Source organism: Raoultibacter phocaeensis, from assembly GCF_901411515.1.
GTDB lineage: Bacteria > Actinomycetota > Coriobacteriia > Coriobacteriales > Eggerthellaceae > Raoultibacter > Raoultibacter phocaeensis.
In genome coordinates, this window is sequence record NZ_CABDUX010000002.1 from 1210827 (window position 1) to 1268497 (window position 57671).

The 57671-nt window shown below is 59.3% G+C and carries 49 protein-coding genes, 3 tRNA genes and 1 pseudogene (1 of these 53 only partly in view); 19 read left to right on the top strand and 34 right to left on the bottom strand.

What is annotated here, in order from left to right; translation table 11 throughout:
* From cmk to FJE54_RS13095, 11 genes are all read right to left on the bottom strand, one after another.
* On the bottom strand, nt 1-351 hold the 5' portion of the coding sequence (gene cmk / locus FJE54_RS13045) for a (d)CMP kinase (RefSeq protein ID WP_139653248.1). Its footprint begins 327 nt before the window's first position; the window shows 351 of its 678 coding nt (coding positions 1-351); its start codon is at nt 349-351; the stop codon falls past the left edge of the window.
* Entirely contained in the window at nt 348-1676 is a 1329-nt protein-coding gene (gene aroA, locus FJE54_RS13050) for a 3-phosphoshikimate 1-carboxyvinyltransferase (RefSeq protein WP_139653249.1), read from the bottom strand. Before aroA ends, cmk begins: the two co-directional genes overlap by 4 nt.
* Nucleotides 1666-2814: a prephenate dehydrogenase/arogenate dehydrogenase family protein gene (locus FJE54_RS13055; RefSeq protein WP_139653250.1), complete on the bottom strand. Its 1149-nt coding sequence runs from the start codon at nt 2812-2814 to the stop codon at nt 1666-1668. Before FJE54_RS13055 ends, aroA begins: the two co-directional genes overlap by 11 nt.
* Before the next feature lie 49 nt (nt 2815-2863).
* Nucleotides 2864-3676: a pseudouridine synthase gene (locus FJE54_RS13060; protein ID WP_139653819.1), complete on the bottom strand. Its 813-nt coding sequence runs from the start codon at nt 3674-3676 to the stop codon at nt 2864-2866.
* Between the two features lie 169 nt (nt 3677-3845).
* Nucleotides 3846-4688, bottom strand: coding sequence for an SMC-Scp complex subunit ScpB (scpB, locus tag FJE54_RS13065; RefSeq protein WP_139653251.1), 843 nt, complete (start codon nt 4686-4688; stop codon nt 3846-3848).
* Between the two features lie 2 nt (nt 4689-4690).
* Nucleotides 4691-5482, bottom strand: coding sequence for a segregation and condensation protein A (locus FJE54_RS13070; RefSeq protein WP_139653252.1), 792 nt, complete (start codon nt 5480-5482; stop codon nt 4691-4693).
* Nucleotides 5483-5495: 13 nt separating this feature from the next.
* A complete protein-coding gene (locus FJE54_RS13075; protein WP_139653253.1) occupies nt 5496-6170 on the bottom strand; it encodes a site-2 protease family protein in 675 nt (224 codons plus the stop codon).
* Nucleotides 6171-6739: 569 nt separating this feature from the next.
* Entirely contained in the window at nt 6740-7225 is a 486-nt protein-coding gene (locus tag FJE54_RS13080; protein WP_139653254.1) for a tRNA (cytidine(34)-2'-O)-methyltransferase, read from the bottom strand.
* Entirely contained in the window at nt 7225-9399 is a 2175-nt protein-coding gene (locus FJE54_RS13085) for an ABC-F family ATP-binding cassette domain-containing protein (RefSeq protein ID WP_139653255.1), read from the bottom strand. Before FJE54_RS13085 ends, FJE54_RS13080 begins: the two co-directional genes overlap by 1 nt.
* Before the next feature lie 257 nt (nt 9400-9656).
* Nucleotides 9657-12962 carry an FtsX-like permease family protein gene (locus FJE54_RS13090; protein WP_255467430.1) on the bottom strand — a complete coding sequence of 1102 codons (3306 nt, stop codon included), beginning with the start codon at nt 12960-12962 and terminating at the stop codon, nt 9657-9659.
* 33 nt (nt 12963-12995) lie between these two features.
* On the bottom strand, nt 12996-13697 hold the full coding sequence (locus FJE54_RS13095; RefSeq protein WP_139653257.1) for an ABC transporter ATP-binding protein: 702 nt from the start codon (nt 13695-13697) through the stop codon (nt 12996-12998).
* A gap of 354 nt (nt 13698-14051) precedes the next feature.
* Between FJE54_RS13095 and trpS the strand changes: the two genes are divergently transcribed.
* Together trpS and FJE54_RS13105 are read left to right on the top strand one after the other, a co-directional pair.
* Nucleotides 14052-15098 (top strand): tryptophan--tRNA ligase, encoded by a 1047-nt coding sequence (gene trpS / locus FJE54_RS13100; protein WP_139653820.1) that lies wholly within the window; start codon nt 14052-14054, stop codon nt 15096-15098.
* Between the two features lie 145 nt (nt 15099-15243).
* Nucleotides 15244-15318: transfer RNA gene (locus FJE54_RS13105), tRNA-Asn, on the top strand.
* A gap of 202 nt (nt 15319-15520) precedes the next feature.
* Here the strand turns inward: FJE54_RS13105 and FJE54_RS13110 are convergent.
* The gene (locus FJE54_RS13110) at nt 15521-16072 is read right to left on the bottom strand and encodes a YcxB family protein (protein WP_139653258.1); all 552 of its coding nucleotides are present in this window, start codon (nt 16070-16072) and stop codon (nt 15521-15523) included.
* Between the two features lie 206 nt (nt 16073-16278).
* Between FJE54_RS13110 and FJE54_RS13115 the strand changes: the two genes are divergently transcribed.
* The gene (locus FJE54_RS13115; RefSeq protein WP_139653259.1) at nt 16279-17217 is read left to right on the top strand and encodes a DUF1848 domain-containing protein; all 939 of its coding nucleotides are present in this window, start codon (nt 16279-16281) and stop codon (nt 17215-17217) included.
* A gap of 124 nt (nt 17218-17341) precedes the next feature.
* Here FJE54_RS13115 and FJE54_RS13120 read toward each other — a convergent pair.
* A tRNA-Val gene (locus tag FJE54_RS13120) sits at nt 17342-17416 on the bottom strand.
* A 151-nt stretch (nt 17417-17567) separates the two neighbouring features.
* Here FJE54_RS13120 and FJE54_RS13125 point away from each other — a divergent pair.
* Nucleotides 17568-17642, top strand: a tRNA-Ile gene (locus FJE54_RS13125).
* 79 nt (nt 17643-17721) lie between these two features.
* On the opposite strand, the gene FJE54_RS13130 is transcribed toward FJE54_RS13125, so the two are convergent.
* A complete protein-coding gene (locus tag FJE54_RS13130; RefSeq protein WP_139653260.1) occupies nt 17722-18003 on the bottom strand; it encodes a hypothetical protein in 282 nt (93 codons plus the stop codon).
* A 209-nt stretch (nt 18004-18212) separates the two neighbouring features.
* Between FJE54_RS13130 and FJE54_RS13135 the strand changes: the two genes are divergently transcribed.
* A complete protein-coding gene (locus FJE54_RS13135) occupies nt 18213-18494 on the top strand; it encodes a hypothetical protein (protein ID WP_139653261.1) in 282 nt (93 codons plus the stop codon).
* A gap of 87 nt (nt 18495-18581) precedes the next feature.
* Nucleotides 18582-18746, top strand: coding sequence for a hypothetical protein (locus FJE54_RS16085; protein ID WP_180326736.1), 165 nt, complete (start codon nt 18582-18584; stop codon nt 18744-18746).
* 114 nt (nt 18747-18860) lie between these two features.
* Here FJE54_RS16085 and FJE54_RS13140 read toward each other — a convergent pair whose 3' ends face one another.
* Complete coding sequence (locus FJE54_RS13140) at nt 18861-20021, bottom strand: ABC transporter permease (protein WP_255467432.1); 1161 nt, start codon at nt 20019-20021, stop codon at nt 18861-18863.
* An 11-nt stretch (nt 20022-20032) separates the two neighbouring features.
* The gene (locus FJE54_RS13145; protein WP_139653263.1) at nt 20033-20809 is read right to left on the bottom strand and encodes an ABC transporter ATP-binding protein; all 777 of its coding nucleotides are present in this window, start codon (nt 20807-20809) and stop codon (nt 20033-20035) included.
* Between the two features lie 233 nt (nt 20810-21042).
* Between FJE54_RS13145 and FJE54_RS13150 the strand changes: the two genes are divergently transcribed.
* From FJE54_RS13150 to FJE54_RS13170, 5 genes are all read left to right on the top strand, one after another.
* Nucleotides 21043-21483: a universal stress protein gene (locus tag FJE54_RS13150; RefSeq protein ID WP_180326737.1), complete on the top strand. Its 441-nt coding sequence runs from the start codon at nt 21043-21045 to the stop codon at nt 21481-21483.
* 135 nt (nt 21484-21618) lie between these two features.
* Nucleotides 21619-21951 (top strand): transporter, encoded by a 333-nt coding sequence (locus FJE54_RS13155; protein WP_139653265.1) that lies wholly within the window; start codon nt 21619-21621, stop codon nt 21949-21951.
* 273 nt (nt 21952-22224) lie between these two features.
* A complete protein-coding gene (locus tag FJE54_RS13160; protein ID WP_139653266.1) occupies nt 22225-22434 on the top strand; it encodes a hypothetical protein in 210 nt (69 codons plus the stop codon).
* A complete protein-coding gene (locus FJE54_RS13165; RefSeq protein ID WP_139653267.1) occupies nt 22431-22574 on the top strand; it encodes a zinc ribbon-containing protein in 144 nt (47 codons plus the stop codon). Before FJE54_RS13160 ends, FJE54_RS13165 begins: the two co-directional genes overlap by 4 nt.
* Before the next feature lie 153 nt (nt 22575-22727).
* Nucleotides 22728-23726 carry an FAD:protein FMN transferase gene (locus FJE54_RS13170; RefSeq protein ID WP_139653268.1) on the top strand — a complete coding sequence of 333 codons (999 nt, stop codon included), beginning with the start codon at nt 22728-22730 and terminating at the stop codon, nt 23724-23726.
* A gap of 33 nt (nt 23727-23759) precedes the next feature.
* Here FJE54_RS13170 and FJE54_RS13175 read toward each other — a convergent pair whose 3' ends face one another.
* The gene (locus FJE54_RS13175) at nt 23760-24947 is read right to left on the bottom strand and encodes an MFS transporter (protein ID WP_139653269.1); all 1188 of its coding nucleotides are present in this window, start codon (nt 24945-24947) and stop codon (nt 23760-23762) included.
* 103 nt (nt 24948-25050) lie between these two features.
* On the opposite strand from FJE54_RS13175, the gene FJE54_RS13180 reads away from it, so the two are divergent.
* Nucleotides 25051-26085, top strand: coding sequence for an IS1595 family transposase (locus FJE54_RS13180; protein ID WP_139651443.1), 1035 nt, complete (start codon nt 25051-25053; stop codon nt 26083-26085).
* Between the two features lie 285 nt (nt 26086-26370).
* On the opposite strand, the gene FJE54_RS13185 is transcribed toward FJE54_RS13180, so the two are convergent.
* The 3 genes from FJE54_RS13185 to FJE54_RS13195 form a co-directional block, all read right to left on the bottom strand.
* A complete protein-coding gene (locus FJE54_RS13185; RefSeq protein ID WP_139653270.1) occupies nt 26371-27804 on the bottom strand; it encodes an SLC13 family permease in 1434 nt (477 codons plus the stop codon).
* A gap of 155 nt (nt 27805-27959) precedes the next feature.
* The gene (locus FJE54_RS13190) at nt 27960-28829 is read right to left on the bottom strand and encodes a 4Fe-4S dicluster domain-containing protein (protein WP_255467433.1); all 870 of its coding nucleotides are present in this window, start codon (nt 28827-28829) and stop codon (nt 27960-27962) included.
* The gene (locus FJE54_RS13195; protein ID WP_139653271.1) at nt 28787-31402 is read right to left on the bottom strand and encodes a molybdopterin-dependent oxidoreductase; all 2616 of its coding nucleotides are present in this window, start codon (nt 31400-31402) and stop codon (nt 28787-28789) included. The genes FJE54_RS13190 and FJE54_RS13195 overlap by 43 nt, the downstream gene beginning before the upstream one ends.
* A 138-nt stretch (nt 31403-31540) precedes the next feature.
* Between FJE54_RS13195 and FJE54_RS13200 the strand changes: the two genes are divergently transcribed.
* Nucleotides 31541-33031, top strand: a complete 1491-nt coding sequence (locus FJE54_RS13200; protein WP_180326738.1) for a LuxR C-terminal-related transcriptional regulator — start codon at nt 31541-31543, stop codon at nt 33029-33031.
* Nucleotides 33032-33077: 46 nt separating this feature from the next.
* Here FJE54_RS13200 and FJE54_RS16475 read toward each other — a convergent pair whose 3' ends face one another.
* Nucleotides 33078-33290: a GNAT family N-acetyltransferase gene (locus FJE54_RS16475; RefSeq protein WP_139653273.1), complete on the bottom strand. Its 213-nt coding sequence runs from the start codon at nt 33288-33290 to the stop codon at nt 33078-33080.
* A gap of 840 nt (nt 33291-34130) precedes the next feature.
* Between FJE54_RS16475 and FJE54_RS13210 the strand changes: the two genes are divergently transcribed.
* On the top strand, nt 34131-35246 hold the full coding sequence (locus FJE54_RS13210; RefSeq protein ID WP_180326739.1) for a GGDEF domain-containing protein: 1116 nt from the start codon (nt 34131-34133) through the stop codon (nt 35244-35246).
* A gap of 128 nt (nt 35247-35374) precedes the next feature.
* Here the strand turns inward: FJE54_RS13210 and FJE54_RS13215 are convergent, their stop codons facing one another.
* The 4 genes from FJE54_RS13215 to FJE54_RS13230 all read right to left on the bottom strand — a co-directional run bounded on the left by FJE54_RS13215 (nt 35375) and on the right by FJE54_RS13230 (nt 37782).
* On the bottom strand, nt 35375-35581 hold the full coding sequence (locus tag FJE54_RS13215) for a helix-turn-helix transcriptional regulator (RefSeq protein WP_139653275.1): 207 nt from the start codon (nt 35579-35581) through the stop codon (nt 35375-35377).
* Between the two features lie 7 nt (nt 35582-35588).
* A complete protein-coding gene (locus tag FJE54_RS13220; RefSeq protein ID WP_139653276.1) occupies nt 35589-35954 on the bottom strand; it encodes a DUF3796 domain-containing protein in 366 nt (121 codons plus the stop codon).
* A 171-nt stretch (nt 35955-36125) separates the two neighbouring features.
* Nucleotides 36126-36599, bottom strand: coding sequence for a zinc ribbon domain-containing protein (locus FJE54_RS13225; protein ID WP_139653277.1), 474 nt, complete (start codon nt 36597-36599; stop codon nt 36126-36128).
* A 190-nt stretch (nt 36600-36789) separates the two neighbouring features.
* Nucleotides 36790-37782 carry a TIGR00341 family protein gene (locus FJE54_RS13230; RefSeq protein ID WP_139653278.1) on the bottom strand — a complete coding sequence of 331 codons (993 nt, stop codon included), beginning with the start codon at nt 37780-37782 and terminating at the stop codon, nt 36790-36792.
* 649 nt (nt 37783-38431) lie between these two features.
* On the opposite strand from FJE54_RS13230, the gene FJE54_RS13235 reads away from it, so the two are divergent.
* The 3 genes and pseudogenes from FJE54_RS13235 to FJE54_RS13245 all read left to right on the top strand — a co-directional run bounded on the left by FJE54_RS13235 (nt 38432) and on the right by FJE54_RS13245 (nt 41535).
* Nucleotides 38432-39187 (top strand): nitroreductase family protein, encoded by a 756-nt coding sequence (locus FJE54_RS13235; protein ID WP_139653279.1) that lies wholly within the window; start codon nt 38432-38434, stop codon nt 39185-39187.
* Between the two features lie 360 nt (nt 39188-39547).
* Nucleotides 39548-40561: pseudogene (locus tag FJE54_RS16345) on the top strand (ornithine cyclodeaminase family protein).
* Nucleotides 40562-40572: 11 nt separating this feature from the next.
* Entirely contained in the window at nt 40573-41535 is a 963-nt protein-coding gene (locus FJE54_RS13245; protein ID WP_139653280.1) for a threonine ammonia-lyase, read from the top strand.
* A 126-nt stretch (nt 41536-41661) separates the two neighbouring features.
* Here the strand turns inward: FJE54_RS13245 and FJE54_RS13250 are convergent, their stop codons facing one another.
* The 6 genes from FJE54_RS13250 to FJE54_RS13275 all read right to left on the bottom strand — a co-directional run bounded on the left by FJE54_RS13250 (nt 41662) and on the right by FJE54_RS13275 (nt 50508).
* Complete coding sequence (locus FJE54_RS13250) at nt 41662-42987, bottom strand: coproporphyrinogen III oxidase family protein (protein ID WP_139653281.1); 1326 nt, start codon at nt 42985-42987, stop codon at nt 41662-41664.
* Between the two features lie 313 nt (nt 42988-43300).
* On the bottom strand, nt 43301-44608 hold the full coding sequence (locus FJE54_RS13255) for an MFS transporter (protein ID WP_139653282.1): 1308 nt from the start codon (nt 44606-44608) through the stop codon (nt 43301-43303).
* A 153-nt stretch (nt 44609-44761) separates the two neighbouring features.
* Nucleotides 44762-45097: a 4Fe-4S dicluster domain-containing protein gene (locus tag FJE54_RS13260; RefSeq protein WP_139653283.1), complete on the bottom strand. Its 336-nt coding sequence runs from the start codon at nt 45095-45097 to the stop codon at nt 44762-44764.
* The gene (locus FJE54_RS13265) at nt 45097-47313 is read right to left on the bottom strand and encodes a molybdopterin-containing oxidoreductase family protein (protein ID WP_139653284.1); all 2217 of its coding nucleotides are present in this window, start codon (nt 47311-47313) and stop codon (nt 45097-45099) included. Before FJE54_RS13265 ends, FJE54_RS13260 begins: the two co-directional genes overlap by 1 nt.
* Nucleotides 47314-47417: 104 nt before the next feature.
* Nucleotides 47418-48743 carry an MFS transporter gene (locus FJE54_RS13270; RefSeq protein WP_180326740.1) on the bottom strand — a complete coding sequence of 442 codons (1326 nt, stop codon included), beginning with the start codon at nt 48741-48743 and terminating at the stop codon, nt 47418-47420.
* 298 nt (nt 48744-49041) lie between these two features.
* Nucleotides 49042-50508 carry a response regulator transcription factor gene (locus FJE54_RS13275; protein ID WP_139653286.1) on the bottom strand — a complete coding sequence of 489 codons (1467 nt, stop codon included), beginning with the start codon at nt 50506-50508 and terminating at the stop codon, nt 49042-49044.
* 231 nt (nt 50509-50739) lie between these two features.
* Between FJE54_RS13275 and FJE54_RS13280 the strand changes: the two genes are divergently transcribed.
* Nucleotides 50740-50958, top strand: coding sequence for a helix-turn-helix domain-containing protein (locus FJE54_RS13280; protein WP_255467434.1), 219 nt, complete (start codon nt 50740-50742; stop codon nt 50956-50958).
* 92 nt (nt 50959-51050) lie between these two features.
* Here FJE54_RS13280 and FJE54_RS13285 read toward each other — a convergent pair whose 3' ends face one another.
* From FJE54_RS13285 to FJE54_RS13295, 3 genes are all read right to left on the bottom strand, one after another.
* Nucleotides 51051-51983: a magnesium transporter CorA family protein gene (locus FJE54_RS13285; RefSeq protein WP_139653287.1), complete on the bottom strand. Its 933-nt coding sequence runs from the start codon at nt 51981-51983 to the stop codon at nt 51051-51053.
* Nucleotides 51984-52211: 228 nt separating this feature from the next.
* On the bottom strand, nt 52212-53033 hold the full coding sequence (locus FJE54_RS13290) for a 4Fe-4S dicluster domain-containing protein (protein ID WP_139653288.1): 822 nt from the start codon (nt 53031-53033) through the stop codon (nt 52212-52214).
* A gap of 4 nt (nt 53034-53037) precedes the next feature.
* Entirely contained in the window at nt 53038-55617 is a 2580-nt protein-coding gene (locus FJE54_RS13295) for a molybdopterin-dependent oxidoreductase (RefSeq protein ID WP_139653289.1), read from the bottom strand.
* A 376-nt stretch (nt 55618-55993) separates the two neighbouring features.
* Between FJE54_RS13295 and FJE54_RS13300 the strand changes: the two genes are divergently transcribed.
* A complete protein-coding gene (locus tag FJE54_RS13300; protein WP_139653290.1) occupies nt 55994-57667 on the top strand; it encodes a helix-turn-helix transcriptional regulator in 1674 nt (557 codons plus the stop codon).
* Nucleotides 57668-57671: the final 4 nt, after the last annotated feature.

A 57671-nucleotide genomic window follows, 5' to 3' on the forward strand; every position in this document is an offset into this window, starting at 1 on the left:
GCGCTGCTGCTGGGACACGAGGGCCTCGCGCACCGGAGCGGCCGCCGACACGGGGCTCACCGCCTTGTCTATCTGCGCCGTGCGGATGGCGTCGGTGACTTCGGTGCCGCCGATGAACACGCGCTTCGGGATGGGGTCGCCTTCTACGTGGCCGAACTCGATGTCGCATTCGCGCGCGATGCGGCCGAGCGCCTCCCCGTCGTCGAGCGCCACGCCGTCTGACAGCGCCTGCCAGGCAACGGCCCGATACATCGCGCCGGTATCGAGGCAGGAGAACCCGAGCTTCTTCGCAACGGCTTTCGCCACCGTCGACTTCCCCGCCCCCGACGGGCCGTCTATCGCTATGATCATCGCGTCAACCTTTCAATGTCGTTCAGAAATTCCGGATAGCTGATCTTCACCGAATCGAAGTTCTCCACCTCGATCGGCACCGGGCCGCACAAGCCCACGAGCGCCCACGTCATCGCGAGGCGATGGTCGCACTTCGAATCGAACACGCTTCCCTGCTCGGCGCGCAGGCCGGGCTGGCCTTCGACGAACAGGTCGTTGCCGTCGATCCACGCGTCGACGCCGAGCGTCTCGAGCCCCTCGAGGATGGCCGCCACCCGGTCGGTCTCCTTCACGCGCAGCTCGCTCACGTCGCGAAACACCGTGACGCCGCGCGCATGGGCCGCCACGAGCGCGAGCACCGGCACCTCGTCGACGATGCTCGCGATCTTCTCGGCGGGCACCTCGCAGCCGCGCAGCCCCTCGGTATACGCCGCCTCGATGATGCCGTAGGGCTCCTTGCCCTCCGAGCCGGTATGGCGCACCGCGATGTCGGCTCCCATGCGCTCGAGCGTGCGGGTGAACCCGATGCGGGCCGTGTTGAGGCTCACGTTCTCGATCTGGATGGAGCTGCCGCGCTTCAGAAGCGCCGCGCACACGAGGAACGCCGCCGAAGAGGGATCGCCGGGAACGACGACTTCGGCCGCAGCGGGGATGCTCGGACCGACGACGCTCGCCGTGCGGGCAGCTGCGGTCGTGCGGATGCCGTACTCGGGCAGCATGAGCTCGGTGTGGTTGCGCGATTCGGCGGGCTCGTTGACGGTCGTCGTTCCGTCTGCGTACACGCCCGCGAGCAGGATGGCGGTTTTGAGCTGAGCCGACGCCATCGGCGCATCGTAGGTGATCGCTTTCAGGGATTTCGTACCGCATACCGTGATGGGCAGCGTCTCGCGTCCTTCGGGAGTAAAGCGAACGCCCATCTTCATGAGCGGAGCCGTGATGCGGCGCATGGGTCGGTTTTGGAGCGACTGGTCTCCCGTGACGGTAACGCTCACGGGCCACGGCGCGAGCATACCCATGAGCAGGCGCGCAGTCGTACCCGAGTTGCCGCAGTCGATCGGTTCGGCAGGCTCGGCGGGACCTGACGCCCCCCAGCCGGTGATGCCGCCTGCAAGGCTGCCGTCGGGTTGCTTCTCAAGCGACACCTTCGCACCGAGCGCTTCGGCCGCCGCAATCGACGAGCGCACGTCGGCCGAATCGAGGATGCCCGTTACCTGCGAGGTCCCTTCGGCCATCGCAGAGAGCAGCACGGCGCGGTGCGAGATGCTCTTGTCGCCCGGAACATGGGTCGACCCCTCGATCGGCGCAGTAAGCGGACGGATGACGGTTTTCCCTGATTCAGTCGACATGGGTGTACTCCTTCGGACGAAGCGGGCTGAACGATACCGAAAAACCTGCCTTGATGAGCTGGGCGGACAGCTGTCCGACATCCCCCTCGTCGGTGAGGACGAGGCTCAAAACGGCACTGTCTTCGGTGATATGGTCGATTTCGATGGACTGGATGTTGCACCCCGCCTGGCTCGCGATCGTCGTGGCTTCGGCGACGACGCCTTTGCGATCTTCCATGGGGATGCGCACCTCCAGAAGCTTCTCGGTGCTCGGCACCCAGGCGGCGGGAAGCGCTCTGCGGGCTTCGGCCGCATCGGCAAGAAGCGCACGCATGGTTTCGCGATCCCCCGTTTCGAGCGCGGTCGCGAACTGGCCTAAAATGCCCTGCATCTCGGCGAGGCCTCTGCTCAAAGCGTCGGCGTTGTCGAACACGATGCCGCTCCAGAGCTTCGGTGAACCGGCCGCGATGCGCGTAGAATCCTTGAATCCGCCCGCAGCGAGACGGAACAGCGCCTGCTGATCGTCGGCATGGCGGCTTGCGAGCTCGACAAGCGAGGAAGCAACGATGTGCGGCACATGGCTTACCACCGCAACCGCTTCGTCGTGATCTTCTCGCGGAAGCGAGATGACGCGGGCTCCGAGGCCTGTGATGATCTCATGGAGCAACTGGAAATGCTCCGCCCGGGTGTTCTCGTCGGGACAGAGTATCCAGTGGGCACCTTTGAACAAGTCGGAGCGGGCCCCTTCGATGCCGTTCACCTCGGAACCTGCCATGGGATGGCCCGGAACGAAGTTGTGCGGATGAGGAAGAAGCTCGGCAGCCGCATCGAGAACGTGCGCCTTCGTCGAGGCGGTATCGGTAACGATACCGCGGTAGTCCCAAGCAGCGAGCCTCTCGAAGTACTCGTCGACCGCAGCGAGGGGAGTTGCCACGACCACGATGCCGCATCCGTCTTCCACAAACGCTTCGAACGCAGGATCATCGGGTGCGACCGCTTCGGTGACCCACTCCTTGCCAAGCGCCGCAGCGAGCGTTTCGTGCGAGACGTCCACACCGAGCACTTCGGCATCGGGGCATTGCTCGCGGTAGGCAGCCGCAAACGACGCTCCCACGAGGCCGAGTCCGATCACCGCTATCTTATTTGCGCACACAGACATGCCTGAAATTCCACTCCTTACACAACGGGTTCAGTAAGGTATTCTAGCATCATCGGCGCAAAGCGCTAGAGAGAGCGGCAAGTTCCTCGCCGTCGATTTCGCGCCATGCGCCCGGCTCGAGGGCCCCGAGCGCGATAGGCCCGAAATGGGTGCGATGCAGATGCACGACCGGATGGCCGACGGCTTCCAGCATGCGGCGCACCTGGCGCTTGCGGCCTTCGTGGATGCGGATGCTCACGACCGACCTTCGCGCTGCGCGCAGGTCGAGTTTGCGGGCGTACTCCCGGGACGCGGGAGCACCTTGCCGAGCCGTCTCGGTTAAATCCGCGAACGCCCGCTTCGCCGCTTCGCCCGCAAGCACCTCGACCTTGGCGGGAAGCGTCATGCCGTCATCGAGCTCGATGCCCGCGCGCAGCCGTTCGAGTTCCTTTTCGCTCGGCTTTCCTTCGACAAGGGCTATGTAGCGCTTTTCCACATGCTTCTTGGGGTGGAGCAGGGCATGACCCAGCTCGCCGTCCGTTGAAAAGAGCAGAAGCCCCGTCGTATCGAGGTCGAGCCGCCCGATCGGATAGAGCCCCGGATAGCGGTCGGTGGGCACGAGGCTTGCCACGCAGGGGCGCCCCTGCGGATCCGACATCGTTGTAACTACGCCGGAAGGCTTGTTGAGCGCAAGCGTGACCGGCCTATCCGAGAGCTGAACGACGATTCCATCGACAGCCACCTCGTCGATGCGCGGATCGACCTTGCTTCCAAGCTCGGTTACCGTGATTCCGTTGACCGTGACGCGCCCCGCCGTCATGAGATTTTCCGAACCGCGCCTTGAAGCCGCACCGGCGCGCGCGAGGAACTTCTGCAGGCGCATGGGGACGATGCGCTCGCCCTGCTCGCTGCCGCGTGCGCTTTCCGCATCCACGGATCGCGTGGCGCCGTGGACCCCTTCGGCAGCCAGGGAGCGCCCGTCCGCTTCGGCTGCGGTCTCTGCTGACAGGTTTTCGCCGCGTGCGCTTCCCACGTCCGCGGATCGTCCTTCGTTAGTCTTCTTCGAAGGTAAGCTCATCGAAATCTATCTTTTCCACAAGACCGAATCCCGCAGCCATCGCTTCGGCAAGGAGCGCTTGGCCCTGCGGCGCGTCGCTTTGCCGAACGGATCTTTCGCCGTCTTCGGCGTCCGGCGCGCTCGCCCCCGTTCGAGCGTCCGCATCTCTCGGCGTCGCCGAAACGCCATCGGCCATTTCGTCGATGTCGAACTGGGCCTCGAACTCCTCGTACCCCTCCGCCCCATCGAGCGGAGCATCAGATTTCGTCGCACTCAAGCGCTCGCGGATGAACGCGCGCGTCTCGTCGTCGGGAGCGTATTCGGCAATGTCGGGCAAATCGGCAGTCGAGCGCAGGCCGAACTTCTCAAGGAAAGTACGTGTTGTGGCATAAAGCGTCGGATTGCCGGGAGCATCCTCGGTCCCCGCTTCGCGCACGAGGCCCTTCTCAACGAGCGAGTTGATCGAGCTGTCGGAGTTTACACCGCGCACCGACGCTACCCCGGCGCGGGTGACGGGCTGGCTGTATGCGACGATCGCAAGCGTTTCCATAGCAGCTTGCGAGAGCTTGCGCGTATCCCACGACAACACGTACCGCTCGATGAGTTCGTGGTATACCGGGTGGGTATACAAGCGCCACCCTCCCGCAACCTCGCGCAGCTGGATTCCGCGGTTCTCGTCTTCGAGCTGCGCACGCAGATCGACAAGCGCGCATTCTACCTCGCCCGGCTCGACTTCGAGCATGTCGGCGAGCGTGATCGTGCTCACCGGTTCGTCGGTGACAAAGAGCATCGCCTCGAGCGCGCCCTTGAGCTGGTAATCCTGCAAACCCGAAAACATGTCTAGTCCTCCCCTATCGAGGTGATGGCGTCGTCGCCATCGAAGATGAGCTCGCCCGAACCCTCGATGAAATCGATGTCGATGTCGCCGAACGAAGTCTTCTGCCTGATGGTTACCATGGAACGCTTGTAGAGCTCGAGGACGGCAAGAAACGTCACGACCACGATGGGCACAGGCGTTTTCGCATCGACGAGCTCGGAGAAGCGAAGGTGCTTGCTGTTTTTGATACGCTGATGGATGGCCCGCACGTGCACCTCGACCGGGATCGGCTTCGCGGCGATATGCTCCGATTCGAGCAGGAAGATGTCGCGGCGCGCGTAGGCTGCAGCGCACAGGTACGCGAGCGCATCGAGCGTGACGTGCTCGAGGTAGTCGGGCACGAGCGAAAGGAAGTTCAGGTCGGGCCCGAACGGGCGCGCATGCATACGCCCCTCGGCGACGAACCGCGCATGGAGCCCCGCAGCCGCGTTCTTGAACTTCTTGTACTCGAGCAAGCGGCCCACGAGGATGTCGCGCGCCTCGTTCGGCGCAATCTCTTGGAATTCCTCGACGGTCGCCGACTTTTCCTGGGGAATGAGGCTTGCGGCCTTGATCTCGAGCAGCGTGGAGGCGACGAGCAGAAAATCGCTCGCCACGTCGAGGTCGAGGTTCGTCATACGCGAAACCTCGGCGAGGTACTGATCGGCGATCTCGGTAATGGAGATGGCTCCAATATCGACCTTCTGCCTGCTCACAAGATAGAGCAGTAGATCGAACGGCCCCTCGAAGCTCTCTATGCGAACCTTGTACGACATGGAAACCCCGCTCTCAGATGAGGCCCATGAGCCGCGCCAGATTGTACGCCGTGGCGTTGAGGTACATGCCGATCGGGTTCACTTTCAAGATGTAGGGAACGGCGATGACCACGATCATGAAGATGGGCAAAGCGTACTGCTGGATGCGGTAGTACTTCGGCAGGTATTTCGCGGGCAGGATGAACGCGAAGATAGACGAGCCGTCAAGCGGCGGGATGGGCAGCAGGTTGAAGAACATGAGAAACAGGTTGATGAGCCCGAACAAGGGCAGGTACAGATAGCAAAAGTAGAAGAGGAGCTCGTTTTGGAACGCCGAGGCGGGAACCACGAGTTCGATCACCCAGAGAAGCAGCGCCGCGACGCACGCCATGACGAGATTGGCTGCAGGCCCCGCAAGGCCCACGATAAGATCGCCTTTGCGCGGGTTCTTGAAGTAGCGCGGATTGTATGGCACAGGCTTTGCGTAGCCGAACACCGGCATGTTCATGAGCATGAGCAATGCCGGCATGATGACCGTACCGAACGGATCGACGTGCTTAAGCGGGTTGAGCGAGAGCCTTCCTTGGCTTTTCGCCGTAGGATCGCCGAGCTTGTACGCAGCGAAGCCGTGCGCCACCTCGTGGAACACGATGGCGGGGATGAAGCTTAGGACGCTGCAGATGAGGTATGGGATATCGATTGCATTCATAGTGATAGCCAGTCTACCCTGAGTGCGCCGCGCAGAACACCGTGCCCGCAAAATTTCACAAGTTCCCGTAGCGGCGGCGCGTCCGCGGTATCGGGTGCGGCGCCCAGCGCGTCGTGAGCGATGATCGAAGACACGGCTTTCAAGACGTTCGGAGTTCGAACAGGAATCAGAAGCGATGGCCGGGAGCGCTCGATTGCACGTGGGCGAACGCACTTTGTTCGGGAACTTCTCAATCTTGGCACAGAATCCGAGGTTTGACAATTAAGGAAGAATGTACTTAAATTTTTCCGATAACCAATCTGCATAGTACCTGATCGCAGGTTTCTCTATATATCAGTTCATTAAGTAATTTCTTTGGTATTTGTCAAACCTCGGATTTTGTGCCAGAATCGGAGCCAGCGGGAACACATGACCGCCAACCGACCGTTGCTATCCAACCCTTACCCTACTTGCTGCAAGCGCCCGATTACGCGATTGGCAGTCGAGCCGGGTACTTGCAGTAAGCGTCCGATTGCGCGATTGGAAGTCGAGCCGAGTGCGGATCCGCTGCTCAGCACACGTGCAGGCGCTTATCCCAACCCCCGAAAGCCCCGCTGGCGCAGTACTTCGTACGTGCCGACGGCCACTGCATTCGAGAGGTTCAGGCTGCGCAGACCCTCGCGCATGGGGATGCGCACGCACGCACCCGTGCGGGCTTCGAGAATAGCTTCGTCGATGCCACGGCTTTCGCGTCCGAATACGAGATACGGTTCGGAACCGTACGGCACATCGGTGTACAAACGCTCGGCTTTTCCCGTGAAGAAGTGGAGTTCGCACCCCGTATGCTCCTCGAGAAACGCAGCCGTGCACGAGTGGCGCACGATCTCGACCTCATTCCAGTAATCGAGCCCGGCGCGATCGAGATGTTTGCTCGTCAGGCGAAACCCCATCGGCTTCACCAGGTGGAGCACCGCACCCGTGCAAGCGCAGGTGCGGGCGATGTTACCGGTGTTCTGAGGGATCTCGGGTTCGAAGAGCACGATGTGCAGGCGGCCCAATGCGCGCGCTTCGCCCATCAGGCATCTTCCTGCTGGCGGCGCAGCTCCTCTTCGAGCTCCTCGGTGAGGGTGAACCACTCCTCCTCAGCGGAAGCGAGGCGCTGTTTGAGCTTCGCGTGCTCGGCAATCGCATCGCTCGACGCATCCTCGTTGGTGTAGAACGACGGATCGGCCATGAGCGCCATGAGCTCGTCCATGCGCGCGTTGTCGGCAGCCATCTGGCGATCGAGTTCTTCGATGCGCTTGCGATGGTTCTTGAGCGCGGCGTAGGCGCGATTGCGGGCTTGGGCTTCTTTTCGCTTCTGCTCCTTGGTTTTCGGGGCACTACCGCGTGGGGCGGTAAGCTGCACGTCCTCAACGGGGGCGGCAGCTTCGCCCGAGCGCGCTCGCCTGTTCACTGTAACAACGGTTTCGGTTGGCTTATCCGCATTGCCGCCAAGGGCTGCGGGTTTTTTCAGGGAACCCTTCCCGGTAGCTTTGGCCGCGCCTTTCCCCGTGGACTTGGCACCGTTTTTTCCCGAGGCCGCCTTACCGAGCGTTCGCGAGGCATCCCCCACCATCTCGTCGACGAGCGACCGCTCGGCTGGGGCTTCACCCTCGAGCTTGCCGCTCTTGAACAGATAGTAATCGTAGTCGCCGTCGTAGTTGGTAACGCGGCCGGGCTCCACTTCGATGATGCGGTTCGCCACGCCTCGAATGAGATGCCTGTCGTGTGTGATGAAGAGGATCGTTCCCTCGAACTGCTTCAGAGCCTGCTCGAGGATATCGGCGCTTGCGATGTCGAGGTGGTTCGTCGGCTCGTCGAGGCACAGAAGCGGCGTGGGGGCCACGAGCATCTTCGCAAGCGCGAGCCTGCTCTTCTCGCCACCCGAAAGCACGCTCACGCGCTTTTCCACGGCATCGCCCTCGAACAGAAACGCGCCCAAAAGCGTGCGCACCTGCGAAATGGACCAGCCCGGTGCTACGCGGTCGAGCTCCTCGAACACGGTGTTGCCCGAGTTGAGCTCTTCGAGCTGATGCTGGGCGTAATAGGTTTTCGTAACATGGATGCCGTAATCGATCGACCCCGCATCGGGGGCAAGCGCGCCGGCCACCATCTTGAGCAACGTCGACTTGCCTGCCCCGTTGGGGCCGACGAGCGCCACTTTGTCGCCGCGGTACAGCGTCACGTTGAGATCTTCATATACCACGTGCTCGCCGAAGCGCTTCTGCACGTGCTCGACGCCGACCACCTTATCGCCCGTGCGCGGCGGCTGCTTGAAGTTGAAGCGGACTTTCTTCTTCTCCTCGGGCACCTCGATGCGCTTGATCTTCTCGAGCTTCTTGACGCGGTCCTGCACCTGCTTGGCTTTCGTGGCCTTGTAGCGGAACTTCTCGACGAACGCCTCCATATGGGCGATCTCCTCGGCTTGCTTCTCGGCGGCGGCCTTGAGCCTTTCGATGTGCGCCTCGCGGGCGCGCAGGTACGCCGAGTAGTTGCCCTTGTACAGCGTCACTTCCCCGTTGTCGATTTCAGCGACGCGGTCGACCATGTTGTCCATGAATGCGCGGTCGTGGCTGACCACGACGACGGTGCCCGCGTAACCGCGCAAAAACCCCTCAAGCCATTTGACGCTTTCGAGGTCGAGGTGGTTCGTCGGCTCGTCGAGCAGGAGCACTTCGGGGTTTCTGATGAGCAGCTTCGCGAGTGCGATGCGCATCTGCCAGCCGCCCGAGAACTCGGTCGTCGAACGCTCGAGGTCCTCTTCTTTGAACCCAAGGCCGAACATGACGCTGCGCACGCGCGGTTCGAGCGTGTAGCCGCCGAGCGCCTCGTACATGTCGCGGGCGCGTCCGCAGGCTGCAAGCTCGGACTCGCTCGGATCGTCGCCGAGTGCATGTTCGAGGCGGCGAAGGTGCTGCTCTGCCTGCAGAATCTCAACCTGAGATGAAATGACCTCCTCGAAAATCGGGCGGTCTTCCATTTCGATGGCTTCCTGCTCGAGGTAGCCGACGGCCGCCCCCTTCGCAAAGAGCACGCGCCCCGAATCGGCGTCTTCCTCGCCGGAGATGATGTTCAGAAGCGTCGTCTTGCCCGCGCCGTTCGGACCGACGAGCGCAAGCCGGTCGTGCTCTTCGAGCCGAAACGTCACATCGGAGAACAGCACGCGGCTGCCGAACGCTTTGGAGATATGTTCGAGTTGCATAATCACGAGGGCATATGGTATCGGTTCGCGCAAGGCCGCGCAAGCACAAGGCGGGGCATGCGCGAAATCGCCAGACGAGGGCGACTGGGCGCATCCGAAGCCGGGACGCATCGGCCATGCGACATGCGGTAGGTGGTCGCAGCCAGCCCACCTTCGCGATGCCTGTCGCGTGTTTTGCCAAATCGCCCTAGCCAGCGCATCTTCGCTATGCCAGCCTCGCCGCATGCCGCCGAACCGCCGCCAACCGTATGGCCCGGCTCGTCCTACTCGTTCGACTTGAGGCTCTCCACCATGTCGATCTTTGCGAGCTTGCGCCGCATGGCAAGCGCCACGAGCGCCGCAAACGCCATCGTGAGCAAAAACGCCAGCGCAAAGCTCGCCGCGTGGATCTCGCGCCCGAACATGATCTGGTCGACCTCGGCGGTCACCACCACGAAATTCTCCATGAACACGCCGAACACGAGTCCGACCGCACAGCCGATCACCGTAAGCAGCATGATCTCGCGGAAGATGTACGCATCCACCTCGCGCGGCGTGAACCCGAGCACCTTGAGGGTGGCGATCTCGCGTTTGCGCTCGGTGATGTTGATGTTCGTAAGGTTGTAGAGCACCACGAACGCGAGTGCCGCCGCAGCCACCACGAGCACGACGACGATCGAGTTCACGCTGCCGAGCATCTTCTCGTACGAGTCGATGGTCTCGTCGTTGAAACCGACGGTTTTAACCGACTCGATCGAAAGCAGCTCGTCGCTTAAGGCCGAACGGATCGAGGGATCGGAAGAGGACTTGGCGAATATGGTTGAGAACAGCGGGTCTTCCCCCGAAACGCGCTCGTAGAATTCCGGTGTCATGAACACGTATTGGCTCACGTAGTTTTCCATGATACCCGTGACGGTAACCGCATAGCCCTCGTCGGTGGTGTTGCCGATCGCATCCTGCTCGGCAAGCTCGATCTCGTCACCCACCCCGACGCCGAGCACCGTCGCCAGCTTCTCGCTTATGAAGACCTCGTCTCCGGTAAGGTCGAGCGGCTGTTGGCTCACCCGTTCGCGCATCGTGACGAACGATTGGAACTCGGCGGGGTCTTCGGGCACCACGAGGTGCACGGTTTGGTCTTTCATGCCGGGAGCGCGAGCGGTCATAGCCGAAGTGTCGGCGTACGCGTACGCTTCGACAGCGTTAGCATCGTCTATCGCCGCAAAAAGCGCTGCCGTATCTTCTTCGGTCGGATCGTCAACAAGCCCGATAGTGGTGTTGTACTGGTAAATCTGCCCGAACTGCTTGGCGATGATGTCGTTGATGGCGTCCGAGAGCCCGAGCCCGGTAAGCAACAGCGCCGTGCAGCCGGCGATGCCGATGAGCGTCATGAAGAATCGCTTCTTGTAGCGGAAGATGTTTCTGAATGTAACCTTCCACGAGAACGACGTGCGCCGCCACAAAGGCCCGATGCGCTCGAGCAGAATGCGCTTGCCCGCCTTCGGAGCGCGGGGAAGCATGAGCGTCGCGGGCCGCTCGCGCAAAGTCGATGCGACCGCTGCCGCCGTCGCGACGAGCGTAACCCCGATGCCGAGACCGGCTGAGAGCGCCGCAATGCCGAAATCGATGGGCGTACGCGCTCCTGGAACCTCGTAGATGATGCCGTAAGCGTTCATGATAACGGCGGGAAGCACCTGCGAGAGCACGCCGATGCCGATGAGCGCCCCCGCCCCGCTCGCGATGCCCGCGTATGCAAGGTATTTGAACGAAATGCGGCCCTTGCCGTACCCGAGCGCCTTGAACGTGCCGATGAGCACGCGTTCGTCTTCGACCATGCGCGTCATCGTGGTGAGCGCTACGAGCGCAGCTACAAGGAAGAAGATGAACGGGAATACCTGGGCGATCTGATCGACGCGCTGCGCATCGGACTTAAAGCTTTCCGCCCCGACGTTCTTCGTGCGGTCCATGACGTAGAATTCGGGCGCTTCGATATCGTCGATCTTCGCCTGAGCATCATCGAGCTTCTTCTTTGCATCGGCGAGCTTCTCGTCGGCTTCCGCCTTCTGCCGCTCGTATTCGGAAAGACCGTCCTCGTATTCGGCGAGTCCCTCTTCAAAGGCGCGCTTTCCGTCCTCATAGGTTTGCCGGGCTTGGGTGAGCTGCACTCTGCCCTGCTCAAGCTGAGCCCTGCCGCTTTCTAGTTCTGCAGCGGCGCTGTCAAGCCGGGTCTGGGCATCGGCAAACTGCTGCTGCGCCGATTGTCTCTGTTCTGCGAGCTGAGAGCGCGCTTCTTCAAGCGCGGGAATGCCCTGGCCGAGCGCTGTTTTGATATCGTTGACATTCTTATCGAGCGCCGCCACCTTTGCCGCAAGCTCGGCGTAGTTGGGGTCGCTCTCCTGCATGTTCGCAAGCTGCTGTTGGGCTGCGACAAGCTGGGGCTCGAGCTCGGCGAGTGTCGCCTGCGCAGTGTCGAGCTGGACCTGCTGTTCGTCGATCGTCGCCTGCGCGCGGTCGAACTGCGTCTGGGCGTCACCACGCTGGTTTTCGAGCTCCTGCACCCCAGCGTCGAAGTCCGCTTGCCCAGACGAAATCGTCTGCTCGTTGGCCGCGATCGTCGCCGCTGCCGCATCGAGCTGGGCAGGCGTGGCATCGAGCGTTGCCTTCGCTTCGTCGAGTTCGTGCTTCGCATCGTCGAGCTTCTGCTTCGCTTCCGCAAGCTGGGTATCGGCGTCTGCACGCTCGCGCTCGTACGCTTCCCTGTTCTCATCGAGCTCGTCTTGCGCTTCCTGCTTGACTTCGGCAAGTCTGCGCGCTTCAAGCTCGGGAGCCTTATCCTCGATGCGCGCGAGAACCGACAACACGGTCTCGGCGTACGCATCGCTCGCACCGAGTTCGTCTTCGGCGCCTGAAACGCTCACGTACGCTTCGGTATAGGGAAGGTCGGCGGCGAACGACGAGGCGGAAACGTACAGGTACTGCCCGAGCGCGCCGCTGCCGAGACTCGTCGTGCCGAGGCTACCTGTCGATGTGTAGTAGGACGACCGCACGAACCCGGTGATCGTGAACGTGTTCGAAACGAGCGTATCGGCGAGATCCTGCGAGCCCTCGGTCAGCTCGATCGTATCGCCAAGGGCAAGCGGGGTTGCCATAACGACATCGGCCGACACAACGCACTCGTCAGGCGCGCTCGGCCACGAACCCTCGACGAGCAAGGGGCGGTTCAGGTACTCTGCGTCGTCCGATATGGCATTCACCCCGTCGGAAGTATCGCTTTGTTCCGCCGCTGCCACATCAAGCGAATGGATGCGCATCGTTGTCTGCTCGCCGTTCACGAGCGACATGGCGTCCACCTCATACGCGGGCATCACGGCCCTCACACCCTCTACGGCTCCCAGCGACTCAACGTCGTCGTCGGTAAGACCCATCGTCGAAAGCACGCGAATGTCGTAGAGCGCTGTGCCGTCATAGTACGCATCGGCTGAAAGCTCCATATCGGGCGCTGTCATGCGCAGACCGGCATAGAAACCCGTTCCGAGCGCGACGATCGCCGCAATGGCGAGGAACCGGCCGAGCGAATGCGAAATCGACCGCACGAAATCTTTAGTGAAGGCGCTCCGCATCGGCGCTTACCACTCGATCGTGTCGGCTGAGACGGGATTTTCGTTAATCTCGACCGCAGAAACACGCCCCTCGCGAACATGGACCACGCGATCGGCCAGCGCCGTGAACGCCTGGTTATGGGTGATGAGCACGACCGTACGGCCCATTCGGCTGCTCGTTTCCTGCAAGAGCTTGAGGATTGCCTTGCCCGTCTGGTAGTCGAGCGCACCGGTGGGCTCGTCGCACAGCAAAAGCTTCGGGTTCTTCGCAAGCGCGCGAGCGATGGCCACGCGCTGCTGCTCGCCGCCTGAGAGTTGCGCCGGGAAGTTGTCGAGCCGATGCCCGAGACCCACCCGGCGAAGCACCTCGGCCGGATCGAGGGGATCTTTGCATATCTGCGAGGCGAGCTCGACGTTCTCGAGTGCCGTGAGGTTCTGCACGAGGTTGTAGAACTGGAAGACGAACCCGATGTCGTAGCGGCGATAATAGGTGAGTTCTTTCGCGGTAAACGAACTCACCTCCCGCCCGTCGAGCACGATGGTTCCCGATGTGCTCGAATCCATACCGCCGAGCATGTTCAACAGCGTGGTCTTGCCCGCACCGGAAGGCCCCACCACGACGACGAGCTCGCCTTCTTCGATGTCGAACGTCATGCCGTCTACGGCAGCGACCTCGACTTCGCCCATCCTGTATGTCTTCCGCACATCGCGAAACTCCACGAACGCCATGTTTGACTCCTCAGTCATTTTTTCACCATTATACGCGCTGTACGGACGCAACAAGAAATCGGCACGATCTAGAAATGAATACGCACAGGGCGGGGCCGGTCGATGCGGGGTGCGGGCGCGGGCCTGCACCGAGCTTGCGCGAGCCTGCATGGGGCAGCATAGAATAGGTACTCTATGACTGGTCGGTTCTGCCACCTTGGGTTTGCGGGCGAAGCACGCTTCACCTCTCGTGCGGCCCGGAAATCGACCGTCGTAGACGCGATCCTCGGCACAAACGTCTTCGAGCCTCGCGCGAAAAACGCTATACTGGTCGAATCGCAAACGCACACCCGCACGACCATGAAAGAGAAGGCTATGAGCATCGACAGCTACGAGACCAGCCGCAAGCGCTCCGACGAGATCCGCGCCGATCTGTCCGAGCATCCCGAAAAGTACACCATGCTGACAGGCGACCGCCCGACGGGAAGGCTTCATCTCGGCCATTATTTCGGTACGATCCGCGAGCGCGTCCGGCTGCAGGACCTCGGCGTCACCACGCGCATCATCATCGCCGACTACCAAGTGATCACCGACCGCGACACGACCGAGAACGTCGCCGACAACGTGCGCAACATGGTGATCGACTACCTCGCCTGCGGCATCGATCCGGAAAAGACCATCATCTTCACCCATTCCGCCGTACCGGCCTTAAACCAGCTCATGCTCCCCTTCCTCTCGCTCGTCACCGAATCCGAACTCATGCGCAACCCCACGGTGAAGGCGGAGATGGAGGCTTCGGGTCATGTGCTCTCGGGACTTCTGCTCACCTACCCCGTGCATCAGGCTTGCGACATCCTGTTCTGCAAAGGCAACATCGTGCCGGTCGGCAAAGACCAGCTGCCCCACATCGAACAGACCCGCCTGATCGCGCGCCGCTTCAACGAGCGCTACGGACACGTGTTCCCCGAGCCCGACGGCCTCCTGAACGATGCGCCCGCGATTCCCGGCCTCGACGGCCGCAAGATGTCGAAGAGCTACGGCAACGCCATTGCGCTTTCCGCAACAGCCGAGGAAACGGCGAAGCTCATCAAGAAATCCCAGACCGATTCCGAGCGCTTCATCACGTTCGACCCCGAAGGACGCCCCGGCGTCTCGGCTCTCATAACCACGGCAGCGCTCTGCACGGGCCGCACCGAGCAGGATATAGCGGCCGAGATCGGCGACGGCGGCTCGGGCGCACTCAAAAAGTACGTCACCGAAAGCGTGAACGGCTACCTCGAGCCTATCCGTGCCAAGCGTCAGGAGCTTGCGCAGGATATGGCCTACATCGAAGATGTGCTGCACGACGGCAACCGCCGCGCGAACGAAATCGCCGACGCTACGCTTGACGAGGTACGCGAAACCATGGGCATGGTGTACTGATCCCGCAAGCGGGGGCCAATCTTCGCGCGGTTTCCCGAAACAGGTTTGCTGAGCCCGTGAAGTGCGCTTACAAGTTGAAAAATAAGTATTGCCAAACATCGGCGTTACGGTATAATTTCCACTTGCGCATGAAGCGCTTGCTCATTCCTCGGTAGCTCAACGGCAGAGCATCCGGCTGTTAACCGGAGGGTTGTAGGTTCGAATCCTACCCGGGGAGCCATAAAACTCCGACCCGCGGATCCCGCGGGTTTTTTGTTGCCCCGGCAGCCCAAGGCAGAGCAAAAGCTGTTAACCGGGGGCTGCAGGTTCGCATCCTACCCGGAAGCCATAAAACTCCGACCCGCGGATCCCGCGGGTTTTTTGTTGCCCGGCAGCCCAAGGCGGAGCAAAAGCTGTTAACCGGGGGCTGTAGGTTCGAATCTTTAGGTGCGGCAATCCGTATCGGCGCTCCGCCCGCGGTCAGCGAGCCGCTCAATCATGGCAAGTTCTTCGGGAGAGAACGCCTCCTTCTTCACAAGCAGGCTCCCCTTCTTCTTACAGGTAACCACGAGCAGATGGGCGGTCTGAGACACCTTATCGATTTCACATGAACGCATGACGATGCATTCGTTTTCGTCGCCTTCGCTGCGTGCCTCAATTCTGTCGTCGTACACCGCAACGTCGTGTGTCACGGAAGCTCTGCGCGCCTTGCCGAACCGACGCGCTTCGCGGCAGAAGGCCGCATACCCTAAAAATGCGGGAACCGCAAAGCGCACGGCAATGAGAACGGCGACGATAACCGCCACGGCAACCATGATGCCATGGTTCGCGATGTGGAAGAACACGTCGAACGCAAGGAGCACCGAGCACATGAATGCAAGCAGCAGAGAAACCGAGAGCGCGACCGAATTGAGCGCCTTGAGATAGGTGCCGTCCAGCCACTCGCGGTAATCGGCAGCATTGAGCGTTACCCTGTTGCGCGCAACCGCATCCACCGTCGCACCGCCCTCCTTTTTCGTATGTCCAGGCCGACCGTTCATAGTCTCGAATCAAAGTATCGCCCTCGTATGGAAAGACGATGGGCGTTCGCGGTCATTCATCGTTTTGTTAGAGAAGCGTCGTGCAACCGCCAAGTACTTCAGGTTTTAATACGAACATATGTATGCTATACTGCTCTTCGGCGATTTCGATAGGATATTCCATGATTGTAAGCGCATCTCGGCGAACAGACATACCCCGGTTTTACCTCGATTGGCTCGTCAACCGCCTCAAGGCAGGATACGCGCTCGTGCGCAATCCCATGAACCGCACAAGCGTCTCCCGCGTGCCGCTCGACAAAGAAACCGTCGAGTGCATTGCGTTTTGGACCAAGAACCCCAAGCCGATGCTGTCTCGCCTGAACGATTTGGAGCCGTATCCGTTTTACGTGCAGTTCACGCTCAATGCATACGGTCCCGACGTCGAGTCGGCTTTGCCGCCGAAAGCCGAACTCGTACGCACGTTCCAGGAGCTTTCGCGGGCGATAGGAGCGCATCGCACGGTGTGGCGCTACAGCCCGATTCTTTTGAGCGACACCTATACCGTCTCGCATCACCTGCACTACTTCGAAGTGTTCGCGAAACGGCTTGAAGGTTTCACGACACAATGCCGCATAAGCTTTCTCGATCTGTATCCCAAAATCGAATGCAGCATGCAGGCGAAAGGCATGCGATGCGTACCGGAAGGAGAACAAGCCGTTTTAGCGAAATCGCTCTGCGCCATCGGGGCGGCTCATGGCATCGAAGTAGGAGGTTGCGGCTCGATGGACCTCGCCCGAGCGGGAATGGCGAGCAGGGGGTGCATCGACGAGGGGTTCGTCGAGCGGGCGATCGGAAGCGAAGTGGTGCGGTCGAAGGCCGTGCGCGGGCGCAACGGATGTTATTGCATGCCAAGCGTCGATATCGGGGCATACGACACCTGCGCGAACGGGTGCGTCTACTGCTATGCGAACGGGGGAGGCGCATCGAATGCGCCGAGAAGTCTCGACCGATATGATCCCGAATCCGAAATGCTCTGCGATGCGCTCGGAGAAAGCGACACCGTAACCGACCGCAAGGCCCGAAAACTCGTCGTAGCGCAGATGAAGCTCGAATTGCCGTAAGGTAATCCGAAGGAGATCAGCTCGGTCGTGCGATAGGCGCACGATAGTCACATTGCGAAAAATGCGGAGCGCAGAAAAAAGGAAACAGGCCAGACGGCTTTCACCATCTGACCTGCAAATTTCATGGTGGTCGCTACAGGATTTGAACCTGTGACCCCCGCCGTGTGAAGGCGATGCTCTCCCGCTGAGCCAAGCGACCGTATGCACTTTCGAAGCAAATGCTTTCAACGTGCTCGAAGTATTTTAGCGGTCATGCCGCTTGAGCGCAAGGGATAATCTGAGATTCGGGGCTTACGGTACGGGCCTACTTGCGCTAGAATACTTACTCGCGCCAAGAAGCGTTAGACCAAGGGCCTATAGCTCAACGGTGGAGCAGAGGACTCATAATCCTTTGGTTGCAGGTTCGAATCCTGCTGGGCCCACCACAGATATCGTACAGGCCGTCGGATGCGATCATCCGACGGCCTTTTTATCGTCACATACAGAGAACTGTGGCCCGAACCTTCAAATAAGCGTTCTGCACCTCCTGCCTCGCGCATCTTCAAGCACTCGCTCTGTCTCGTCGCACAGCGACGCCGATTCCGCGTGCACGTACTTCGCCGCCAGCAGCAACACGCCGAGCATGCCCTCGATGTACGCATCCGGATCGCTCAGGCCCGAGCCGACCGCCATATGGGCGCATTCGATCGCCTGCACCAAATCCCCCGAAGAACTTGCCACCTCGCCGAGCCCATCGACCACCTCCATGGGCATAGCCACCGCATACTCCGCCGCACGCATTTCCATACCGCACCATCCTTCCGAAGCCTCTGGCTTCAATCGCCGGCGGGCATCCCCCTTTTCAGGGGCTGCGTGGACACCCTTCCTACCTCCTATCGCTGAAACATATAGTATACGAGAACATTTGTTCGCTCAATATATAGTGGGTTTTTTCATGATATGTACACAATATATACTAGGCTTTGTGGTATGATGGTCTGACTAGGAGGTATGCCATGAAAGCACAGGACGCAGTACGCCACGCCATCTCGGTTTCAGGAAAAAGCCAATCGGGCGTGAGCAAGAGCATCGGTAAAACACGCAACTACGTAAACGCGCTTGTCAGCCAAGCCGACAACACGGGAGGCACCCTCGGGTGCGACACCGTCGCAGGCATAGCCAGCGCATGCGATTACGCGCTCGTTCTTTTGCCCAAGGAAGCCATTCCGGAGGGCTCCCTCGTCATCGACCCGCCCGACAAGAACAGGCGCGCTCCGTCATCCGACACCAACTCGTAAGCGATCCGTAGCCGCGGCTCATCTTATACAGACGCCTTTCATCGTAGAGTATTCCCCGACACGAAAGCTCAACGAATGGAGGTTCACATGTCTGATGTAACGAACGAAATCAAAGACAAGGCGCATGACGCGAAAAACGCCATCAAGGATGCCGCACACGATGCGAAAAACGCCGCTAAGGACGCTGCGCACGATGCACGCAATTCCACCCAGGATGCTGCAAGCGACGCGAACCGGAATATGAGCGAATAACCGTTTATCCGCTTCCTTCACACGAAAACGGCGCCGATCGAAAGACCGGCGCCGTTTTTTCGCACTTCGTACACGTTTGCATAGCAACAACGCAGCGCATACGCCGAAGTACACTTACCGCGCGAACATCAACCGCTCGCTCTTGAACATCTTCTGAAGCACAAACACGCCTATACCCGTGTACACAAGGTTGCTCACCACGCACGCGACCACGGCAGCAGGTTGGAAATCGAACGTGAATATGCCGATCATGCACTGCACGCTGTTATACAGCGGGATGAAATAGTAGCCGAGCTCCGGCTTCGCCCCATCTCCGAACATGCCCATCAAGCCGATGACCATGACGACGATCATGAGCGGCGTCAGATACAGCTGCGCCTCCTTCGTCGTTTTCGCGATGGCGGACACCACGGTGATCAGCATGACGACGAGCAGCGTCGTCGAGAAGATTACGAGTGCCAGCAACAGATACTCGGGAGGGCCGTACACGTTGATGTCGAGCTCGCCTTGCACGAGGTTCGGAAGGCTCGCGAAGATGCCGATTGCGCTCGACGCCGCAATCGCAAGCCCGATCAGCGAGAGCGCAAGTATCTTGCCGAGCGCGATGTCGCTGCGTTTGATGGGCGTTGCGAGCATGGTCGCCATCGTCCCGCGCTCCTTCTCCCCCGCGACCGATTCGGAAGCAACCGACATGCAGCCGCTGAACAGCAGGATGAGCAGAAGCATCGGCACGATCGATACGATGAATGTCGAAGCGAGGTCTTTGTCCTCGGCCACATCGTAGACGGCATCGCCCGCATTTACATCGAAGCGGTTCGACAACGACGATTCGTACGTATCGAGCAGCGAAACAAACGTCGCAAAAGCCCTGCTCGACGATGTGTCGGCTGAATTGTAGTAAATCTCTACCTGCGGAGCCTGCGAACCCGACGCCGTATCGAAGGTCGCCACGTCCTCATCGAATCCCGCAGGAAATACGGCGAAGGCCTTCACGTCCGTGGTGTCGATCTGCTCCCTCATAGCGGAGGGATCCGGCAGACTCGGAATCGACTCGATTTCCATGCCCGACGAAGAGGTCATCTGCTCGATGCTTGCCGGCGCATCGACGACCGCGATCTTCAGAGGCTCGTTTTCATCGCCGGTGAACATGCTCGACATCGCGCTGCCCATGATGGACCACATGCCGAAAATCAGAAGACCCGGCAGCACGATGGCAACGAGCGCCGAAGCCTTGTTGCTGAAGAACCGCGCAAGCTCTTTTTTCGCAATAGTCAAAACACTGCTTTTCATGAGGCCTCACCCACCGTCATGCGATACATATCGAAAAACGCATCTTCAAGCGTAGCGCCCCCGGTCAGCTCTTCGAGGGTTCCGTTTGCCACCATGCGCCCGGCGATGATGACGCCTGCACGGTCGCATACCTTCTCGACGAGGCTGAAGATGTGCGTGGAAAGCAGAATCGTCTTTCCCTCGCGCTTAAGCTCGAGGAGAAAATCGGTGACGGTCTTGGCAGTCAGGACGTCAAGCCCGTTCGTGGGCTCGTCGAAGATGATGACGCTCGGATCGTGAGCCACCGATACGGCGAGCGAAACTTTCTGCTTCATGCCGGTCGAGAGGTCTGCAACCTTCGTACCCGCAAAAGATTCAATGCCGAATCGGGAAAACAGGCTCTGCTTGCGCGCATCGCGAAGCGCGGGATCGACGTGATGCAGTTCGGAAAAGAAGTCAAACAGGTAGTCGGGAGAGAACACTTCCTCAAGCTTTAGTTCGCTCGTAAGAAAGCCGATGGTATTGCGCACACCCATCGGATCCGACACGATGCTCGCGCCGTTGATCCACGCATCGCCCTCGTCGGGCTTGATGAGAGCCGCGAGCATGCGCAGCGTCGTGGTCTTGCCTGCGCCGTTCGGGCCGAGCAGTCCGTAAATCTCACCTTGGGATACGTCGAACGAAAGGTTGTCGACGGCTGTTTTCTCCTGGACGTCCGTCCGCTCGAGTTTGCGCTGTTTGGCCGAAAGCGGATACGTCTTCCGCAGGCCTAGCGCACGAATTGCTGGTTCCATGTGCCTCGTTTCAATCGGTCTGACAGATTCGGGCTCGACGAGCCGCATGCATTAGTATACCGATTTTCTTGCGCCGCCCGAACTCAACCTTGTAATAACTTCGACTATCAAAGGAAAAAGTCTCGCACACAGGCCAAAAGAGCGCGCGAGAACCGTAACCGTCCTGACACGCGGGCTTGATGTTCGCATCGTATACTCTTTGGCAAGGTCCCTAGATGAAAGGTCGTGATCGTATGTCCTATCAGAAGGTTCTCGTTGCCTACGACGGATCCGAGCACGGAAAGCGCGCGCTCGAAGCGGCACTCGAGCTCGTCGACCACGATATGGCGAGCAGACTCGTCGTGCTGCACGTGGTCGCCACGCACCGCGGCGTCGAGCCCATGCTCGAGGCGGGTGGCCTGCTCGCGAGCAGCGACACCGAAGCGTTCGAAGATAACGACGCACAGAAAATCGAACGCGAAATCAGCGAGCTGGTACGGGGTCGGGAAGACATCGTCGAGGTCATGATGCGTGTGGGAACCCCCAAAATAGAGATCGTCCATGTGGCTGACGTGCATGATTGCAGCCTCATCGTCATGGGTTCGCGCGGACTCGGCGCCGTGCGCAGCATGCTCGGCAGCGTGAGCACCGGAGTTCTCGCCGAATCCGAAATCCCCGTTCTTGTCATGCGCTGATAACGCAGGATCAGCCCACCGACATATCCGCGTCGCACAGGACGGGCTTAACGCCCGTCCTTTTTCTGCATCCCGCTTCCAAACGCCTTGTTCCCTGTTATCCTGTTCTCACGTGCTTGAATGCGAAAGGCGTCCATGAATATCGTTTACAACATCTGCATCGCCCTGTCCGTCGGACTCATGATCGGCTTTTCGGGCGGTATCGTGAAAATCTCCCGGCGGCCTGCCTATACCGAGAAGCAGATAGAGAAAACCGCGCGTATCCAGAAAAAAGCGTCGAACGCCGCCAAATACCTCACGTTCTTCATGCTCGCCCTCGGCCTTGTGTGGTGCGTCTACTACCTCGTGCTCGGCGCGGTGGACCCCGCCCAGGTCGAGTACGCAACCGGCATGTCGCAGCTCATCGTATCGGTTCTCACCATCATCTCGATCAGCTTCGCCTTCTTCGAGTTCCTCCGAAAAAAATAGCACGCGATCGCAGACAGCTTTCCGCTCATACGCGAGCTCGCAGACGGCTTTCTGCTGACATGCAAGCAGCACTGACGCAAACGGTCCGCTCATACGCGAGCTGTACCGGCATCTACAGATCCGAGCCGCATGGCATTGCTGTTTCCGACCGCCACGTACTGAACCCGTTGCGCGCTGCACAGTTCACCTAACCGTATCGCCCCCGTTTCCTTCCCGAAAACGAATTCGGGCTCAGAGCTGGTATGATCTGATTCGAAAACGAGGTGATGCGGTATGAAGGATTTCAACGAGTTCTTGCGAATCCTCGCAAGCGACGAAAGCAAGGCAGAAGTCGAGGACATCATACTCGACAACGCAATCGAAGAGCAGCGCGAAGGAAACGACATACACACGTACCTTTACACCGTCATCGACGCGGTGACGGATTACAAACTGCGCAAGTACCACGAATGGGCTTTTCAGGGCCGAACGGAGGAAGCATGACGTACAGCACCGGCGATAAACCCGGCAAGGGCACGTACCGTTGCGCCAAATGCGGCTTTCTCGTCCATCTGTACCACGATGATGAGGCCCTGCCAGCCTGCCCCGCCTGCATGCACACCGAATTCACCAAGGTCGACTGACCTTTACCCAACCGACTCCGCCGCGACCCCATCCCCCACCCACCGCCGCGGCACTTCTAGCTAGGGCGCTTCTTCCCCCAGAAGCGCCCTCATTTTTTGCCTTGATGCATCCTCGCTCCGGCTCGGTGCACGCCGTGGTATGATCGACCCATCATGCAACAGCAGCTTTCAGACATACCGCTCAAAGATTCGATATCGGTGACGGGGCCCGATGCCAAGGGCGCGTGGTCCTTGAGCTTCTTCGCGTTCAATACCGAAATCCTCGTGCAGACATACCCAGGCACCCTGTCCGAAACCACCGTGCATGCCGGATTCGAGAAAGCAGTCGAGCGGTGCCGCACGTTCGAGCGTCTGCTTTCGCGCCATCTCGCGCACAGCGACATCGCGCATATCAATGCCTCTGCAGGTGAAACGGTGCGCATCGCCCCCGAAACGTACGAGGTGCTCAAGACGAGCCTCGCCTACTGCGAAGCAAGCGGCGGCGTGTTCGACATCACCATGGGAGCGGTGTGCAAACTCTGGGATTTCGCGAACGGGGTGGTTCCCGCCCCCGACGAGCTTGCCCGAGCGCTTGCTCATGTGGATTGGCGCGCACTATCGCTTGGCGAAGACCGCGAAGGCTTCTGGGCTCGCCTATCCGATAGCCAAGCGTCGCTCGATGTCGGCGGGACGGCCAAGGGGTTCATCGCCGACGATCTCCACCGCCTGCTTGCCGAAGAAGGATTCTCGAATGCCATCGTCAACCTCGGCGGCAACGTCGTGACGTTCGGCACGAAGCCTGCAGGCAGCCCGTGGACTATCGGCATCCGCAATCCTGCTGAGCCGTCTTCGCTCATCGGAGCGGTGCCGATCGGTTCAGGCTCGGTCGTCACAAGCGGCCTGTACGAGCGGTGCTTCACGAAGGACGGCGTACGCTACCACCACATTCTCGACCCGAAATCGGGCATGCCCGTAAAAACCGACATCGCAGGCGCATCCATCGTCTCCGAACGCTCGGTCGACGGAGACGGCTACTCGACAACCGTGTTCGCCCTGGGCTCCAAGCGGGCGCTCGCGTTTGTCGAGGAGCTTCCGGGCATCGAAGCGCTGCTCGTGCTCGATGACGGCACCATCCTCCAGTCGAGCGGACTTGAGGGGTTCATGCGCCTGTAAGCCCGCCTCAGCGCAAGGGCACGTGTGCCTGCGCTAAAGATTATCGTGTCCGCCAGCTCGTGCATCAGTCTTGACGAATGCAAGCAGCGCAGCACCGATGAAGCCGAGTACCATAACGGTCAACCCCATGGCAAGCCAACCGGCCGAAAGCACGAGCGGCATGAGCGCCGTACCGAGGAACTGACCGAGGCTTTGCACCAAAATGAGCAGACCCATAGCCACCGGCATCACGGCTTCGTTGCCGACCGCGCGCGGGTACAGGGTCAGAAACATCGTTGGCGCCCCAAGACCTACCAGACCCATGACAACCGCCGCGATCCACATGATAGGCCCTGTGGTAGTAAGAAGCGCGCAAGCGCACGGCCCCATCGCAAGCATGGCGACAACGGAAAGCAATCGCACCTTGCCCGTTTTGTCGGCAAGCATGCCGAACGCCGGCGAGCTCACGATGGCGATAAGCATGGGCAGCGTACTTGCGAACCCAGCCTGGCTAGCATCCATTCCCTGACTTTGGAGAAATGTCGGCGAGAATGACAGCATGGAGAGAAGCACCATGTTGAACATGAGGAAACTCCCAAGCACGAGCAACACATTCGGCTTGGCAAGAATGCGATAGTCGGGCTTGTCTGTGGAGCCTTTCAGCGAGCTCGCCTGGGCAACCGCTTCGAAAAACGTGCCCGTCGTCGGCCTGACCAAGAAAAACAGTGCGAGTCCCGCAGCAACGGCAACGCCCGCCATGAAAAACCACACGCCTCGAAAGCCGAGCGTCTCGAAAAGAGCGGGAGTAACCACGCCTCCGAAGAACGATCCGAGCGAGAACCACAACGCCCAGACACCCATCGCGAACCCTATCTTATCGGGCGCGATATAGCGTTGGATGGCAAGCGGAGCAGCTACCCCGCAGAACACGAGCGCAACGCCTTCGATGGCCCGAGAGACGATGAGCATGCTGCCGCTGGTTGCGAAAGCACCGACCACAGTGCCGACAGCGATAACGGCCACGGCGGCGAGCATCATGTTCTTCGGACCGAATCTCCGCGCAAGAGCACCGGTAGGAAGCGCTAGAAAGATGCCTGCAAAGGTGAAGATGGACATAAGCCACGACGCCGACCCCACATCCATCGAAAACTCATCCATGATCGCCGGCATGATGGACGGAACTTTGAACTGGCCCAGAGCAATCGCTATACCCACCAGCACGATCACAATGGCAACAAGCACATGGTTTTGGCTGTGTTAGACCACTGTTGACAAGAACACTTGTACCAAAAAGGCTCTCCAACTATACTGAAAGTTATCAGACGACCAGTAAGGAGAAGAGCCTATGCTTGAGATTCTACACCAACTTTTGCCCCAGCTAACCCGCGCTGAGAAAATCGAGATGCTCGCCCACCTAAAAGAAGCCATTGCCGAAGAGCTGATCGTTAGCTCTGAAGGCAACGGACCTTCCGTTTGTCCGCACTGCGGCTGTGCGCGCTTCACCAAGAAGGGCCATGGCCGCTCAAGAGAACAACGATGGCTTTGCGGCGGCTGTGCGCGGACCTTTTCCGGTGCGACCAAAGGACTGCTGGCAAACTCGAAGCTCAGCGGAGGGGCGTGGATGAGCTTTGCCGCATGCATGGTGGATGCATTGAGTCTTCGGGAGTCTGCCAAGCGTTGCAATACCTGCCTTTCCACCGCCTGGTTCATGCGCCACCGCCTTTGTGAGGTGATGGCGAAAAGACTCATGCCTTTTCGTGTCGGGAAAGGGTCAACCTGCCAGATCGATGAAACCATAGTCAATGAGAATCTCTCGGGGAACTGGACCAGATCAGGGTCTGTTTCGCTACCGAGAAAACCCCATAAGCGGGGGAACGCCATACATGTTTCGGGGTCGTCCAGGGAAAGGATCAGCATCTTAACCGGCATCAGTGACCGGGGAGACTGCTTCTGCGAGGTGTGCTGTCGGGGCAAATCGAGCATCGAAGATATCGAGGCGCTCCTAAAGGGCAAGGTCGAAAAAGGGGCCATCGTATCAAGTGACTGGGATGCAGCTTACCCCAAAGCCTTGGCATCGATCGGTGCGGGGCATAGGCGTTATTGCACATCATCGGGTAAGGGGTATAAGATCAACATGGTCAATGCTCTCCATTCACGCTTGAGGGATTTCCTATTCCCGTTCAAAGGTGTTTCCACAAGGCGCCTTAAACATTACCTTGACTGGTTTTGCTACGTTGAGCAATTCAGGAAAAGCGATGCTGACCGTCGTGAGGTGCTGTACTCAAATGCCATAAGCGGAACATACGAGACGACCAGAAGGAACTATCCTTCAACTCCGTTTCCCTTCGGAGAGTACTGGAATATGTCAACAGTGGTCTAACACAGCCATGGTTTTGGTACGGTTTCCGGTCGTCGTTCACAACGGCCTCCTCGTCTTTTCGTCCTGACGGATCTTATCCCGAGCGCAGCGATCGCGACCAAGCCGCCAAGGCAATGGTCGCGATCGCCGAGTTGGAAAACGGCAAAGCGTCCGAGCGGCACCATCCGTTTCCGACTTCCCGATTGATCGGGACGCGCAGCATAGCGCTGCGGTGCAGTGGCCCGAAAAGCGCATGCGGGCCACTGCTTACGCGCATAGGGCGTGAACCCGCATGCGGTACTGTCCTTACAATCCGAGAACCCCCGCGATGAACGGAACCCAGAGCACCATGCACACGCAGAAGATGACTGCAGGGATAACGCCTGCCTTGAACATATCGCCGAAGGTGTAGTACCCCTCGCCATACGTGACAATGAGCGTGGGGTTGACCGGAAGCAAGAAGTTGCCGGCTACGATGAAGGCAAGCAGCATGGTCGGGATGGCGGGAGACACGCCGAGTCCGACGCAGATGCCGATGAGGATCGGGAGGAACAGGCTGATGATGGCAGCACCAACCGGCGCGATCGTGTGGAGCAGGTAGACGAACACGACGGTGACGAGCAAGAACAGCGTGAAGTCAAGCGAAGTCACGCCGCTGTTCATGAACACGTTCGTGATGAACTGATCGGCACCGGTCGACGAGAAGATACCGCCGATGGAGAGCACCGAGCCGACCATAAGGATGATGCTCCACGGAACCTGAGCCGAGAACTCTTCCCACGTGAGCAGGTTGATGCCCGGAATGAACATGATGCCGAGGCCGATGATGGCGACCGTGGTCACGTTGAGGATCGGAATCCAGCTGCCGAGGATCCACAGGATGGGAAGCGCGAGGATCATGATGAGCGCGCGGATTTCGAACGAACTGGGCTTACCCGCATCGGCTGCAGCTTGACGCAGCGTATCGAACGCGCTCTTGTCGATCGGCTCAGGCTTGAGGATCTTCACGATCGAGAACCAGCATAGCGGAATGCAGACGATAGCGATCGGAAGGCCGACGATGATCCAGTTCAAGAAGCTGATGGTCTGCCCGGTGAGCTCCTGCATGAGACCCATGGCCACCACGTTGAACGAACTACCGGCAGGCGTGACGACACCGCCGATGACCGCACCGATCGGGATGGCGATCATCATGCACTTGCCGAGGTTCGACTTACCCGGCTGAGCGTTAGCCGCCCGCAGGACAACGTAGGAGATGCCCATGAACAGGACTGCTGCCGGAACGTCGGACATGATGGTCGAAACGAGCGCAGTACCGATCATGAACGCCAAGATGAGCTTCTCCGAGCTCTCGCCGGTAAACTTGAATATCTTGTTCACCAAACGAACGCCCCACTCGGTCTTCAACAGCAAGGCCGGGAGCGAAAAGATCGCGATAACGTAGAACACGACCGATGCGCTGAATCCCCCGAACGCAGTCTTATAGGTGGCCGCCCCGATCACGACCGCAACCACGAGCGCGAGGATGCCCGTGATACCGACAGGAAACGTCCCGCATACCCACAACGACACGGCGAACAGAAGCGTCGCGATGGCCATGATGCCCTCGCGGGAGAGCTCAGGCGTCGCCGGTACGAACATCGCCACAACGAGAACGAGCACTGCAAGCACGATGCCGATGCCGCGTTTGTTTAAAAACCCCTCTTTACTAAAAAACTTGGTTACCATTTCTTGTGCCATTTCACTTCCTCCTCAGAAAGCTCTTGTCGGCATATTTCCCCTGCAGGCATCCGGCACCTGGCTCGGGCAGGCACCGGACGCCGTTGCATTTTCCATCAGGGGCGAATCGGAGCAAACCGCAGAAAGACCGCGGCGCCCGCGAATTCGCCCGAGCATCACCCGATCTGGTTCGCGAACAGCTCGACGGGCCCGACGTTCACGTCCCTTTCGGTCGCGTCGGCCTCGACGGCGCGGGTGAGGTAGCCGTCGGCCTCGACGTACACGCGGTAGGGCTCGGCGGCCACCTGGTCGAACCAGAAGTCGCCGAACTCGTCGGTCTCGAGGGAGGCGACGCTGCCGCTCGAGAGGCCCTCGAGCGTGCCCCTCGCGCCGGAGACGACCTCGTCGGCCTCGAGGTCCACGGCGATCCCCGCCACGAAGCGCCTGGGCTTGTTGAGGTAGTAGACGCGGGGTCCGTCGGATGCGCGGCCGGGGTCGATGCACTCGGCGGCCGCGATCTCGGCGGCGAAGTCCCCCTCGTCGCCGAAGCGGATCGCGCCGTGGGGGCAGACGTCCACGCAGTGCGGCAGCTCGCCCGCGTCCACGAGGTGCGCGCACCCCGTGCACTTCTGCGGCAGGCCGAGCTCCTCGTTGTAGAAGATCGCCCCGTAGGGGCAGGCCTCCACGAGCTCGCGCATGCCCTTCGCCTTCCCGGGGTCCACGATCACGAGGCCGTCTTCCCGGCGGTACACCGCTTCGGGCGCCGCCTCCATGCAGGGCGCGCTCGCGCAGTGGTTGCACATGCGCAGGGTGTAGGACACCTTGACCTTCGGCACGCTGCCGCGCACCTCCTCGTCGATGCGGCACCAGAAATGGCCGGTGTCGGGCTGGGGCGCGGCGTACGGCGCCCAGTCGTTGTCGACGTGCTCGTCCTTGCAGGCGATCTGGCAGTTGCGGCAGCCGTTGCACTTCGCGTGGTCGTATACGAATACCTTGCCCATGATTACGCTCCTTCCACGATGCGCGACGTTGCGACAAGCCCGCAATCGGGATCGTAATCCCGCCCGAAGGCTTCGGGGTACTGCTCGGCCAGCTGAAACACGTCAACTTTCTCGACATTGACGAGGAATCCGCTCGTCACCTCTCCGAACGCATGCTCCGAAGTGGTCGCATACGGTGCGATGAGGTTGTTCGCTCCCCCACGATCAAGGCCGCCGCGGCCGAGCACGGCCGAATCAACGCGCGATCCATGATCTTGGTACACGACGCTCGGCATAATGCGCTCGGTCACGCGCACGCCGCCGAGAACCGCGCCGCGCTCGTTGTACAGCTTCACGATGTCGCCCGATTCGAGACCGAGCAGGCCCGCATCAATCGGATTCACCCATACCGGTTCGTACTTGTAGCCGTCGGGTCCGGTTACCTTCACGTACTCTTCCATCTCTCGGAACCAGGTGACGTCGTCGAGGTTTGCGTGTACGCGCCACCGCGGGTGGTTCGACACGAGCAGGAACGGATACTCGCGTCCGCGCTCCAGGTACTGGCGCTCCTGATGGCCCGCACCCTCGTCGATCCAATGCGGAACCGGGCCGCGTTCCTTGTCGTCGGGGAACATGCTCGCGAGCGTGGTCGAGTAGTACTCGAGCTTGCCCGATGGCGTCTGCAGCGGATGACCCTCGGGATCGTTGTAGAACTCGCTTAAACCTGCGGGCATGTCCTCCCAGTCCTCGATGGTCGGGAACGGATAGTACTGCTTCTCTTTGAACTCCTCGAACGTCATCTTTTTGGCCGCACCGGTGTTCTCGAAGCCCGCCTGAATGTACTCTTCGCAGGTCTTGCCGCCCATGTAGCGGTCGTAGAGGTTCTCGTAGATGCCGCCGAACTTCTCAAGCGCCTTCGCCACTTCGCCGACGGCCTCCATATCGGACTTGGATTCGAGACGCGGTTTGATGGCCTGGCGCTCGAAGTACACGAGGTTCCACTGGCCGTTGTCGGAGTCGGTGCCGATATCCTCGGTTTCGAACTTCGTGTTCGTAGGCAGGATGATATCGGCGAAATTGCAATCGTTCTCCATCCACGGATGCTGGATGATGATGAATTCGATCGACTCGTGGCGCAGCGCTTCCTGCATCTCGTTGCCGCCGTTCCAGCACGTCTCCCAACACGGAGTATCCGACCAGATCATATGCAGGCGCTCGTTTCCTTCGAGCGGGAAGGTGAAGGGCCCGGTGAACTGGTCCTCGCGTGGGAAACCCGCTCCAATGTGCCCGTACCACGAAACCGGAGGATTCATGATGGCCTCGGGGATCATGGTTTTGGGGATGAAGCTCTCGGGAAAGCTGCGGTACCAGCCGCGGTACGCGGGGCTGCAATCGGGAATTTCAGTCGAGGGCGGCAGCGGCGTGACCGACTGCATGCCGTAGAGCGTCCACTCGATGAACTTGAACTGGTTCGCACCCGGCTTGCCGACACCCTGCATGCCTAAAAGCGCCACTTCGAGGCGTGCGGGCTCGTGGGCGTAGCACGACCTGATGAACGAACCGCCGTTGCAATGCGCGATCGACACGGCGTGCTTGGCCCAGTAGCGGGCGAACGCCTTGATCGTATACGACGGGATGCCGCAGATCTTCTCGGCCCACTTCGGGGTCTTCGGCACGCCGTCTTCGCCGCCGAGCACGTAGTAGCGGAAGTGGTCGAAGCCGATTGCATGCGTATCGAGGTACTCTTTGTCGTACGTTTCTTCGGTGATCCACGTGTAGGCGATGGCCAGCTGGAAGGCCGCATCGGTGTTGGGCTTTACGGGTATCCATTTATCGGCGTGCACGGCGTTGGTGTAGTTCACGTCGGGCGAGATGTGGATCTGCTTGATACCGAGGTCGGTGAACCAGAAGCACAGACGGCTCGCAAGGTAGCCTCCCCATCCGAGCGGCGTCGTTTCCACATCGCAACCCCAGAACAGCACCGCATCGCCGTTTTCCGCGATATCCTTGATCACGTTGTTCAGCAGCGATTGCTGGCCGAGCGGGTCCATGCCCCAGATGTGCTTGGCCCCCCAGTACCAGCCCTCCCAGCTGTCGGGCTGGCGCGTTTGCAGCGTATAGGATCCGATGAGGTCGAACATCCTGCTCTGGCAGCCGTGCGGCGCGTGAACAAACTTCGTCTCGCCGTGGCCGTCGAGTTCGCAGAGGATCGATGCGGGCCCGTACTCGTCATGGATTCGCTTGATCTCCTCGGCCGTGATGGCCGCCGCTTCGTCCCACGAGATGCGCACATAGCCGCTCGTGCCGCGGTTTTGCGGGTTGCGCTCGCCATGCGGATCCCAATCGACGCGCTTCAGCGGATAGGGGATGCGGTTCTTGGAGTACACGCGCTTCTTATAGCACAAAGACAACGGCGAAATAAGCGTTTTGAATCCCGGCTCGAAGGTCTTACCGCGCGCTTCAAGTTTCCATGCGTTGAGATCTTCGGGGGTGTAATGTTCATCGAAGCGCAGCGGTCTGATGCGGAGAATCTTGTCGTTCTCCTCGTCGATGTCGACCGAACAGGCGTTGGTTCCGATGCCGAAGCTGTTGAAGCCGAGCCCTTTCACGATAGGAGTGCCTTTAGCGTTTACTGCCATATCTCCTCACTTTCCCTTGCTGCCTCCTTGGACGAAATCGTAAATCTTTCTAGCAATAAGCGTTGTCGGGTGGTAATGTTGAAAAGAGGTTTTGATGGGAAAAGCTTGTCGTACCAAAAGGTTGAAAGTGAGTTCTACATGCAAGAAACGCCTGTTCAGCAAGGATCAGTCTCGCAAACGACCGCGCCTGATCTTTTGAACACCTATCTCATTGCTGGATTAGGGTTCGGCTGTTTCATCGGATGGGATCTCATCGGCGCGTTCAGTCCGGCAACGGCGCTGCTCGCCTACACCGATATCCCCGACGCCTTCGTTCTCCGGCTTGTGAGCCTGGGGGCACTTGTGCTCACGTACCTCATCTGCAAGCTCAACGCCGATTGGTTTTTCGACCATCGCGTGAAGGCAGCAGTGATAAGCACGGTGCTTTCGCTTGCCGTCGTCGTCAACGCCGCATGCGGCCAGTATCTGGCGATCCCCGCGCCTCTTTCGGTCATCGCATGGGTGCTGTTCGGCATCGGAAGCGGCGTGCTCGACCTCATCTGGTGCACCTACTTAAGCCTCATTCCCACCCGCCGCACCCTCTCGGCTATCGCGGGGGGAGCTTGCCTTGGAACGATTCTCTTCGTCATCGCGGCATCGTCCTCCCCCGCGTCGATCAGTTTGACCGCGATCACGCTCATACCGCTAGCTTCGCTTGCGCTGCTCGTCTTCTTGTTCAGAGGACTACCCGAATCAAACATTCTACCCGTCAAGGATTACCGTCGCGCACCTGCCCTCAGCCCTGCAGCCTCCATCTCGGTCGGTGCGCACGGCATCATCTTCGGCTTCATCACGGCATCCATGTTCTTCATAAGCCCGACCGCGGCCATCGCCGTCGGCGGAAGCGGTATCGTCGGAAGTCTCGCCGCGCTGTGCTTCGCACGCTACGAGCCGAAGATCGACCTCGACAACAGCTTTATCCAGCGCGTTTCGCTGCCGATCATCGTGGTGGGCCTGCTGCTCTTGCCGTTGCTCGATACGGCGGGGCAGGTGTTCTGCGGGTGCCTCGTCAACATCGCGCTCGCGTTCAGCTCGCTTCTGATACGCGGCAATTCCTGCATCGAAAACGCCGAGTTCCAGCTTCACCCGGTCGATCGCTACGCGCAGAGGCAGATACCGCGCTGGCTTGGGTTTTTCGTGGGAACGCTCACGGCGTTCGTGCTTGGAACGGCGATTCCCGAACACGACGTGCTGTTCAACTTCGTCATCGTCGGGGTGGCGGGAATCGTGGTTGCCGCTTTCTCGGTGTACAACGGCAACGATGGCAGGAACAAGGAATTCCTCAACGGGCTTCTAACCGATCAAAGCTCGCCCGCCGAATCGGAATCGCTTGCAAAACTTCCCTCCCACTTCTATCAGCGCTGCGACGATGTAATCGAGCACTACGACCTATCGCCGCGTGAGGGCGAGATATTCTACCTGCTTGCGAAGGGCCGCAACGCGAAGCACATTCAGGAAAAACTCTGCATCAGCTCGTCGACGGTCAAGACCCACATCTACCGCATCTACCAGAAGATGGGCATCAACTCCCAGCAGCTATTGATCGACGCGGTGGATAACGGAGTACGCGAAGAGAAAACCGAGCAGTAGGAGCCGCATAAGCGAATGTCGCCGATGATCAATGGGCGGGACTCTATCAGTCAATTCGTTTTGCGAAGCAGATGATGCGGTTCGCCTCGGCAAATCCGCAGGCCAAATGAAAGGCGAGGCTCTCTTCGTTGTCAAGTTCGCAATCGCTGCCGAACTCCGTGCATCCCCTTGCGCGGGCCCACGCTTCACCTGCCGCGAGCAACGCTCGCGCATAGCCGCGCGCTCTGCCCGGATCCGGCCTCGCGTACCTTTGCCGCATGCGCTCTCAGCGTTTTACCATCCATGACGCAGCATCCCTTCGCGTTCGACCTTGATCTACGTTCAGAATACCCCCTTCCGTGCAAAACGGCCACTGTATGACGCGACTCGCACATCGAAACGGCACCCTTTTCGGGACGCGGGAAGCGGGGCCCGCCCTACAGCGCGGTCGTCGGAAAAGCATCGGGTAAGGGGGCGCCGCGAGGATCGCGGGTCGGACGGGAGACAGCCGCCGGGAAGCGCGGCTTTCGCCTGCGCACTCGGGGTCGCATCGACGGGTGGGCGCGAGGGGCGTGGGTATGCGCCGACGGCGGTTCTGCGGCGGAAAGCCGCTCAAAAGCCCAAAAACCGCCGCCGTGAAGCGTTCGGCGGGCTTCAAGGCACCAACGGGACGCGCAAGCGAGAGGCTGTCGCATGCGTCAGGGAATCGACAAGCCGGTGAGCAGGGGCTATCGTTTCCAAGGAATATGCTTGTATCGGTAATGCGTTACGAAGTCCTTCACGGCGGTGCTTATTGGGCTTCGGGGGCTCCACCGCCATGGGGGCCCACCCTCTGCGAGGGATTCCGCCGCTTTTAAGCCAATGTTGACGCGATCTCGCAGAGCGCCCGGCGGGATCGGTCGTATTCTCTAACGGCGGAAAGCATCCCAATGCCAGACAGCGCATTCTGCGGCATCTTTTCAAAACAGGGATTCGCCGACGGAAAGACCTTTCCTCGAGTACCGTTCGACCGGTTGTTTGAAACCGTATCTGAAGCCCACGGGATGATCGTCTGTTCTTATGGGGCGGCAGCGGATATACTGCAAGTAAGATGATCATGTATGCGTATGGGGGATCGCGAATGAATAATCTGGTCACGCGCTTCACGCATTCTCTGAAACTCCGCCAAGCGTATTTCAGCGAGCAAGGTGACGAGATCGCCGTGCGCAATCTCGAATTCGTGCGGCTGGGAAGCTTTGTGTGTGGAACTCTGTTTATCCTGTACTACGCGCTTACCGCTCTTCTCTTCCCCGATTTCACCATATCCCCCCTCTACGGGCTCATCATCCTCCCCCTCGCCGCCTTCGCTCTCTATGCGCATACCACACTCAAGTCTGGCCGGGTCAGCGCTCGAAAGGCGACAGCCGCTACCATACTGTTCTACCTTACGGCAATGGCGTACCTCATGATCCTGAGCGTGTTTCCCCATCCCGACATTCCTTCGGTGTACTTTTCGCTTTTCCTCGTGCTCGCGCCGATTGCGTTTCTGCTCCCAGCATACATGCACCTCGCCATCATCGGCATAAGCGTCGGAGCTTTCTGGATGCTCGTCGTGGCGTTCAAAGCTCCCGAGGTCTGGTATCACGAGGTCTTCACAGCAGCTACGGCGGTTGTGTTCGCGATCATCGCCCTTTTTTTCATGTCGCAATTCAGGCTCCAAACCGACAGCCTCAAAATGAAGTACTACCAGATGAGCAGGTTTGACGCACTGACCGAAGCGATGAACAAAGCCGCAGGCCTTGCGGCGGCGCAAACCTACATCGACCAGAAGAACAACCTCGAGCGCTTCGCCGTCTTCTTTATCGACATCGACGGGTTCAAAAGCATCAACGACACGTATGGCCATATGGTTGGCGACAGAATTCTCCAATCGGTCGGCAAAGCGCTCACGGAAACTTGCCGGAAAAACGACATCGTGTGCCGCTTCGGGGGCGATGAGTTCTTGATCGTGTTGAAGGACATCGAGAACGTCGGCGAAGCAACGGCAAAGGCACGCGCCATCAATGCAGCTGTGCGCACGATCGACGTACCAAACGCGCCGGAGCTTACATGCAGCATCGGCATCAAATTCTGCACGCAGAACTGCACGAACATCGAAGATGCCATCGCCGATGCCGACGCGGCCCTGTACCGTGCAAAGCACCAGGGAAGAAACCAATATTTCGTGTACGGAAACCCCGCTGCCGCGAGCGTTTAAAAGCAATCGCGCCGCTTGCAAAGCAGGAAACTGCCGCACATATGCCGCGACGAGCGAAAAGCCCAAGCAGAACCGTACATCGCTCAAGAACGACCCACAGTGCCAAACATACCCTGTCGAATGGCTCCTTACGGTTCGGGAAATTCGAATAGAGCCTCGATGGGCGCATGCACGGTTCGCGAGATGTCGACGGCGAGTTTGAGCGAAGGGTTGTAGCGGCACGCTTCGAGCCGATTGATGGTTTCGCGCCTCACCCCCACCCGCGCGGCCAGTTCATCTTGAGAAAGTCCGGCTAACTGCCGATATTTCTTGAGGTTGCATGCGAACTCGCCCATGGCAGCCCTACGCTCGCTCGTAGCGATAGAACAAGATAGCGTAGGTAAAAATCGACGCGTTCCACCCGACCACGGCTTCCAATATGACCACTTCGCGGGAAGCGCCGCCCGCCGCCGCAGAAAACCCTATGATGAAGATGGCACTGGCTGCAACGAAGAACGCATAGCGTGCCGCAGCATACGAATTCCTGAACCAGCGCTCGTCGGGAAGCTCGCGGTTGATGTTGCCGAGAAGAAACGAGGAGAAGAACGCGAAATTCGCAAAGTAGAAAAGATGAGCCGGATCCCCCGATTCGAAGTACCGAAAGCCCAGCAACCCGAGCAGTCCGAGAAGTCCTGCAAGGTTGTAGTACTTCTTGTTTTTGAATTCCATCGCCTCGCCGCTTTCATGTGACAAATATATCATGTGATACATATATCACATTGCATAAACGACAGCAAGCCCCATCCACGTCAACCTCGGATTCTCATAACATGCGCAAACCCGTCCCTCGTTTCAAGCGCCTCAGCGGCCCCGTTCTTTCCCTGTTCGCAAAGCCGAAGTTCATCGAGCAGGCTGGCGCCACCTCTTCAAAGTAGCCAGATGGGCCTTGAGTATGGTCCGCGCATCCTCTTCTGAGAAATCCGTTCCCATTTCTTGATTGTACTCCGCAAGGTGCTTCATGTTCGATTCGACCATTTCTTCGAGCGTGCGCTCCGTCGAGAACGCGCCATCGTGGTAGCAGTAGACGCAGTACTCGGTGCTGATACCCTCGTCTGCTTCCGTCCCGAAATCCTCGAAGGTCTTCAGCGTCATTCCGCAGCTTTGGCACTCGGGTGATTCGCCGTGGCCCAAAAGCTCATTGATCGAAACGCCGAACTGTTCGGACATGAGCTTCAGGGTGTCGACGTTCGGGGTGGTCTCCCCCGTTTCCCAGCGCGAGACCGCCTGGCGGGTGACGAACAGCTTTGCAGCCATCTCGTCTTGCGTAAGTCCGTTTTGCTTGCGTACCGCAGCAAGCGCTTCTTTGGTTTCCATGGCAAACACCTTCTCTCGTTTCGTTTCGCGGCAAGGAGCGTTTCACCACTATAGCAAACGGAATCGCCGCCCGATAGCAACCCGCTGTTGCTGAGCGGCCGCACCGCAAAGGCGACCCATCCGCCTACGCCTTGCGCCGCTGTACTCACGGCACCCGGCATCCGCATCCGCCCCGCAGTGCAGCGACGATCTATTCAGAATGGTACTCTTCCATCACGATCACGCTCACTTCAAGCGAGCCCGCACCCTGCTTGTCGACCTGCGCCGCTAGCGCGTCTGCCGAGGGCCGCATGCCCGAGCCCGCAATCTCGACCGTAAGCACATCGTCATCGATATCGATGCCGCGAAGCCGATAATCGGAATCTTCGAGCCACGCCCGAACGGCCGCCTTCGCCTCCCGCTCCTCCGATGCGCTCTGCACGAGCTGGTTGCTCGTCGCAAGCAGCGGCACGGCGAGCAGAAGCGTGCCGAGGATCGCAGTCGTATACCAGAGCTTGCGAACGCGCGCACCCGTTTCGCTTGAGCGCCGCTTGCCGAAGCCCATGGCGAAAAACGCGAGGTTTCCCGAAAGCTGAATCGCGAAGAAATTAACGATGAAGAGCAGCAACGCTCCAGCTGCAGCCCCCATGTAGCCTTCGTACAGCGCAGCGCCCACCACACACAACGGTGGTACGATCGACACCGCTATGGCCACGCCCGGAATCGCATCGGCTATATCGTCGCGGGCGACGGCCATGGCTCCCACAAAGCCCGACGCAATAGCAACAACCAAATCGACAGCGCGAGGCGAGGTACGCGACGTCACTTCCGCGTTCGAGGTAATCTGCACGCCGGCGGGAACGAGCGCCGTCACGAGAAAAGCCACCCCCACCACCACAGCAGCGCCCGCAAAAGCGATCAGCAGTGTTTTGAGCGCCTTTTTCGGCTTGCCCTCCGTTATGGCGAGCGAGGTTCCGATCATGGGCGACATGAGCGGGGCAATGAGCATGGCGCCGATCACGATCGCCGTCGATTCGGCCGCAATCCCCCCGGTCGCGATGATGGCCGACAAAACGATGCAGAGGAAAAACGACGAGTACTGCTTCAACGGCTCGTCGATTACGATAAACGTGCTCCGTTCCGTTTGAAGGATGCTCTCCTCGCTAATATGCCCGCCTTTGAGAACCCGCGCTATTCTGCCCATCGTTTTTCCTTCTCACCTTTCGCCGAATGCATGCTCGGGCGTCGATGTTGTCTGAGCCTATGCAAATCAAGCCGCCGCCTGCAATTGTATCTTTGCAGATGAGGCTCTTAAGGATACGTAACCGAACGGGAGGTATTTCGTGTACATCTCGCCCGCCGGGTGCCACGCGAGGGCCATTTGCTTGCCTACTATTCTGAGTTCCCGTCTCCTGTCATCCATCATGTGCCGCCTAGGCGCTCCCCGGACTTCGACTCTTTTACTACCTGCACTTTTTGCTCAAAGACGGTTTAAATCAGTACAAAATGACGGTTACGAACGATCTTTTATAGGGATAATAGAGTACGTCTATGGCATCGAACTGGTATTCTCTATTTCTTCCCTATATAGTGCGAGCTTGTAAAGCGGTGTAAACCGTTCGCAAACGTCATTTCGTGCTAAAACTACGCCGTCTGCCGCAAATAGTCATGATCTCGCGATATCCGCACCTCATCAAAAGGCTCGTTTTCGGCAGAAGCCCCTGCGCAACAACGGACTCGACAGCTGCGATGTCGCGCAACCCCCCTCGCAAAGTTACAGCTCCGTGACATGAGGAGCCGATTGGGACCAGGCGCACGCAGCCGCCATCTCGCCTGCTGTACAATGGCCTCGCATGCGAGAGCGCATCGCACTTCCGAACATCGTCATGGAGGACGCCATGGATCTGTACCCATCGATCGCCCAACGCAAGTCCTGCCGTAAATACGACATGAGGCCCCTCGATACCGAGGTGCTCGATGAGATCGCCCGAGCGATCGACGGATTCGAACCGCTGTATCCCGATGTCGCGCTCACGTGGCGCTTCACCAAGAAGGTAAAGGGGCGCTTTCACGTCGACGCACCGCACTATCTGATCGCAAGCGGAACCGGTGCACCCGGAGAAATGGAAGCTGCCGGCTTTCTGTTCGAGCAGCTCGCCCTTTGGTTCGACGCCATGGATATCGGTTGTGTATGGCTCGGCTCTTCGAAGGATACCGAAACAACCGACACGAAACAGGATATCATCGTACTCGCCTTCGGCAACGTCGAGGGATCAGCGCACCGCACGCTCGACCAGTTCAAACGCGTACCGATAGGCGATATCACGAATGCGCCCGACGATACGTGCATCCAAGCCGTCCATCTGGCGCCTTCGGGCATGAACACGCAGCCGTGGTACCTCGAAAAGCACGGCGATAAGGTGTTCGTATACGAAAAGAAGCTGAAGCCGCCTCTGTCGCTTGCCTACAAGCTTTCCGATATCGACATGGGAATCGGGCTGTGCCACTACGCCATAGCGTGCAAGGAGGCAGGCAAAAACTTCAGCTTCACCCGCGATACGAGCCTTCCAAACAAGCAAGGCTACCTGCCGTTCGGGATTATCGAATAAAGTACGGGCAGAGGCACCTGCGCAGGCGGCAGCCGATGCGTTGCGACAGACAAAGGGATCACAGGTGCACGCAAGCGTGCTCGGCGGTACGTTGCGGGCAACGGCGAAAGAAGGTCCGCTGGAGGTTCGCTGAAATCGGCAGACGCATCTGCCCGCCTCGTGCGGTTCCTCATATCGGTTGACAACCCCGCGCCCCCTTGCTACGATGCTACGAAACTTCATACCATGCTTGCTCTTTCCCCCGGGTTAGAGCGTACAAGGGCATCGAATCGTATTCCGCTAGGGGCTATCCGTCAGGATGGTAGGAATAGGATCCGATGCCCTTTTTCAATGGTATGACCGCAACGAAAGGAGCTCAGCATGACAACCATACGGGTCTTGAGCGCGAAAGACGTAGCGCAGGCAATCACGATGGACCGCGTGATCGAAGCCGTCGAATCGGTGTATGCGGCAAAAAGCGTTGGGCAAACCGAGGTGTGGCCCACCGTGTTCAACGTGTTCGAGGAAGGTAAGGCCGACCTGGACATCAAATCGGGCCATCTGAAAGACCGCGGCCTGTACGGCCACAAAACGGTTTCGTGGTTCGCAAACAACGAAGACAAGGGACTTCCAGCCTTGTTCGGTCTGATCGCCGTGTACGACGATCAGACCGGAAAGCCGCTGGGCGTCGTAGACGGCACCTACATCACGGGGATCAGAACCGGTGCCGCAGGCGCCCTTGGAGCGAAGCATCTTGCCCGCACAGATTCGAAATGCCTGCTCATCATCGGAGCAGGGAACCAGGCGGTGTTTCAAGCGGCAGCAACGCTCACGCTCATGCCCGCGCTCGAATGCGTGCGCATATACGACCGGGACGCCGCAAAAGAGCATGCATTCGTCGAAGACATCGTAGCTCGACTCGCTGATTAGTTCGCCGTCGACGCAGCCGGGGTGCACTTCGAAGCCGTTGAGGATCTCGAAGCGGCCGTTCGTGCAAGCGACATCATAATCACGGTAACGTCCGCCCGCGAGCCCATCGTCAAACGCGCGTGGGTGCAGCCGGGCACACACTTTTCGTGCATCGGAGCCGACATGGAAGGCAAGCAGGAAATAGAGTCGACCATCATGAAAGATGCGCTCGTGTTCGCCGATGACCTCGCGCACTGCAAAGAGGTCGGCGAGATGGAGCTGCCCCTCAAGCAGGGCATCATAAGCGAAGAAGACATCGATGGCGAGTTGGGCGACCTCATCACGGGTACGACAGTCGGAAGAACGAGCGACGATCAGATAACCGTGTTCGATGCAACCGGCATGGCGCTGCTCGACATTGCCACGGCCCACATGGCCCTCGAACTCGCAAAAGCACGCGGGCTCGGTACCGAAGCGCAGCTGTAAAGGAGATCATCATGAGTTTTCAGTATCAAGATGTCGAACAGGCCTACAAGCGGATTGAGGAGTACGTGCGCAAAACGCCGCTCGAGGAATCGTTCTACCTCGGAGGCAAAGGGCGCTCCTACTTTTTCAAACTCGAATCGTTCCAGCGCGCGAAAAGCTTCAAGATCCGCGGGGCGCTCAGCAAGATGACGACGCTTTCCGACGAGGAACGCGCACGGGGCGTAGCCACCGTCTCATCGGGCAACCACGGCAGCTCGGTCAGCTATGCGGCATCGCTGCTCGACATCGAGAACGCCAAGATCATCGTGCCGAAACCGACGCCGAAAAGCAAGATCGACAAGATCGAGTACTTCGGCGGCGAGGCGCTTCTCATGGGCGGCGATTACGACGAAGCGCACGCGCTCGGCATGGCCTATATCGAAGAGCACGGACTCACCTACATCGACGCGTACGACACCGATCCTCTGGTCTACGCCGGCCAGGGCACGATCGGCATCGAGATCCTTGTGCAGAATCCCGACATCGACACCATCATTGTGCCCATAGGGGGCGGCGGCCTCATCACGGGCATCGCCGTCGCGGCAAAAGCGCTCAAACCGTCTATCCGCATCGTCGGCGTGCAGACCGAGGCCTGTCCTGCCCTCATCGATTCGTACCGCGACGGCGTGCTCTACGCCGAGTACCCGGGGAAGCCGTCCCTCTGCGACGCGCTCGTAGGCGGTGCAGGTCGCCTGAGCTACGAGATGGCGAAGGATTACGTCGACGAGTTTCTCACGGTATCCGAGGAAACGGTTGCCAAGGCGGTCAGCTTCATGGCGAAAGACGAGAAATATATCGCCGAGGCCGGCAGCTGCACGACGGTGGCAGCCGTGATGGACCATGCCGACGCGATCGGCGGCACGAATATCGCGCTCGTGATTTCGGGCGCGAACATCGACGGCAAGCTTTTGACCGAGCTGCTCGATCGATACTAGCGAACCCGTATCGAGCGGCGAGGCTCGCAGCCATCGCGACCTGCCGCTCGATACGTCACAGCCTTTATGCAAGCATACGGCAAGTTGCTTCGGTTAGCCAAATGATAGCCGAAGCAACCTGTTGCTCTACGCTGGGCACCCGTCGCCGAACAGCAGCTCCCGCTCGGTTCCCGAAAGCGCGTCGCGTGCCTGATCGCGCAGGTTGTTCATGCCGCTGAGGAACTGGCGGTACATCACGAGCGTGAGGTAGCGCCCGATCGGCGTCAGCGTGAGCTCCTCGGCGTTGTCGGTTTCAAACGCTTTGTTCATGCGCATGAAAGCCATCTCCAAAGGAAGGCCCGCTTCGACACTCACGCCGAAATCCTCCTTAAACTCCCGCTTGTCCAGCCGCAGACTGTACAGCCTGAGCAGAAAACGGTAGCGCATAAGATCCTTCTTGCTCATATGCGACTTGCCCATAAGCGACATGCGGCCGTTTCTTATCGCCTCGTTGTATTCGCTGATGCTGAACGTGTTAACGTAGAGATCCCCGTTCAAATGGGTAATGGCCCCGCTTCCGATGGCCGGGTACTCCTCGTAGGATATCGCGTACTCGTCGACCATGAGCGCATGGTCTTCCTCCCCGTTTTCACCGAGACGGTTGAACGTCCACAGCGTCGTGCGCTCGAACAGCGGGTTGTCGCCGCCCGCAAGCACGCCGTCGAGTATCTGGTAGAAACGGTGCTCCCGATCGTAGTCCATAGCACCGAGCGTGTCGACCATCTTGCGCGTCGTGGCGGACGACACGTACAAAGGCGAGAACGTCACCTGCCGGCACCCGCTCTGCACGATCTTTTCAAGATCGGCGATCAGAATCTCCTCGGTCTGCGAGGGAAAATTGAAGATCATATCCACGTTCAGGGAATCGAAGTAGGGCTTCGCCTCGTCGATGCGCTCGAGTATCTCTTCCCCGCTGCCGTATTTCTTGTAGCGGTCCATCTGCTTGAGCAGATCGTTGTCGAAGCTCTGAACGCCCACCGAAAGGCGCTGCACGCGGCCCTTGAGCTTTTCTAGGTAAGGGTGGGCAAGATGGTTGGGATTGGTTTCGGAGGAAACCTCTTTGATGCTGAAATTGTCGCGCGCCAAATCGATGGTCTCGCACAGCTCGTCGATCATGATGGTGGGCGTGCCGCCTCCGATGTAGATGCTCTCGAAGTCGTAACCCAGATCTTTGAGCATGAGCATCTCTTTGCGCATGCTCGCGAAATACGGCGCGGCAACCTCTTTGCGGTACGGATAGCGGTTGAAGCTGCAGTACGGGCACAGAACCTGGCAGAACGGCACGTGCATGTACAGCATGTACTTCTGTCCCGGCTTCGGAAGCGGCATCATCGCCTCATCGGTCGGCGCAAGCGCCAACTGTCGTTTCGTCATAGTTTTGACAATACCCGTAAGGATACGTTCGGATAGCATGGTATCTCCTTGGATCTAAAAAGCAAACGATCCCATAGTAAGGCTTTTCGGTGCTCTGCGCGGCTCCTTTTTACCTATTTGCTAGGAAAAGACGATAGAGACGACATATCGAGCGCATTCGAAAAGCCCGCAAGCGCTCCCTTTTCGCCATTACGCCATGATCGGGCTTTTAAGAACAAAGGAATGCAGTCTGTCTAAGATCAAGAGAAAGGCTTGGAGCATCCGCACGGGAGCACTCCAAGCCATAATCGATACCCCTAGCAAATACCCGCTTATCCCTCAGCGAATAACCAGCTCGAGGCTATCTGCGTTCTTACTCTGCCTCACTTTTAGCGGCAAGTTCTTTGGCTGCTTCTTCTTCCATAATCGTGAGCTGCTTGTTCTTCTTGGCGAACAGCATGCACGTTGCAGAGGCAACCACGAATATCGCAGCGATGATGAATGCGCCGTTCCATCCGAGAGCACTCCCCGAAATGGCCGCCACCAAGGGAACGCCGATGGCATCGAAGATGGGTTTACCGAGAAATACTAGGCCGTAGATCTGAGCGAAGTTCTTCGGCCCTAGATACATCGTGGTCGCAGAAGAGAAGCAAACGGCAGAAGAGCTCAAAGCCGCACCAAAGAAAAATCCGGCAACGAATAACACGACGAGATTGGTGCCCCACAGCATAATCACGATAAGGGCGATAGCAGCAAGATAATTGATGATGGAGTACGCCCAGCGCGGGCCCACTTTGTCCACGATAAGACCTGCGGCAATTTTTCCGCAGCAGCCGGCAAACGCAAGGAACGTCATAAACATACCTGCTGTGCCAAGATCGACGCCGTTGCCGACGAGAAACGTCGGGAAGTTCTGCAACGGGCCCTGCTCGCCTATACCGATGAGGGCGAACGACAGCGCAATCAACCAGAACGTCGCGGTTTTCAAAGCCGACTTGCGGTCGAGCCCCACGAGCTTGGCAGCCCCTGCCCGGACCGCTTCCTGAGCGGCTTCCGCCTCGGTCACCCCGTCAGGAAGAAGTCCGATGTCCTGTGGCCTCCATCTCAGAATGAACGCAGAGACGAACAGTACGATAAATGCGATTACGCCGAGCGTGATCGCAGCCTGCTGCCAATCGCCGCCCGCTGTCGCAGAAGAGATGATGCTCGTGGTGATATAGGAACCGGGCAACGTGGCGCACCAGGTGATGCCGATAGCGATGCCGCGGCGTTTGACGAACCAGTTCGACGGAATTCCGGAAAGAATGATCATGCCGCCAAGTGCGCTACCAAGGCCCATGACTACATAGGCTGCGTACACCATCCACAGTTCGTTCATGAACCCGAGAATGAAAAAACCGCCCGAAAAAAGAAAAGCCGACAGAATCAAGGCGCCGCGAACCTTTATCTTCTCAACGATATCACCCACGACCAAGCTGAAAAAGCCAACGACGAGAGCGAAGATGGAGAATCCGAGCGCCACCTGCGTCGGATCGGCACCGAGCATCTCGGTCATGGGCACTTTGAACATACTGAAAGAATAGAGCCCGAAGCCTTGGGTGACAACGCCCACGATAAAGGCGATGAGAACCATGAACCACCCTTTTGCGAAAAACGGACTGCTTTTCTTTACCTCATCCATGCTAAACCTCCTTGCTAGCTCATATGCAGGTTTCGCCGAAATAAAACCTGATGTTTTGATGGCGGCGAGACCGGCATCCCTTAAGGCAGGTCACCTGCCCAAGCGGGTGCCGCCCGCCGTCGACGGCGACGGACGGCACCCCACGTTATATGGTTACGCCGTGAAGATGGAGCAGTGGCGTCCTTCGGCTTCCTTTACCATGTCGGCGAGGGACCCGATCTTAAGCGCACGCGTCGGACAACCGCTCACGCACAGGGGGTTCGAATTGACCTCGTAGCACGCAGCACATTTGTCGAGAACCGGTGCCACGAGATGGTACTGGCGCAGCACTCCTTCGACGAGGAACGGCTCGCGCCGCTCGCAGCGCATCCAATCCTCATCGTAGGGATAGCGATGGGTCTCGCGACATGCCGCCTCGCAGCTGAAGCAGCCGTTGCAGTCGTCCAGATCAAGCAGAAGCGCAATACCTTTTCCATCGACTCTGCTCATTACAGATCACCCCTTCCAGCTTCGATCTTGCACAGTGATGAGCGCATGGCCGTAGCACCGTAGCCGGGCTCTGCAGGTGTAGAGGGCACGAGAATGTTGCCGTTGCACTTATCCCACCCGTATCCGGGCAATCCCAGTTCGGGGCATTCGTCGCGCCAGCCAGGGCGCGGAACCGCCACGACCCCCTTCTTGATCTCGCGCGTTACCGTGGCCTTCGAGATAATGTGGCCGCGCGGCGAGGTGATGGTGATCCATTCGCCGTTCGTGATGCCGTATTTCCGGGCATCGTCGGGATGCACGAGGGCGAACGGGTCGGGATAGAGCTTGCGTTGAGCCGGAATGTTCGTCCACGCGGAGTGGAAGAACGAGTAGACGCGATGCCCGGTGACGGCGATCAGCGGATACTCTTCGGCAAGCTCAGGTTGGGAGATGGGGCTTTCCATCGGCTCAACGTAGTCGGGCAGCGGATCGTAACCGAAGTCGGCCAGAGCCTGGCACCAGAATTCGATGCGCCCCGTAGGCGTTGCGAAGCCCGGTTGTCCGTCGGGCCGCATGATGCCCTTCTCGTACTTCTTCTCGATGTAATCGCCCTTTTCGCCTCCGGGCTCGGTGGAACGCCAGTCTTTTGACTGGAATTCCTCCCAGGTTAGATCGAGATCGTAGAATTCCTTCAACCGCCAAAGCACCATTTCCTTGGTGTTGTTCCAGGGCCAATGCTCCGGATCGATGCGCTTGCCCCAATGCAAGAAGAACTCCCAATCGTCCCAGCATTCGCCCGGAGCCTCGACGGCCTGGTCGAACGTGAGCAGCAGGTTGCCATCGATTTCCTCGTCGTATGAGCACCGCTCGGCCCAGTCAGCCGAAGGCAGCAGCAAGTCGGCGAGCTTCGCCGTCGGCGACATGTAGAAATCCTTGACTGCTACGAAATCGAGATTCGGGGATGTCATGGCCTTGTACGTAAGATTGGTGTTCTCGTAGCAGAGAAGCGGATCGTTCGCGATGGCGATGAACGCCTTCACAGGACGGGGCTCGCCGGTGATCATCGCTTCGAACACCGCATGCGGGTCGTTCGAGCGGCCGAACGACTTGTAGAGAGGATGCTCTTCGCCGCCGAACGTGAACAGCTCGGGACGGCCCGGATCCTTCGTTCCGTCCCACAATGTGATCTTGTCGTCGAGCATGACGGAGAACGAAAGGCTCACCGGGGTGCCGCCCACGACGTCAATATGACCGAGCAGCCCGTGCAGGCACGCGAGAGCGCGTCCGTTCTGGATGGCGTTTGTGTGCATGCATCCCGGTCCGAGGCCTATGTTCATGGCAACCGGTCCGCACGTACCCATGATGCGCGCGGCTGCACGGATCTCTTCGGGAGTGATCCAGCAGACTTCGGCCGCGCGCTCGGGAGTCCAATCCTTCACGCGCTCGGCGAGCTCGTCGAAGCCGTACGTCCATTTTTCCACGAAATCCGCGTCGTACCACTCGTTCTCGATGACTTCGTGGATAAGGGCGAGCGCGAGCGCCGCATCGGTGCCGGGGCGCGGCTGGATGGCGACGTCGGCATGCTTCGACATGTCTTGGAAGCGGGAATCAATCACGACGAGCTTCGTTTTGCCGGCGCGCTGGTTCGCATAAACCTCTTTGGCCCAGGTCGTCTGCATGGCGGGGTTCTCTCCCCACGCGACCACGCAGCCAGCATGGCGCGAGTCGCCCTTCGCGGAACTGAAGATGCCGAGCGTAAACGCATTCGGAAGTATATGGGGCATGAGGCACACGTGCGTGGGTACGAGGCTCCAGCCTTCGAGCCCGAGCGACGAGTTCAGGCGACAGTGCCAATGGTTCGCGACGCGACCTGTTCCCTGACCGGTAATGATGGCTTCGGGGCCGTACTGCTCTTTGATGCGCAGGCACTCGGCCGCAATGATGTCGAGCGCCTCGTCCCACGTAATGCGCTCGAACTCGCTCTTGCCGCGGTTTTCGGGATTTCGCTCGCCGTCGGGATCCCAGTCTACGCGCTTCATGGGATAGAGCAAACGCCCGTCGAGGTTGTTGTGAATCTCGCGCTCCGACATTCCCGAGCCGCAGATGACGCCATGCGATTTTACGTTGTCGGGATTGCCTTCGATCTTGACGATCTGATTGTTCGCATCCGAGTAGACGATGACGCCGCAGCGCGCATGGCACGTCGTGCATTGCGTTCTGGTCTTTTTAAATGCCATTTCTTCTCCTTCTCCGTTACTGGTCTTCGCGGTTTCATTCGAACTCTGCTTGTGCCGCCTCACCTCTTTTCGAACGCATCGGCTCTGTCTTTCCTTCGAGTCATCTATTCAGCTTTTTTGGGAAAGCGCACCAGAAGAGCGCACACCACGCCGATCACGCAGCACACGCCGATTCCGATGTAGGCGGGGTTGTAGCTGCCCGCAGAGCTGAACACGGCACCGGAAATGACGGGAATCATGCCGGCGATGATGCTGAAGATGGGAAGTGCAACACCGATGATCTTCGAGAAGTTCCCATTGCCGAAAAAGTTCGCAAAGCAGGTGGGACCGCATACGAGATTGATACCCCAACCAGCACCGATGCAGATGAAGTACACGAACATGAGCACGCTGTCGTTCGCGCTGCTGAAGCTTGCTATGAACATTGCGGCGGCCATGGCGATGCCGCCGAACGCAAGCACGCGCACCGGTTCGATTCGGTCGATAAGGGGCGCGATCAGAAAACGGACGATCAATGCGACGATACCCTGGATGGACAAGCCGAGCGCAACGATGCCAGGGTCGAAGCCCATGCCCGAGAAGTGCAGCACGCCTGCAGATACGTTTATGTTAAAGCCGAAGTACAAGGGAAGAGCGGCGCAAACGAAGAGCCAGAACGCGGGGGTTTTCAAAGCTTGCGCGAGCGTCTTGCTCTCTTTCGTTTTATACACCTTCGACGAATCGACTTTGTTCTCAACGGCTTCTTCCGTCCCCCCATCGACGAAACCATCGGGAACAAGACCTTTGTCTTCGGGTTTGTTGCGAATAAACAGCACCACGATCACAAGACCGACAACCGCCGCCGCGGCTACCGCGTAAAAAGCAGATCTCCACGAACCAGTCGACTGAATGATGGCGTTGATTGCGGGCGGCACGAGAAACGCCACCGCACCCATTACCGCCATCATGATAGCCATGGCCATGCCGCGCTTCCTAACAAACCACATACTGATGGTGGTTTGGCACGGCACCTGAGAACCCATAGCGCTGCTAAAGCTCAGCCACACGCCGAAGATGAGGAAATAGGCGATCGTACTCGACCCGCCGAACTGAGCGAAAACGATGCTGCCGATAATAATCAGGATAGCCGACAGGATCATCGTCAGGCGAGCGCCCTTCTTCGATACCAAGTTGCCGATGATCGGCGCGAGCAGTCCCTGGAACAAGATGAATACGGTAAAGCCGAGGCCCACAAGCGTGCGATCCATCATGATATCGGGCTGCGTGACCATGACGGGTATCGCAATCTGACCGGCATTAAGAGATACCGACCCTAAGAGCAGGTACACCAATCCGCAAGCCGCTGTGATCACCCAGCCGTAGAAAAATCCCCCTTTCCCCTTCTTCGGCGCAGACGGAGCGGTGCCCGACTTTGCATCTTGCTCATCCATAGCTTCCTCCTTTTTCTGTCGTTCGGAACAAGACATGCGGCTTCGTGCATGGCAGTACTCTAGAAAGCCTCAGGACTGTGCGAGGCATATGATTTCGGCTTTCGGGCATTGCGCATCGCATGGAGCCATAGCCCGAAGATACGTGTTTTGGTGAGAATTGCATCGGCTCGACGCTGCGAAACAGCCTGAAAGCGCCTCATGCAAGCTGCATGAAATATTTATCCGATCAGGCGATACCGTGCATGAGCAGATGATGAGGAGTCGTGAGTGCAAGCCCCTCTTCGCTCATTGAGATGAACTAGAACGTCGCGATTTTTTCGGCCTCGACCATGTCGATCAGAGCCTGATGCGAGCCGACTCCGAGCTTCTTGTATATGTTGTAAACATGCGTTCTCGCCGTCGAGTTGCTGATAACGAGCTTTTCTTCGATTCGCTCCACATTGCGGCCTTTCGCCAACAAAAGGAACACTTCGGCTTCTCGGGGAGACAATCCATAATCCAGAATGACTCTCTTGCATGCACGGATGAAACGGCCGTCGTGATCCGAGGATATATCTCTTTCATCGGGATCGACTTCACCGAACCCGCCGTTCAAAACCTCGGCCTTCCTGCTTTCCTCAGAATTTAGCAGCACAAAGGAGAGCAGCAGCAGAAATGACAGTCCGATAAGAATGAAGTGAGTATGCTGTTCTGTGGACTCATTTCGCATGAAAATGTACCAACCGACAACCGTACCGACAAGCAGCCCGATCCAGTTGGGAATACTCGCCTTCGAGTACCTCCGAATGGAATGGATCCTGAATTCCTGATTAAGCTCGCTTCGCTCGCACCAAGCAAGAACCATGGCAAACGCATTGAACGCCACGGTCAAACCTGCGCACACGATCAGCGCCGCCTCGTTGCAGTAGGGAATGAGAAAGAGGATAGCGACAATGAAAGGCAGCGACATCTGCTGGACCTGTTGGCTCTTCAGTACCCTATTGAGCGACCAGTGCTTCGCCATGATAGATAAAGCCGCGCCGATAACCCCGCATGCCCCCACGATAAGGGCAGGCCCCAAACCCAGCGAAACCGTCACGATCAAAATGATGCCGTACGCCGCACTATGGCATGCAAGCCAAAACGCCTTCTTGCTCGTTTCCCGAAAAACGCTCTCGTCCTCTTCGCGAAGGTAGTTTCCCCAATCGACGTTCTTCATAAGCAACCGGCAAATGGCCACCTCTGCGGCGATGATGATCGACATTCCCATCAAACCGAGCTGCGGAGGCTGGACGGCGCACGAGAAAACGTACAGCAGAACGCTGAAGAACGCGCTCGTCGCAACCGTAAGGATGTTCTGCCTCATGGAGTTATGGCTCAATATAAGACACCAGAGCAGGCCAGAAGCGGCAAAGCTTATGCCGAGCAGAGCCCACGTAAGTACGGCGGCAAGACCCAACGTAACCCCGAAGCACAACGCAGCCGCCTCGGCGAGGAAGGGGACGACGCCTATGGCTACCGCCGGCATAAGGACGGCGGAGTAATGCAAGACAAGCCAATCCGCCTGCGTATACCCGAGCACGTATACGCCCAACATTGCCAAAATGGCAACTATGCGCAGAACCACCGCATACGATTCGCCATACCCGGACGCGAGCGGCAGCGCGATGCTCAATCCGCAGTAGGTCTGGACCGCTAAAAAGCATCCGAATCCGATAGCTGCCAGAATCAAGCGGCCATCAGGAATAGCCTTGCCATCGTAGACGGACTCACTATCGTTTGACACGCCCGACGCCGATCCATCGCGCCTCAGCCCATTCGCCTTCGATCCGCTGATAGCCGTCGCCCCCCATCGACCTCAATAGCCGAATCGCCCCCGATGGTCTCAAGGCACTGGCAAAGCAACTCTGGATGCCTGCGCAGGTAAAAGCATCGGATCTCTTCCAGCTTCGCTTCTAGCTATATGGTCTTATATTTAATACCACCACGACCATGATACTACATACTCTAATTTGTTATGGACATGAATGAGCGCAAAGCAAAATTAGGCCAGGCAATTCGCACCGAGCGCCGAGAGCAGGACATTTCGTTGCGCCGTTTTGCCCTTATGGTAGGGTTCAGCCATTCCTATTTGGTTGACGTCGAAAACGGTCGACGAAACATCGGCATCGAGAACCTCTGCAAGATAGCCGACGGGCTCGGTGTCGAGGTGAGCGATTTGACTAAAGGATTGTAGGCCACAGCTAAAAAACTACAAGCCAATCTCAAGCTTGTTTAGCGCGCTGCTTTCTAATCAGGATGTCGGTAACCTGCCCGTCTGCAAGCACCTCAGAACCAGCGAAGCTTCTTCAGCAAGAACAAAAGCGTCAACGCAAAGAGCATCGTGCAGCCCGCTACGACGGCGAAACCCCACGGATAGTCCGCAAGGGGTATGCCTAAGAGGTTCATGCCGAAGAAGCCCGCCACTGCCGTGGGGACGCACAGCACGAGCGTCACCGTAGCCACCACCTGCATCGTGCGGTTCAGATCGTGTTCCATGAGCAGGCTGAAATGATCGATTGTGGAATCGAGTATCTCGGAGTGTATCCGCGTTGTCTCAAGCGCCTGGCGGTTCTCTATCAGCACATCGTCGAAACGGTCGCGGTCCTCTTTGGTGGGAAAGGGTGAACGGCGCAGGTACTTCTCGAAAATGGCATCGTTGGTGATAAGCGAGGTTTTGAAGTACACGAGCGAGGAATCCAGCACGTAGAGATCCTCAAGCGCTTTGCGCGAAGGGCGCTTCGTGGTAGACATGAGCTCGGCGCGCCGTCGGTTGATGAGGCGAAGCGCCATGAAGTACGCCGAAGACGAGGCCGTAAGGATATCGGCCGCAAAGGCATGCACGTTCTCGGTCGGCGAGAGTTCCTTGGATGCTTTGAGCTGGTCGATGAGCGGGATCTTGTACACCGAGCACACGGTAACCACGTTATGCGGCGTTTCGAACAGCGCGATTGGGATGGTCTTGTAGCTGCGCTCGTTGGAAGAGCGATCGCGCACAGGCGTATCCGAGATGAACAGGGTGTAGCCGTGGTCGTCCTCGATGCGCGACACCTCGTCGAGGTCCAGTGCGGCACATACATCTTCCTCCTCGAAACCGAACGTGCTGCAAAGATGAGAAAGCTCATCGGGTGTCGGTTCGAATACGGCTATCCAGCAGCCGGGTTCTTCCTCGTTGATTTTTTTGAGCGCATGATGCTCATCGGTGCGGAAGTACTCGATCATACGCCTGCACCTCGCAGCGGACAGACGGATACAACAACGGTTGCCACGAAACGAACTCCTTTGCACAAGACGACCCGACGACGTCGCGCAGCCGGACTTTTGCCGTGCGAAGCGACCAAGCGCCTCGCGAAATCCGATTATAGTCTATTCTTGCGTTTCGCAGATCGAGGCAAAGACGGAACGGGGCGAAGCGCTGTGCCTCGCCCCGTCTTTGCTGCCGAGGATCCTCTATGCGCGGTACAAAGCGATCGTCCCGACGTTCAGATCCTTCTCGACCGTCGAGATGAAATCGGAAACGGTGCGGGGCATATACCCTTCCGCTTCGACCGTGATGCTGTAGTCGGCCGGCTCGATCTGGCGGAACCAGAAATCCCCGAAGTCGTCGGATTCGGTTTCCCTCGTCTGTCCCGTGGCGCTATCGGTGAGGATGACCTTGGCGCCGATGATGACTTCCTCCTCCTCAAGATCGGCGATTTCCCCGCCGATGAAGCGCTTGGGAAGATTCAGGTAGTACACGCCGGGGCCCGTACCGAATTCGGGATGGAGCTTCTCCGCGGCGTCGAGCTCGCCGGCGAAGTCCTCGATATCGCCGAACCGCAGCGCATCGTGAGCGCACGCCTCGACGCAGCGCGGCACCGTCCAGCCGTCGTCGAGCAAGTGGGCGCAGCCCGTGCATTTCTGCGGAATGTCGAGCTCCTCGTTCCAGAACACCTTGTGATACGGGCACGCTTCCGCGATGGCCTTCTGGCCCTTCGCCTTCACCGGGTCGATGACGACCAGTCCGTCGTCGCGGCGGTACACGGCGCCGTCCTTCGCCGCAGCCATGCACGGGGCGTTTTCGCAATGCTGGCACATGATCGGCGTGTAGGCGACGGTGACCTTCGGAACCTGGCCGCGCTCCTTCTCCTCGACGTTGAGCCATTGCTGGCCCACATCGGGCTGCGGAGCGGCATAGGGCATCCAATCGTTGTCGCAATGCTCGTCTTTGCACACAAGCTGGCAGCTGCGGCAGCCGACGCACTTGGCTACATCTATGACAAAGGTCTTCATGGGGCTACCTTCCTTCCTCGATGATGCAGGATTCGGCCACGTGACCCGTGTCCTTGTCGTAGAACTTCGCAAACTCGACCGGATACTGCTTGGCAAGCTCGAACACGTCGACTTTCGCGATGTTGATCAGGAAGCTGTTCGTAACCTCGCCGGGGCAGTTCTTCGACGTGGTGTTGGACGGGCAGATGAGGTTGTTCGCGCCGCCGCGGTCGAACTCGCCGATGACGATGCTGTCGACGCGCGCGCCGTGGTCCTGGTACAGCGCGCCCGGGATCACGCGCTCGCTCAGGCGCACGCCGCCCAAAACGGCACCGCGCTCGTTGAATATCTTGCAGATGTCGCCGTCGTGCAGGTTCAAGCGGCCGGCATCCAGGGGGTTGACCCAGATGGGTTCGTACATATAGCCGTCGGGGCCTTTGACCTTGCAGGTCTCGAACTCGCGCATCCAGGTGTTGTCGTCGTTGTTCGCATGCACGCGCCAACGGGGGTGGTTCGTGATGAGCAAAAACGGATACTCTTTTGCGCGGGGATGCAGCAGGCTCTCGGTATGGGATTCCCCGTACGGCACGAAGTGCGGAACGGGGGGACGCTCGACGTCGTCGGGATAATGCTCGGCGAGCGCGGTGGAGTAGAACTCGACCTTGCCGGTCGGTGTGGACAGCGGCTCGCTATCGGGATCCTCATACCACGGACGCATGTGCAGGCGGTCGTTTTCCCAGTTCTCGGCGGTGGGAACGACGAAATAGCCCTTCTCCATCCACTCTTCGTAGGTGAGGTACTTCTCGCATCCGGAGTTCTCGAAGCCCTTCTTGATGAGCTCTTCCTCGGTGCCCTCGGCGTACTGCTCGTACAGACCGAGCTTCTTGGCCACCTCGCCCACGGCCTCCCAGTCGGAAAGGGACTCGCCGACATGGGGGACGGCCTGCTCTTCATGGAGGATCATGTTGTATTGACCGGAGAACAGGTCGGCGGAGATGTCGTTGACCTCAAGCTTCGTGGTGGTGGGAAGAATGATGTCCGCGAACAGGGCGTCGTTCTCGAGCCACGGGTGCTGGGCGACGATGAACTGCAGGTTCGGATGGCGCAGGGCGCGCTGCATCTCGTTGCCGCCGTTCCAGCAGGTCTGCCAGCAGGGGCTGTCGGTCCAAATCATATGGATCTCGCCGGCTCCGGGCTGCGGGAAGTCCCATTCGATGAACTGGTCCTGAGCGGGCATGCCCGCGATGACGTGACCGCCCGACCAATGGACCGGCGGGTTCATGATGGCCTGGGGGATGAGCGTCTTCGGGATGAAGTTCACCGGCTCGGTGAGCATGGCCCAGCCGTGGTACACGGAGTTCATGTCGGGCTGGAGCTCGCAGCGCGGGAAGGGGTAGATGTCATCGATTCCGAACAGGCCGACGTCCATGAAGTTGATCTGCCCGGCACCGGGCTTGCCGAGCTGCTGCATGGTGAGCAGGCAGACTTCCAACCGGGCGGGCTCGCTCGAATACGCGGCGCGGATGAGGCCGCCGCCCGCGCAGTGGCCGATCGACACGGCGTGCTTCGCCCAGTAGCGGGCAAGCGCCTTGATCTGGCGGGCCGAGACGCCAGTGATGGGGGCAGCCCATGCCGGAGTCTTCGCAACGCCGTCCTCCCCGCCCAGAATGTAGCGCTCGAACCAGTCGAAGCCGACGGAGTGCGATTCGACCCACGCGCGGTCGTAGAGGCCCTCCTTCATCCACACGTACGCGATGGCGCACTGCAGCGCGGCGTCGGTGTTGGGAAGCACGGGAATCCACTTGTCGGCGTGGGCTGCAGCGGCGTAGTTCAGGTCGGGAGTGATGAATATCTGCTTGATGCCGGCCTCGGTGAAGAAGCTTTCGACGCGGCCGGGCATCATGCCGCCCCATCCCCACGGCGTGGTTTCGGGATCGCCCGACCACATGATCACGCAGTCGCCGTTCTCGGCGATATCCTTGAAGAGGTTCTCGGTATGGGCCTGCTTGCCGACGGGGTCCATGCCCCAGATGTGCTTGGCTCCCCAAGTCCAACCTTCCCACGAATCGGGCTGGCGGGCTTGCAGGGTGTAGCCGCCTAAAAGATCGAGGAGCTTGCCCGGGCAGCCGTGCGCAGCGTGGATGATCTTCGATTCGCCGTGGCCGTCGATCTGGGCCAGCACGGCGAAGGGACCGTATTCGCCGTAGATGCGCTTCAACTCCGAGGCGATGATGTCGGTAGCCTCGTCCCAGCTGATGCGCACGTACTTGGCTTCGCCGCGGGTTTCGGGATGGCGCTCGCCGTTCGGATCCCAATCGACGCGCTTGAGCGGATAGGGCACGCGGTTCTTCGAGTAGACGCGCTTCTTGTACGCGTACTGCAAGGGGGTGGGAAGCGTACGGGTCTTCGGCTCGAGCACCGCCCCGTTGCGGGCCGTGATCTTCCAGGGACGCATGCTCTCGTACTCGTATTTCTCATCGTAGTGCATGGGGCGTATCCGCAGGATCTTCCCGTCTTTCACATCGACGGCAGCGGAGTTGGAGCCCAATCCGAAGCCGCAGAGACCCAAAGATTTGTATACCGTTTTGCCACCGGTTTCTGGCATTGCTTCTCCTTCCTCAAGACTTTCGTTCGCACGATGCATCCCTGTCGCTTTTCGCGCTCAGCGGGTAACGGGGCGCACCCGTCAGGCATCCTGCTTTCCTTCGACTGCTTGGTTTTCGCATGATCTCAAAGCAAACAAGCAAGCGCGCCGTCTGCGTTGCCGCAAGACGAAAACGCGCCTCTCCCCCTTTCGCCGCCTTGTGTAGTATGATGGTGCCGGCGCTTTTGCCGAAGCCCGGCGCCCCAGGCGCGTCTGCCAGGACGGAACCTCGTTCGAGTGTATAGGCCCCAGCCCCGACGGGCTATACCTCGATTCGCTTGAAAGACCCCGGATGCATACCGCATGCTGAGGTAATCGCCGAGTTGAAGGACGAACTATGGAAGCCAAGAAACCGAAAGACGCCGCCGCAAAAACTGCCTCGTCCCCGCACAACGCAACGATGTCCCCCGTCTTGCAAGCCCCCGTCCGCACGACGAGCCGAACGGCCGCCGACCCCATCGGCGCCGAGCCGGAAAAGGAAGGCGAGCCGCCCGCATGGGCGCGCTACACCAACATCCCCTTCAGGCTCTTGGGCTACGGGATCTTGATGGGATGGCATTTTCTGCTCATCTACTTCTCGACGGCTGCGGCCGCAACCGAACCCGATGCGCACGTGCTCCTTCTGCGGCAGCTCACCTTGAACGCCGCCTTGGCGGTAACGTTCATCGGCCTCTCGCTGACGGGACGGGCGCCTCAGGTTTTGAAACCGCTTCTCTCCCTACCCGCGATATCGGGGGTGGCGGCAACGGGCACCGCCGCAACGGCGGGAATCATATACGCGCAGCTCTTCGGAGCGAACATCGCCACCGTCGCATGCATGGCCGTCGCAGGAGCCTCCGAGGGGCTGCTGCTGTTCGCGTGGCTGCACTTCTACTCCGAAACGGAGACGAACTACGCAACGCAATACATCGCGACCTCGATCGTCATCGGCGCGTTGGCGGCGTTCTTCATACGCCATCTCACCGTCGAGATCGCGTGGGGCTGCTTCGTAACGCTGCCTGCGATATCGGCCGCCATGCTCGCGATCAGCATCCGCCAAACGCCCGTCCGCAGCGCCGACCGCGGGGGACGCGGACTGACCGACCACAAAGGCGCCGTGCGCCCGCTTGTCGCCTGCGCGGCGAACCTTGCCGTGTTCAGCGCGGCGTTCGGCTTTCTACAGGGAAGCATACTGCCCGACGGCAACACCGTTTTGGCCGCCTTCACCCCCAATGCGGCCATCGGCGCGGCCGCTGCCGGGGCGATGGCCATGGTGGTATACAGGAAGATAGCGGGTAGGCGGGCACCCGAGTTGCTGCGCCGGGTGTCCATCGTGGTGTTCGCGGCCGGCGTCATGGGGGCGGTATACCCCTGGGCCCCCGCGAAGGAGATCGCGGGGATGGCCATCATGGCCGGCTTCATGATCGTCGACATCACAAGCCTCGTGCACGTCGTGAAGGTCATTCGCTCCTACGACATAGCCTCGGCGTTCGCCATCGGGCTCAATCGCGCGGTCGAGTACTCCGCGTTCGGCGTATCCATCGCGGCGGGAGCGCTGCTCGCCCGCACGGCGGGAGCCGACCCCCTGTATCCGCTTTACGTGGGCGGCGCGGTGACGATACTCACGCTGGCCTACGTCATGGCGTGCATGGGCGGCGGCCCCCTCGACTGGATCGCTTCCCTGTTTCCGGAAAAGGCGCTTGCCGAAGAGGGCGAGGAAACGCTCTCTTCATCCCCTCATGGGGCGGCTGCCTCCAACGCTCCTTGCGATGCCAGGCCCGGACAGCTGACGCTCGGATACTTCAGGCTGAAGTGCCGCGCGGTGTGCGAGCAGTCCAACCTCTCGCCGCGCGAATCGGAGGTGCTCGTGCTCATGGCGAAGGGGCGCAACGCCGAGTACATACAAAACGCCCTGACGATATCGAACTACACCGCGAGAACGCACATCGCCAACGTCTATCGCAAGTGCGACGTTCACTCGCTTCAGGAGCTCATCGACAAAGTCGAGCAAACCGACGTCGAAAACGCCTGAAGAG

Coding starts and splice junctions, on each gene's coding strand:
- aroA (WP_139653249.1), bottom strand. CDS start 1,676: ATGTCGACTGAATCAGGGAAAACCGTCATCCGTCCGCTTACTGCGCCG.
- FJE54_RS13055 (WP_139653250.1), bottom strand. CDS start 2,814: ATGTCTGTGTGCGCAAATAAGATAGCGGTGATCGGACTCGGCCTCGTG.
- FJE54_RS13060 (WP_139653819.1), bottom strand. CDS start 3,676: ATGCGCCTGCAGAAGTTCCTCGCGCGCGCCGGTGCGGCTTCAAGGCGC.
- scpB (WP_139653251.1), bottom strand. CDS start 4,688: ATGTTTTCGGGTTTGCAGGATTACCAGCTCAAGGGCGCGCTCGAGGCG.
- FJE54_RS13070 (WP_139653252.1), bottom strand. CDS start 5,482: ATGTCGTACAAGGTTCGCATAGAGAGCTTCGAGGGGCCGTTCGATCTA.
- FJE54_RS13075 (WP_139653253.1), bottom strand. CDS start 6,170: ATGAATGCAATCGATATCCCATACCTCATCTGCAGCGTCCTAAGCTTC.
- FJE54_RS13080 (WP_139653254.1), bottom strand. CDS start 7,225: ATGGGCGAAGCGCGCGCATTGGGCCGCCTGCACATCGTGCTCTTCGAA.
- FJE54_RS13095 (WP_139653257.1), bottom strand. CDS start 13,697: ATGGCGTTCGTGGAGTTTCGCGATGTGCGGAAGACATACAGGATGGGC.
- trpS (WP_139653820.1), top strand. CDS start 14,052: ATGAGCATCGACAGCTACGAGACCAGCCGCAAGCGCTCCGACGAGATC.
- FJE54_RS13115 (WP_139653259.1), top strand. CDS start 16,279: ATGATTGTAAGCGCATCTCGGCGAACAGACATACCCCGGTTTTACCTC.
- FJE54_RS13130 (WP_139653260.1), bottom strand. CDS start 18,003: ATGGAAATGCGTGCGGCGGAGTATGCGGTGGCTATGCCCATGGAGGTG.
- FJE54_RS13135 (WP_139653261.1), top strand. CDS start 18,213: ATGAAAGCACAGGACGCAGTACGCCACGCCATCTCGGTTTCAGGAAAA.
- FJE54_RS16085 (WP_180326736.1), top strand. CDS start 18,582: ATGTCTGATGTAACGAACGAAATCAAAGACAAGGCGCATGACGCGAAA.
- FJE54_RS13145 (WP_139653263.1), bottom strand. CDS start 20,809: ATGGAACCAGCAATTCGTGCGCTAGGCCTGCGGAAGACGTATCCGCTT.
- FJE54_RS13150 (WP_180326737.1), top strand. CDS start 21,043: ATGTCCTATCAGAAGGTTCTCGTTGCCTACGACGGATCCGAGCACGGA.
- FJE54_RS13155 (WP_139653265.1), top strand. CDS start 21,619: ATGAATATCGTTTACAACATCTGCATCGCCCTGTCCGTCGGACTCATG.
- FJE54_RS13160 (WP_139653266.1), top strand. CDS start 22,225: ATGAAGGATTTCAACGAGTTCTTGCGAATCCTCGCAAGCGACGAAAGC.
- FJE54_RS13165 (WP_139653267.1), top strand. CDS start 22,431: ATGACGTACAGCACCGGCGATAAACCCGGCAAGGGCACGTACCGTTGC.
- FJE54_RS13170 (WP_139653268.1), top strand. CDS start 22,728: ATGCAACAGCAGCTTTCAGACATACCGCTCAAAGATTCGATATCGGTG.
- FJE54_RS13180 (WP_139651443.1), top strand. CDS start 25,051: ATGCTTGAGATTCTACACCAACTTTTGCCCCAGCTAACCCGCGCTGAG.
- FJE54_RS13185 (WP_139653270.1), bottom strand. CDS start 27,804: ATGGCACAAGAAATGGTAACCAAGTTTTTTAGTAAAGAGGGGTTTTTA.
- FJE54_RS13195 (WP_139653271.1), bottom strand. CDS start 31,402: ATGGCAGTAAACGCTAAAGGCACTCCTATCGTGAAAGGGCTCGGCTTC.
- FJE54_RS13200 (WP_180326738.1), top strand. CDS start 31,541: ATGCAAGAAACGCCTGTTCAGCAAGGATCAGTCTCGCAAACGACCGCG.
- FJE54_RS16475 (WP_139653273.1), bottom strand. CDS start 33,290: ATGCGGCAAAGGTACGCGAGGCCGGATCCGGGCAGAGCGCGCGGCTAT.
- FJE54_RS13210 (WP_180326739.1), top strand. CDS start 34,131: ATGAATAATCTGGTCACGCGCTTCACGCATTCTCTGAAACTCCGCCAA.
- FJE54_RS13215 (WP_139653275.1), bottom strand. CDS start 35,581: ATGGGCGAGTTCGCATGCAACCTCAAGAAATATCGGCAGTTAGCCGGA.
- FJE54_RS13220 (WP_139653276.1), bottom strand. CDS start 35,954: ATGGAATTCAAAAACAAGAAGTACTACAACCTTGCAGGACTTCTCGGA.
- FJE54_RS13225 (WP_139653277.1), bottom strand. CDS start 36,599: ATGGAAACCAAAGAAGCGCTTGCTGCGGTACGCAAGCAAAACGGACTT.
- FJE54_RS13230 (WP_139653278.1), bottom strand. CDS start 37,782: ATGGGCAGAATAGCGCGGGTTCTCAAAGGCGGGCATATTAGCGAGGAG.
- FJE54_RS13235 (WP_139653279.1), top strand. CDS start 38,432: ATGCGAGAGCGCATCGCACTTCCGAACATCGTCATGGAGGACGCCATG.
- FJE54_RS13245 (WP_139653280.1), top strand. CDS start 40,573: ATGAGTTTTCAGTATCAAGATGTCGAACAGGCCTACAAGCGGATTGAG.
- FJE54_RS13250 (WP_139653281.1), bottom strand. CDS start 42,987: ATGCTATCCGAACGTATCCTTACGGGTATTGTCAAAACTATGACGAAA.
- FJE54_RS13255 (WP_139653282.1), bottom strand. CDS start 44,608: ATGGATGAGGTAAAGAAAAGCAGTCCGTTTTTCGCAAAAGGGTGGTTC.
- FJE54_RS13260 (WP_139653283.1), bottom strand. CDS start 45,097: ATGAGCAGAGTCGATGGAAAAGGTATTGCGCTTCTGCTTGATCTGGAC.
- FJE54_RS13265 (WP_139653284.1), bottom strand. CDS start 47,313: ATGGCATTTAAAAAGACCAGAACGCAATGCACGACGTGCCATGCGCGC.
- FJE54_RS13270 (WP_180326740.1), bottom strand. CDS start 48,743: ATGGATGAGCAAGATGCAAAGTCGGGCACCGCTCCGTCTGCGCCGAAG.
- FJE54_RS13280 (WP_255467434.1), top strand. CDS start 50,740: ATGGACATGAATGAGCGCAAAGCAAAATTAGGCCAGGCAATTCGCACC.
- FJE54_RS13285 (WP_139653287.1), bottom strand. CDS start 51,983: ATGATCGAGTACTTCCGCACCGATGAGCATCATGCGCTCAAAAAAATC.
- FJE54_RS13290 (WP_139653288.1), bottom strand. CDS start 53,033: ATGAAGACCTTTGTCATAGATGTAGCCAAGTGCGTCGGCTGCCGCAGC.
- FJE54_RS13295 (WP_139653289.1), bottom strand. CDS start 55,617: ATGCCAGAAACCGGTGGCAAAACGGTATACAAATCTTTGGGTCTCTGC.
- FJE54_RS13300 (WP_139653290.1), top strand. CDS start 55,994: ATGGAAGCCAAGAAACCGAAAGACGCCGCCGCAAAAACTGCCTCGTCC.